Source organism: Paenibacillus sp. OK076 (genome assembly GCF_900110055.1).
GTDB lineage: Bacteria > Bacillota > Bacilli > Paenibacillales > Paenibacillaceae > Paenibacillus.
In genome coordinates, this window is the sequence record NZ_FOCH01000011.1 from 1 (window position 1) to 50178 (window position 50178).

General features: G+C 46.9%; 45 protein-coding genes, 1 tRNA gene, 1 rRNA gene, 1 other RNA gene, 1 pseudogene and 1 riboswitch. Of the genes and pseudogenes, 11 read left to right on the plus strand and 38 right to left on the minus strand.

What is annotated here, in order from left to right; genetic code table 11:
- Positions 1-417 precede the first annotated feature (417 nt).
- The 14 genes from BMY78_RS31580 to rpoE all read right to left on the minus strand — a co-directional run bounded on the left by BMY78_RS31580 (position 418) and on the right by rpoE (position 13899).
- Positions 418-687 carry a pro-sigmaK processing inhibitor BofA family protein gene (locus tag BMY78_RS31580; RefSeq protein ID WP_090905314.1) on the minus strand — a complete coding sequence of 90 codons (270 nt, stop codon included), beginning with the start codon at positions 685-687 and terminating at the stop codon, positions 418-420.
- A 36-nt stretch (positions 688-723) separates the two neighbouring features.
- Positions 724-951, minus strand: a complete 228-nt coding sequence (locus BMY78_RS31585) for a DUF2508 family protein (protein ID WP_090905375.1) — start codon at positions 949-951, stop codon at positions 724-726.
- A 333-nt stretch (positions 952-1284) separates the two neighbouring features.
- Positions 1285-1884: a recombination mediator RecR gene (recR, locus tag BMY78_RS31590; RefSeq protein WP_062329683.1), complete on the minus strand. Its 600-nt coding sequence runs from the start codon at positions 1882-1884 to the stop codon at positions 1285-1287.
- Positions 1885-1918: 34 nt separating this feature from the next.
- Entirely contained in the window at positions 1919-2230 is a 312-nt protein-coding gene (locus BMY78_RS31595; protein WP_024628773.1) for a YbaB/EbfC family nucleoid-associated protein, read from the minus strand.
- A gap of 48 nt (positions 2231-2278) precedes the next feature.
- Positions 2279-4039 carry a DNA polymerase III subunit gamma/tau gene (dnaX, locus tag BMY78_RS31600; RefSeq protein ID WP_090905316.1) on the minus strand — a complete coding sequence of 587 codons (1761 nt, stop codon included), beginning with the start codon at positions 4037-4039 and terminating at the stop codon, positions 2279-2281.
- Positions 4040-4212: 173 nt separating this feature from the next.
- Positions 4213-4480: signal recognition particle sRNA large type (gene ffs / locus BMY78_RS31605), an RNA gene on the minus strand.
- Positions 4481-4629: 149 nt separating this feature from the next.
- Complete coding sequence (gene rpmE / locus BMY78_RS31610) at positions 4630-4827, minus strand: 50S ribosomal protein L31 (protein ID WP_024628775.1); 198 nt, start codon at positions 4825-4827, stop codon at positions 4630-4632.
- A 103-nt stretch (positions 4828-4930) separates the two neighbouring features.
- Positions 4931-6205 (minus strand): radical SAM family protein, encoded by a 1275-nt coding sequence (locus tag BMY78_RS31615; protein ID WP_090905318.1) that lies wholly within the window; start codon positions 6203-6205, stop codon positions 4931-4933.
- Positions 6206-6303: 98 nt separating this feature from the next.
- On the minus strand, positions 6304-7632 hold the full coding sequence (gene rho / locus BMY78_RS31620; protein ID WP_090905320.1) for a transcription termination factor Rho: 1329 nt from the start codon (positions 7630-7632) through the stop codon (positions 6304-6306).
- A gap of 469 nt (positions 7633-8101) precedes the next feature.
- Complete coding sequence (locus BMY78_RS31630) at positions 8102-9355, minus strand: UDP-N-acetylglucosamine 1-carboxyvinyltransferase (protein ID WP_063567653.1); 1254 nt, start codon at positions 9353-9355, stop codon at positions 8102-8104.
- A gap of 149 nt (positions 9356-9504) precedes the next feature.
- On the minus strand, positions 9505-10359 hold the full coding sequence (fba, locus tag BMY78_RS31635) for a class II fructose-1,6-bisphosphate aldolase (RefSeq protein ID WP_090905324.1): 855 nt from the start codon (positions 10357-10359) through the stop codon (positions 9505-9507).
- 260 nt (positions 10360-10619) lie between these two features.
- Positions 10620-11006 carry a response regulator gene (locus BMY78_RS31640; protein ID WP_024628781.1) on the minus strand — a complete coding sequence of 129 codons (387 nt, stop codon included), beginning with the start codon at positions 11004-11006 and terminating at the stop codon, positions 10620-10622.
- Positions 11007-11226: 220 nt separating this feature from the next.
- Positions 11227-12831, minus strand: coding sequence for a CTP synthase (locus BMY78_RS31645; protein ID WP_090905326.1), 1605 nt, complete (start codon positions 12829-12831; stop codon positions 11227-11229).
- A gap of 492 nt (positions 12832-13323) precedes the next feature.
- Complete coding sequence (gene rpoE, locus BMY78_RS31650; RefSeq protein ID WP_076292187.1) at positions 13324-13899, minus strand: DNA-directed RNA polymerase subunit delta; 576 nt, start codon at positions 13897-13899, stop codon at positions 13324-13326.
- Positions 13900-14363: 464 nt separating this feature from the next.
- Here rpoE and BMY78_RS31655 point away from each other — a divergent pair, with 464 nt between their 5' ends.
- Positions 14364-15518, plus strand: coding sequence for a S8 family peptidase (locus BMY78_RS31655; RefSeq protein WP_090905328.1), 1155 nt, complete (start codon positions 14364-14366; stop codon positions 15516-15518).
- A 244-nt stretch (positions 15519-15762) separates the two neighbouring features.
- Here BMY78_RS31655 and argS read toward each other — a convergent pair whose 3' ends face one another.
- From argS to speE, 7 genes are all read right to left on the minus strand, one after another.
- Entirely contained in the window at positions 15763-17442 is a 1680-nt protein-coding gene (gene argS / locus BMY78_RS31660) for an arginine--tRNA ligase (RefSeq protein ID WP_090905331.1), read from the minus strand.
- The gene (locus BMY78_RS31665; protein WP_063567645.1) at positions 17439-17864 is read right to left on the minus strand and encodes a YwiB family protein; all 426 of its coding nucleotides are present in this window, start codon (positions 17862-17864) and stop codon (positions 17439-17441) included. The genes argS and BMY78_RS31665 overlap by 4 nt, the downstream gene beginning before the upstream one ends.
- 265 nt (positions 17865-18129) lie before the next feature.
- Positions 18130-18423, minus strand: a complete 294-nt coding sequence (locus BMY78_RS31670; RefSeq protein ID WP_090905333.1) for a DUF6171 family protein — start codon at positions 18421-18423, stop codon at positions 18130-18132.
- Positions 18424-18428: 5 nt separating this feature from the next.
- The gene (locus tag BMY78_RS31675) at positions 18429-19910 is read right to left on the minus strand and encodes an alpha-N-arabinofuranosidase (protein WP_090905335.1); all 1482 of its coding nucleotides are present in this window, start codon (positions 19908-19910) and stop codon (positions 18429-18431) included.
- Between the two features lie 216 nt (positions 19911-20126).
- Complete coding sequence (locus BMY78_RS31680) at positions 20127-21314, minus strand: WD40/YVTN/BNR-like repeat-containing protein (protein WP_090905337.1); 1188 nt, start codon at positions 21312-21314, stop codon at positions 20127-20129.
- A gap of 1077 nt (positions 21315-22391) precedes the next feature.
- Positions 22392-23261, minus strand: a complete 870-nt coding sequence (gene speB / locus BMY78_RS31690; protein ID WP_062329643.1) for an agmatinase — start codon at positions 23259-23261, stop codon at positions 22392-22394.
- Between the two features lie 14 nt (positions 23262-23275).
- Positions 23276-24103 carry a polyamine aminopropyltransferase gene (gene speE / locus BMY78_RS31695; RefSeq protein ID WP_090905341.1) on the minus strand — a complete coding sequence of 276 codons (828 nt, stop codon included), beginning with the start codon at positions 24101-24103 and terminating at the stop codon, positions 23276-23278.
- A gap of 298 nt (positions 24104-24401) precedes the next feature.
- Here speE and BMY78_RS31700 point away from each other — a divergent pair, with 298 nt between their 5' ends.
- A complete protein-coding gene (locus tag BMY78_RS31700) occupies positions 24402-26480 on the plus strand; it encodes a transglycosylase domain-containing protein (RefSeq protein WP_090905343.1) in 2079 nt (692 codons plus the stop codon).
- A gap of 144 nt (positions 26481-26624) precedes the next feature.
- Here BMY78_RS31700 and BMY78_RS31705 read toward each other — a convergent pair whose 3' ends face one another.
- Positions 26625-27128 carry a YwhD family protein gene (locus BMY78_RS31705; RefSeq protein ID WP_090905344.1) on the minus strand — a complete coding sequence of 168 codons (504 nt, stop codon included), beginning with the start codon at positions 27126-27128 and terminating at the stop codon, positions 26625-26627.
- Between the two features lie 101 nt (positions 27129-27229).
- Here BMY78_RS31705 and BMY78_RS31710 point away from each other — a divergent pair, with 101 nt between their 5' ends.
- The 5 genes from BMY78_RS31710 (at position 27230) to BMY78_RS31730 (ending at position 32349) form a co-directional block, all read left to right on the plus strand.
- Complete coding sequence (locus tag BMY78_RS31710; protein WP_090905346.1) at positions 27230-29221, plus strand: M1 family metallopeptidase; 1992 nt, start codon at positions 27230-27232, stop codon at positions 29219-29221.
- A gap of 10 nt (positions 29222-29231) precedes the next feature.
- Positions 29232-30074 (plus strand): hypothetical protein, encoded by an 843-nt coding sequence (locus BMY78_RS31715; protein WP_090905348.1) that lies wholly within the window; start codon positions 29232-29234, stop codon positions 30072-30074.
- A gap of 252 nt (positions 30075-30326) precedes the next feature.
- Positions 30327-30464, plus strand: a riboswitch (cyclic di-AMP (ydaO/yuaA leader).
- 3 nt (positions 30465-30467) lie between these two features.
- Positions 30468-30938: a C40 family peptidase gene (locus BMY78_RS31720; RefSeq protein ID WP_062329631.1), complete on the plus strand. Its 471-nt coding sequence runs from the start codon at positions 30468-30470 to the stop codon at positions 30936-30938.
- A gap of 406 nt (positions 30939-31344) precedes the next feature.
- Positions 31345-31839, plus strand: coding sequence for a GNAT family N-acetyltransferase (locus BMY78_RS31725; RefSeq protein ID WP_090905350.1), 495 nt, complete (start codon positions 31345-31347; stop codon positions 31837-31839).
- Positions 31840-31989: 150 nt separating this feature from the next.
- Entirely contained in the window at positions 31990-32349 is a 360-nt protein-coding gene (locus BMY78_RS31730; RefSeq protein WP_063567633.1) for a c-type cytochrome, read from the plus strand.
- Positions 32350-32688: 339 nt separating this feature from the next.
- Here BMY78_RS31730 and rbsK read toward each other — a convergent pair whose 3' ends face one another.
- The 3 genes from rbsK to BMY78_RS31745 form a co-directional block, all read right to left on the minus strand.
- Positions 32689-33675, minus strand: coding sequence for a ribokinase (gene rbsK / locus BMY78_RS31735; RefSeq protein WP_090905352.1), 987 nt, complete (start codon positions 33673-33675; stop codon positions 32689-32691).
- A gap of 45 nt (positions 33676-33720) precedes the next feature.
- The gene (locus BMY78_RS31740) at positions 33721-34017 is read right to left on the minus strand and encodes a 4a-hydroxytetrahydrobiopterin dehydratase (protein ID WP_090905354.1); all 297 of its coding nucleotides are present in this window, start codon (positions 34015-34017) and stop codon (positions 33721-33723) included.
- Between the two features lie 252 nt (positions 34018-34269).
- Positions 34270-34563 carry a hypothetical protein gene (locus BMY78_RS31745; RefSeq protein WP_090905355.1) on the minus strand — a complete coding sequence of 98 codons (294 nt, stop codon included), beginning with the start codon at positions 34561-34563 and terminating at the stop codon, positions 34270-34272.
- A gap of 234 nt (positions 34564-34797) precedes the next feature.
- On the opposite strand from BMY78_RS31745, the gene motA reads away from it, so the two are divergent.
- Positions 34798-35598 carry a flagellar motor stator protein MotA gene (gene motA, locus BMY78_RS31750; protein ID WP_090905357.1) on the plus strand — a complete coding sequence of 267 codons (801 nt, stop codon included), beginning with the start codon at positions 34798-34800 and terminating at the stop codon, positions 35596-35598.
- Positions 35585-36403 carry a flagellar motor protein MotB gene (gene motB, locus BMY78_RS31755; protein ID WP_090905359.1) on the plus strand — a complete coding sequence of 273 codons (819 nt, stop codon included), beginning with the start codon at positions 35585-35587 and terminating at the stop codon, positions 36401-36403. The genes motA and motB overlap by 14 nt, the downstream gene beginning before the upstream one ends.
- A 131-nt stretch (positions 36404-36534) precedes the next feature.
- Here motB and rluF read toward each other — a convergent pair whose 3' ends face one another.
- Together rluF and BMY78_RS31765 are read right to left on the minus strand one after the other, a co-directional pair.
- Positions 36535-37236 carry a 23S rRNA pseudouridine(2604) synthase RluF gene (gene rluF, locus BMY78_RS31760; RefSeq protein ID WP_090905361.1) on the minus strand — a complete coding sequence of 234 codons (702 nt, stop codon included), beginning with the start codon at positions 37234-37236 and terminating at the stop codon, positions 36535-36537.
- Between the two features lie 18 nt (positions 37237-37254).
- The gene (locus BMY78_RS31765; protein WP_090905363.1) at positions 37255-39594 is read right to left on the minus strand and encodes a PAS domain S-box protein; all 2340 of its coding nucleotides are present in this window, start codon (positions 39592-39594) and stop codon (positions 37255-37257) included.
- Between the two features lie 335 nt (positions 39595-39929).
- On the opposite strand from BMY78_RS31765, the gene tadA reads away from it, so the two are divergent.
- Together tadA and BMY78_RS31775 are read left to right on the plus strand one after the other, a co-directional pair.
- The gene (gene tadA / locus BMY78_RS31770; RefSeq protein ID WP_064641365.1) at positions 39930-40430 is read left to right on the plus strand and encodes a tRNA adenosine(34) deaminase TadA; all 501 of its coding nucleotides are present in this window, start codon (positions 39930-39932) and stop codon (positions 40428-40430) included.
- 38 nt (positions 40431-40468) lie between these two features.
- Entirely contained in the window at positions 40469-41038 is a 570-nt protein-coding gene (locus BMY78_RS31775; protein ID WP_090905364.1) for a GNAT family N-acetyltransferase, read from the plus strand.
- Between the two features lie 80 nt (positions 41039-41118).
- Here BMY78_RS31775 and BMY78_RS31780 read toward each other — a convergent pair whose 3' ends face one another.
- From BMY78_RS31780 to rrf, 11 genes and pseudogenes are all read right to left on the minus strand, one after another.
- Positions 41119-42213: a hypothetical protein gene (locus BMY78_RS31780; RefSeq protein ID WP_090905365.1), complete on the minus strand. Its 1095-nt coding sequence runs from the start codon at positions 42211-42213 to the stop codon at positions 41119-41121.
- A 267-nt stretch (positions 42214-42480) separates the two neighbouring features.
- Positions 42481-42633: a small acid-soluble spore protein P gene (locus BMY78_RS31785; protein WP_090905367.1), complete on the minus strand. Its 153-nt coding sequence runs from the start codon at positions 42631-42633 to the stop codon at positions 42481-42483.
- Between the two features lie 22 nt (positions 42634-42655).
- Positions 42656-42832, minus strand: a complete 177-nt coding sequence (locus BMY78_RS33030; protein WP_175382032.1) for a hypothetical protein — start codon at positions 42830-42832, stop codon at positions 42656-42658.
- A gap of 25 nt (positions 42833-42857) precedes the next feature.
- Positions 42858-43199, minus strand: coding sequence for a hypothetical protein (locus BMY78_RS31790; protein ID WP_064641367.1), 342 nt, complete (start codon positions 43197-43199; stop codon positions 42858-42860).
- A gap of 193 nt (positions 43200-43392) precedes the next feature.
- Positions 43393-43481 (minus strand) — tRNA-Ser (locus tag BMY78_RS31795).
- A 280-nt stretch (positions 43482-43761) separates the two neighbouring features.
- Positions 43762-45045 carry a serine--tRNA ligase gene (serS, locus tag BMY78_RS31800; RefSeq protein ID WP_063567620.1) on the minus strand — a complete coding sequence of 428 codons (1284 nt, stop codon included), beginning with the start codon at positions 45043-45045 and terminating at the stop codon, positions 43762-43764.
- A 266-nt stretch (positions 45046-45311) separates the two neighbouring features.
- The gene (pdxT, locus tag BMY78_RS31805) at positions 45312-45902 is read right to left on the minus strand and encodes a pyridoxal 5'-phosphate synthase glutaminase subunit PdxT (protein WP_090905369.1); all 591 of its coding nucleotides are present in this window, start codon (positions 45900-45902) and stop codon (positions 45312-45314) included.
- 65 nt (positions 45903-45967) lie between these two features.
- Positions 45968-46174: pseudogene (locus tag BMY78_RS31810) on the minus strand (pyridoxal 5'-phosphate synthase lyase subunit PdxS); the annotation flags it as partial.
- A 273-nt stretch (positions 46175-46447) separates the two neighbouring features.
- Positions 46448-47836, minus strand: a complete 1389-nt coding sequence (locus BMY78_RS31815) for a D-alanyl-D-alanine carboxypeptidase family protein (RefSeq protein WP_090905371.1) — start codon at positions 47834-47836, stop codon at positions 46448-46450.
- 431 nt (positions 47837-48267) lie between these two features.
- The gene (gene guaB, locus BMY78_RS31820; protein ID WP_090905373.1) at positions 48268-49725 is read right to left on the minus strand and encodes an IMP dehydrogenase; all 1458 of its coding nucleotides are present in this window, start codon (positions 49723-49725) and stop codon (positions 48268-48270) included.
- A 358-nt stretch (positions 49726-50083) separates the two neighbouring features.
- Positions 50084-50178 (minus strand): 5S ribosomal RNA (gene rrf / locus BMY78_RS31825); the annotation flags it as partial.

Sequence of the window (50178 nt, forward strand, 5' to 3'; positions counted from 1 at the left end):
TGTATTAGGCATGCCGCCAGCGTTCGTCCTGAGCCAGGATCAAACTCTCCAATAAAGTATTGAAAAGAGCGATAAGCTCATTTTGAAACTGACGAGATTAAAAATCTCATTGTTGCTTCGAAATCATACCGTCCGAAGACGTGTACCGATTTCTCAGCGTTGATCTTGCAAGCAAGATCGTTACTCACTCGTTGTTCAGTTTTCAAAGATCAAACTCAATAATTTTCTTGCTTTTTCATCACCATTTTCTCTCAGCGGCGACTTTTATAATATACCATACTTCGTTTGTTTCAGTCAAGCTTTTTTTGAAATTCTTTTTTCGAGTTCTTATCAAACTCAATCATTTCGTCAAAAGCATTTAACCAAGCAAGCAAAGCAACGAGATATAATGTACCATATAAACATCGAAGGAGTCAACTACCCAAACAAAGAAATTTTCAAACCCAATAATAAACCAACACCCGGCAGTCCTAGAATGCTTACAGTACCTATTGTGGCAGGGTTCAGCGGGATGTATGCTCCAGTGATCCAACCAGAATAATTAACAACATATATCCCCACCGCAGCCAGTACCAGATGAATCCCGAATGATGTAAAGAAGGATAGCCCAATCCGTTTTCTAAACAAGATGATTATCAGCCCTAGTAACGACACAACAAGCACACTACCTAATATAAGACTCTTCATACTTAACACCCCCATAATTGAATGTCACACCTCCACCTACATGCTCACTCCCCGATCACTTATAACTGCCTTATTAATCCCTACACGTTTAGCACGCTTCAAATGAATCTGATATTTACGCTCCGCGGCCTCCAGCACATAGATCGCATAATCAATCTCATCCTGCCCCTGCGCCTCTTCAAACTGTCTGACAGCCCGTTCCCACTCTGCCTTGGCTTTCTGTATATCTGAATAAATCTGTTCCTCTTCCATCTCCTTTAGCATTCTTTCACGCTTCTCCACCGATCTTCCTATATTTCGCCATATAAACATAAGCTCGCTCCCTCCTAATCAGCACGACATATTCTCATACATATCAGGGAAAGGACAAACTTAGAACTGAGCTAAACAATTTAATGAATCGTTAATTTAATCTCAACGAAATTCTATGATACATCAGTAGAAATGAGAGGCTTTACATTTAAGCGACATTTCAAAGAGTATTAAAACAAAAAAAGAGAGCCCAAAGGGCTCTCTAAGTAATCCAAACTTATCTATTCTTTTCAATTAGGAAATCAATCATTATAGGCGCATACTCTTAATAAGAAACACGCACAGCTATCTCATTTCCCTGCGCCCTTCCAGCGCCTTGGAAAGAGTCACTTCATCCGCATACTCCAGGTCGCCCCCAACAGGCAATCCATGGGCAATCCGAGTCACCGAGATCTCAAACGGACGGACCAGACGAGAAATATACATCGCCGTGGCCTCACCTTCGATATTCGGATTTGTAGCCAGAATCAGTTCTTTAACTCGCTCATCGCTTAAACGGGTCAATAGTTCCTTCAGACGGATATCATCCGGACCTATCCCCTCCATAGGAGAGATTGCACCCTGCAGCACATGATAGTATCCGTCAAATTCCTTGGTACGCTCCATAGCCACCAAATCTTTGGAATCCTGAACGACACAGATTACCGAGACATCCCTGGATTTATCCTGACAGATCCGACACGGGTCAGTATCCGTAATATTACAACACACCGAACAGTAATGAAGATTCCGCTTCACACTGACGAGCGCTTTGGCAAAATCAATAACGTCATCTTCCTTCATGTTAAGCACATGAAAAGCTAGTCGCGCCGCAGTCTTGGGGCCAACACCCGGCAAACGGGTGAAAGCATCAATCAGCTTCGCTATCGGTTCGGGATAATACAATCGATTGCGTCTCCTTTGATAGGATCAATTTTAATTAAAATAATCCCGGAATTTTCATACCGCCTGTGAATTTACCCATATCCTGGTTCGCAATTTCATCCGCTTTGGTCATTGCGTCATTGACTGCTGTCATAACCAGATCCTGCAGCATTTCTACATCTTCTGGATCAACCGCTTCTGGCTTGATAGTGATCGCCAGCAATTTCTTATGTCCGTTAACTTCAGCAGTTACAACACCGCCACCAGAAGTACCTTGGACTGTTTTGTCCGCCAGTTCCTCCTGTGCCTTCAGCATTTGCTCCTGCATTTTCTTCACTTGTTTCATCATTTGGTTCATGTTGTTCATGATTATTCATCTCCTTTGGTATAGTTATCGCGCCAGGCGCATGTATATCTATTCTTTGATCACTACAAGGTCCTCACCAAAGAGCTGGATGGCTTCATCAATCCAAGGCTGCTTGTTGCCTGAACCGCCGTCTTCATGCTCAGGTTCAAGCTTAAAGTCCTCCTTTGGCGTTTCAGCAGCTCCTTCCATCGCTCCAGTCCAATCTTTGAGCATCATCGTCACAAGACGCGCTGAACGTCCAAGCTGTTCAGACAGCACCCGTTCAATCACTTCGCGATTAGCCTGCTTCTCCGTAGTTTCACGGTGGATGTTGTTCTTAAACGCCACCAGAACATTGTCTTCCAGCACCGATACAGGTTCACCATCCATAAACCAGGCGTGAACGGTTACTTTCTCTTCTTTGACGCGCTGCAGGATCTGCCCCCACTTCTTGCTAACCTCCGTAAACTCAGGAGATCCCTTATGTGCAACATACTGATCAAGCTGTGCAGGTAACTTCGCTGGCGAATTGCCTCTCGACACCGGAGCTCGTGTTGCCGGGCGTGAAGGAGCACTTGATGCAGCCTCTCCCCCAGACAAACCGCTCTTAAGCGCACGATCCAGCTTTTTCTCCAGTTCAGCAAGCTGTTGCTTCAGTCGGTTGATCTCCCCGCCATCCACTGGCGCGGATACAGCAGGAGCAGCGCCGGCCGAACCCGCCATCTGACCCGATGACGCCCCTTGAGCAGGAATACTGCACAGTTTAAGGAGAGCTACTTCAAACAGCGTCTGCGGCTGTACTGCATATTTCATCTCACTCTGGTACCGGTTAAGTGTATCAATCATCTGGAACAGCTGTTCCTTGGTGAATGATTCCGCCATATCACGGAACGACTCGGGGTTAAGTACCCGATCCGTCAGTTTATCGGCATCCGGCACCATCTTAATCATAAGCAAATCACGGAAATAATAAAGCAAATTTTCCATGCACTTGTCCGCACTCTTACCTTCATGCATGAACCCTTCGATCATCTGCAAAATATGACCTACATCGCCCTTGAGCAGAGAAGCAGCCAACTTTGCAAACTGTTCGGAAGGAATGCCTCCGGTCATATCCATAACCTGCTGATAGGTCACCCTTCCATCTGTAAAGGAAGATATCTGATCCAGGACACTGAGTGCGTCCCTCATTCCCCCGTCAGACAGACGAGCAATATACTGGAGTGCGTCCTGATCGGCTTCCATGCCTTCCTGTTCACAGATCAGCGTAAGTCGTGCTGTCTGTTCTTCCAGAGACACTCTGCGAAAATCAAATCGCTGACAGCGAGAAATAATTGTTGCCGGAAGACGATGGGGTTCTGTCGTTGCCAAAATAAACATCACATGTGGCGGAGGCTCTTCCAATGTTTTGAGCAGCGCATTGAATGCCTCTGTCGTCAGCATGTGCACTTCGTCAATAATATACACTTTCTGCCGGACTTCAGTCGGGGCGTATTTCACCTTTTCCCGAAGATCGCGGATTTCTTCAACGCCACGGTTGGATGCGGCATCAATTTCCTGCACATCCATCACAGCGCCAGTCGTAATCCTGCGGCAAGCTTCACACTCGTTACAAGGCTCAGGCGCAGGCCCGCGTTCGCAGTTTACAGCTTTGGCCAAAATCTTGGCGGCACTCGTCTTCCCTGTTCCTCTGGGCCCGCTAAACAAGTAGGCATGGGAAGTCCGCTGTTCACGAATCGCGTTCTGCAAGGTCTGAATAATATGCTGTTGTCCCACCATATCTTGAAACGACTGGGGACGCCAAGCCCGGTATAACGCGATATGCTCCATGATGCGTTACCTTCCTTCCACTTCGCATTCGAGTCCTTTGTCGTTCCCCCATTATACTATATTCCGGGGTGAATCCAAACTTTATCTGACTCATCATACGTGGTTTTTTTAGACATATCAAAAAGACCTCTGCATACATACAACTGCAAAGGTCTCTACATTTAAATGGTAAGCCGTGCACCTGCTATCGATATTTGCGATCCAAGCGGCACCCCTTAACAACAGCTCGGGCTAGGCGACCCTCCGGCACAAGAGTGATCTCACTTATGGCTGCTTCCTTCCGGACCTGACCAGGTTCATGAGTACTCATTGCGGAGGACCCAACCGTCAACACCACGTTAAGGGACCAAACCTCACATCGACAAAACCTCTAGCAGGAATTCAACCTCGCTGTAGCGGATTGCGAGTTACAGGGCACCGCTACCTCCCCATCTAGCACGGTAAGAAATAGTATAACTTAAGGTTGTCTAAATTGCAACCGGAGCGAAAAGGGTAGCAATATAATCACATGAAAATATATAAAAACCCCTGCCGGAACGGCAGAGGTGATTTGGATGTAATAGACAGACAATCCCCAGGGAATTGCTGAATTAGATTCCGTATTTTTTCTTGAAACGATCAACACGGCCGCCAGCATCGATAAACTTCTGTTTACCGGTGAAGAACGGGTGGCACGCGGAGCAAATCTCTACACGAAGTCCGTCTTTAACCGAACCAGTCTCAAAAGTATTCCCGCAAGCGCAAGATACTTGACCAATCGTGTATTTAGGATGAATTGCTGCTTTCATTACCTTTCACCTCTTTCCGCCCTGAGCCTCAAGCGGACCCAGAGTAAATGGCACAACATCGAAGATTATAACACGGCCTAATGCCGGTTGCAATCCATTATTGTCAAGAGGTGATCAGACGTTTAGGACGTGCCATTCCAGCTGGGGGAACATGCGTGTAAGAGCCGATAACGACATCAGGCAGCTCTTCCTCAAAGATCTCAATCATTTGCTTCATACCCAAAATATCACCTTGAGCCGGAGGAATCAATTCCAGATAGCTCTCCGGGTCAATATTAAGATTACGCATTTGAATAAGACGCAACTCGGTTCTGCGAGCAAACTCAATCATCGCTTCAATCTCTTCCTCACGATCTGTTACTCCCGGGAAGATCAAATAGTTGATCGACGTATATACGCCCTGGGAAGCGGCGTATTTCATCGATTTTTCTACATTGGCCAGTGTATATCCGCGAGGTTTGTAGTATGCATTGTAGTGGTCATCCAGAGCGCTGATTGTACTTACACGCATGAGGTCAAGCCCTGCATCAACAATACCTCTCATGTGATCATTCAAACCGGCATTGGTGTTAATGTTGATATATCCCATGTCGGTTATGGAACGCACTTCACGGATGGCTTCAATAATCAATTTGGCCTGTGTGGAAGGCTCCCCTTCACAACCTTGACCAAAGCTGATAATCGATTCCGGCGTCTTCAAGTGCTCCAGCATTACTTCAACGATTTCGTCCACACGCGGACGGAAATTCATCCGGGTCTGCGGAGAAACGAAGCCACTATCATCCGGTTGCTCGGAAATACATCCGAAACAGCCTGCGTTGCAGGAATAGGATACTGGAACTCCGCCTTCCCAACGATTCAGGAAGGTGTTGGACGAAGTCAGACATTCATACCCGAGCGCACAATTGGACAGATGGGTATAGAGACGGTTTTCAGGATATTGCTTCGTTAAACGTTTAACACCCGCACGTACGTCATCCCGATCACAGTTCAGCGGATTCCATTGATCTGGATGATCCGACATCCGGGCAGTGACGTAAAACTGACCATCTTTCCACACAACAGCCGAGTAACCGAACAAAGGCAGTTTGTACTCTTTATCCGTCTTTACATACCCCGGCAGACACAACCGAGTGAACCCTTGCGGAAGCAAAGCCCCAACCGCCTGTGTATCGCTAGGCATTGGAAGCATTTCGCCAGTATCCGGGTCCATACCAATCGGGCGTGTACTCGGCAGTCCAACCAGCGTTGCACCTTCCGGCAAAGGAATCAGCTCATCCTCCATAATTTCGACGATCATATCTCCACTGCGGGCCAACCCGTACAGGGAAGGATGATCAAATACATTACCTTTTTCATCTGCGTATACTAAATACATGATGTTCTCCTCACATCTAATGGGTTAAAACCAAACGACGAGTATATTGTTAATCAGCAGCAGCGCTGCAAAATTTGAGTTAAATCAACGACGTAATGCTAGGTAGTTGTACCGGACGCCGCAGTCTGTCTTGGCGAGCGGCGAGTCGTAGTCGATCCGGAGTTGCTGGTTGGACTGCTGCTGCCAGCTGTATCAAATGCCGCCAGGAATTCAGCGTTCGTCTTGCTATTACGCAGTTTTTTCAAGAAACCTTCGACAAAGTCGTGGGAATCGTTCATATTTTTACGAATCGCCCAGATTGTATCAAGTTCTTCCTTGCTCAGCAACACTTCTTCGCGACGTGTACCGGAACGACGAATATCGATAGCCGGGAAAATACGACGCTCGGCCAGCTTACGATCCAGATGAAGCTCCATATTGCCCGTACCTTTAAATTCTTCATAAATGATATCATCCATACGTGATCCTGTATCAATCAATGCTGTAGCCAGGATCGTCAGGCTTCCGCCCTCTTCCACATTCCGTGCAGAACCGAAGAAACGTTTAGGACGATGGAATGCTGCAGGGTCAATACCGCCACTAAGTGTCCGTCCGGACGGTGGGATGACCAGGTTGTATGCACGAGCAAGACGCGTAATGCTATCCAGCAAAATAACGACGTCTTTTTTCGCTTCAACCAGGCGGAGCGCACGTTCCAGCACCAATTCCGCAACTTTGATATGGTTTTCTGGCAGCTCATCGAACGTAGAAGCCACAACTTCCCCTTTAACCGAACGCGACATATCCGTAACTTCTTCCGGACGTTCATCAATCAACAGGACAAATAGTTCAATTTCTGGGTTGTTGGTTGAGATGCTGTTGGCGATTTCTTTGAGGAGTAGTGTTTTACCCGCTTTGGGAGGTGCTACGATCAATCCGCGCTGTCCCAGTCCTACCGGGGCGAGCACATCCATAATGCGTGTGGACAAATGGTTGGGGGATGTTTCGAGAACCAGTTTCTTCTGCGGGTACAATGGGGTTAATGCCGGGAAGTGAAGCCTTTCCGCAGCCGCCGATGGATTCTCACCATTTACAGCGTTGACTTGCAGCAAACCGAAGTATCGCTCGTTTTCTTTAGGTGTTCTACACTTACCTGATACGAGGTCACCTGTTCTTAGGTCAAACTTGCGAATCTGTGAGGCTGAGATGTAGATGTCTTCCGTACTTGGCAGGTAATTGATCGGACGAAGGAATCCGTAGCCTTCAGGTAGAATTTCGAGCACACCCTGCATGAACATCAATCCGCTCTGTTCAGCTTGCGCACGTAGTATAGCGAAGATCAATTCTTTCTTTTTTAAAGTGCCGTAGTAGGGAATTTGATATTTTTTGGCCAGTTTGTAGAGGTCCGTTAGTTTCATTTCTTCCAAATCGGAAATTTGTAGATCCATATAATAACCACCTATTCAATTAATAAGTCCGTGAAATGGATAGTTTCGCTTGATGTTCCGGCTATAAGAGCAGCATCGTTCTGCATTTCTCTTCTGTCCATTGTACGGAATGTAACCGTTATAATGCAAATACTTGTCTTTGAGTGTAAGTTTCCGGGCGGGATAGCCAACTTTCGGCAAGATCCGCTAGTGAGTGAACACGAATACATGAGGCGTTCGATCCGGGCAGACCGGCTATGGAGCGCAGTTCAAACAAAACCGGGGTTTGGGGAAAAGGAAATGATGTTCTTAAAGCCATATGAAGTCTGACTCAAAAAAAGACCCTCCGGTAAAGGAAACAGGAACATTTCGTCTTATCCCGGAGAGACTGAGAACTCTATTAAAACAGGTTTACCCAATTACTGAAAGGATATGCAGTTCTGCCAAAATAATCATTTGAATACCGTAAAACTCGTCATACAATACAGAATTAATCGGTTTCTCGCCACACATCTGCACCTAGCAGACGCAGATTGGTTACTAGATGATCGTACCCGCGGTCGATAAATTCAACGCCTGTCACTTCGGTCACACCTTCACTGACGGTGAGACCCGCGATCACCAGCGCGGCACCGGCGCGAAGATCGGATGCTTTTACCTTGGCCGCATTCAGTGCACTGCCTTCAATAATAGCCGAGCGCCCTTCCACACGGATTTTGGCACCCATGCGTACCAATTCAGGAACGTGCTTGAATCGGTTGCTATATACAAAGTCGCTCAGGACACTCACACCCGTTGCCTGTGTCAATACACTAGTCATCGGGGACTGCAAATCCGTTGGAAAACCGGGATATACGAGCGCCTTAACGTCTACATGATTGTAGCTTGGTTTGCCAATGACACGAATACTTTCGTCGAGTTCTTCAATGCCAACACCCATTTCCAGCAACTTTGCCGTCAAAGCCTCCAGATGTTTAGGAATGACATTGTCAATCAGAACGTCGCCACGCGTCGCAGCCGCAGCGATCATATACGTACCTGCTTGTATACGGTCCGGAATGATAGAATGACGGCAGCCCTTAAGCTCCGACACACCTTCAATGCGGATCGTTTCGGTACCCGCACCCTTGATGCTGGCACCCATTGAATTCAAAAGTGTTGCTACATCTATAATCTCAGGCTCTTTAGCCGCGTTTTCGATAATTGTAGAGCCTTTGGCACGAGTAGCCGCCAGCATGATGTTAATGGTTGCACCTACACTGCTTACATCAAGATAAATCTTTGCTCCGCGCAGCTCTTTGGCATGCAAATGAATGGAGCCATGTTCGTTCGTTACGGTTGCGCCAAGCGCTTCAAACCCTTTGATATGTTGATCAATCGGACGAGGCTCAAAGTTGCAGCCCCCGGGCAAACCAATGGTTGCTTCTTTAAAACGCCCAAGCAGTGCTCCCATCATATAATACGAAGCACGTAGCTTCTTCACGGGACCATTCGGCATGGGAATGGATTTAATATCGGAAGGATCGATCTTCATCTGACTGCCTTCCCAGTGTACACGAGCTCCGAGTTCCTCCAAAATTTCTGCATAAACCGCCACGTCACTCAAAAGCGGCAGGTTGTCCAGCACGACTTCTGACTCGGCAAGCAATGCTGCAGGAATAAGCGCGATGGCGCTGTTCTTGGCGCCGCTTATAGTTACAGTTCCCTGTAACGGACGTCCGCCACTAATCATCAATTTTTCCATAAAGCTTAATGTCCCCCTACGTGTTTTGCAGCCGGTTAACGGCAATACGTGCTGTTGGCTTTCGATGTAGAAATAAGGCGTGAAAATGGAAAGACACCGGCTAGGCGGTGTTCTTTCCACTTACACAGTATGGAACTGGTAAAGACAAATTACGCTTTGTTGTTGGAACCAAACTCGCGAATTTTACCTTTAACGGTTTCTTTGATTGCATCACGGCCTGGTACGATGAATGTACGTGGATCGTAAGCATCTGGTTTAGCTGCAAGCACTTCGCGAACCACTTTGGAGAACGAAATTTGGTTCTCAGTGTTCACGTTGATTTTGGAAGTTCCCAGGGAAATGGCTTTGTCGATATCATGTTTAGGGATACCTGTACCACCATGCAGTACCAGTGGAACGTTAACTGCATCGCGAACTTCTTCCATTTCTTTGAAGCCCAAGTTAGGCTCGCCATGGTAAGGACCGTGTACGGAACCAAGAGCCGGAGCCAATGTGTCGATACCTGTTTCTTTAACGATACGTACACACTCGTTCAGGTCAGCGTACATGATACCACCGATAACGTCGTCTTCTTGTCCACCAACAGTACCTACTTCGGCTTCTACAGAAACGCCTTTAGCGTGTGCATATTCAACAACTTTTTTAGTCATTGCGATGTTTTCATCGATAGAGTGGTGAGAACCGTCGATCATTACGGATGTAAATCCAGCATCGATCGCTTCTTTACACTTGTCAAAGCTGGAACCGTGGTCCAGGTGAATCGCAACTGGAACGGTGATTTTCATGTCGTGAATGAGTCCTTCTACCATTTTAACTACTGTGTAGAAACCGCTCATGTGACGCGCTGCGCCTTCGGATACGCCCAAGATTACTGGGGATTTCTCTTCTTCAGCAGCAGCAAGAATCGCTTGAGTCCACTCAAGGTTATTGATGTTGTATTGACCAACTGCATATTTACCTTCGAGTGCTTTGTTCAACATGTCTGTCATAGATACTAATGGCATGGTTTCAATCCTCCTAGGGGTGTTGGGTTGTGTCTATGGTTTTTAGCCGAAATCACATACGGGCTTATTATACCACATCCCATGTCAAATACTAAACAAGCATTTGCAAAAATGCTGTGCTTTGCAGCACAGTTTTCATAGACACAGCATGATGACGTCCCCATTTCCAATATTCCCCGGATGTCTGACTGAAATACCTTGTATGCCCACCCGTAAACTCTCACAGCCTCACACGCAAAAAAATCCTGTATCTACAGGATTCAGCTGCACTTATTCGCAGTATCATTTCGAAGCTGCATATTGACTGCCACTCGCATTTCATCGATATCAAACGGTTTCGTAAAGTGCATGAGCGCTCCAAGATCCGTAGCTTCTTTGATCATGTCCAGTTCACCATAAGCCGTCATCATGATGACTTTGATATCCGGATCAATTTCCTTAATATGTTTCAGAATTTCCAGGCCATCCATGCCAGGAATCTTCATATCAAGCAGCACAAGATCAGGTTTGTCATTATTTACTATCTCCAGGGCGATCTTCCCATTAGGCGCTTGGAACGTATTATATCCTTCGCTGCTGAACACTTCCATTAACAGGATTCGAATACCGTTTTGGTCATCAACTATCAACACTTTTTTATTTTCCACTGAGTAACCTCCTAGAATTAGGAAAGCATGTACGTCTGAATCTGGATAACAATCCCATAGTCGTCATGATAAGTATTCTACCTTACCCATTGAAATCCTGCTTACATCCCAAAATGCCAAAAACCATTTTCGCTTAACTTTACGCACTAAAAAAGGATGCCCCTGGCACCCTTATCGGCTGCCAAGAACATCCATTTATTTATAACTTAATGATCAATACTTATTTCCCAGCGTTCTCCAGAGAAGCTTTTACAAACTCACGGAACAACGGCTGCGGACGGTTCGGACGGGAAGTGAATTCCGGGTGGAATTGTACTGCCAAGAACCATGGGTGTCCCGGAAGCTCCACGATCTCAACCAGACGTCCATCCGGGGATGTACCCGAGATTACCAGACCGGCTTTTTCGATCGCTTCACGATATTCATTGTTGAACTCATACCGGTGACGGTGTCTCTCATAGACCAACTCATCATCATAACAAGACATTGCCAGGGAACCTTCCTGAAGCTTACAAGGATACAGACCCAGACGCATTGTACCACCCAGGTTTTCGATATCTTTTTGTTCAGGCAACAGGTCGATTACCGGGAACTCTGTAGCCGGATTGATTTCGGAGCTGTTTGCTCCAGTCAAACCAACGATGGAACGTGCATATTCAATAACGGAAACCTGCATACCCAGGCAAATACCGAAGAACGGAATTTGTTTCTCACGGGCATAACGAATCGCAGATACTTTACCTTCAATACCCCGATCACCAAATCCGCCTGGTACGAGAATTCCGCCTACGCCGTGCAACAGATCGCCCACATTCTCATCGGTGATATCTTCGGAGTGAATCCAGCGAATCTTCACATCAGCATTGGATGCAAATCCTGCATGAGACAAGGATTCAACAACACTCAAATAAGCATCATGCAAAGCTACATATTTACCTACAATGGCAATCTCCACTGTATGCTGCAGCTTGTTGATACGGTCAACCAGCCCTTCCCACTCGCTCATATCCGGTGCAGGAGTAGTCAGCTTCAGGTGGTTTACCACAATCTCATCCAAACCTTCTTCACGCAGGTTCAAAGGCACTTGGTACAATGTGTCTGCATCACGGCATTCCACCACGGCATTTTCATCAATGTCACAGAAGAGAGCGATTTTGGCTTTCATATCTTTGGACAGCTCATACTCTGTACGGCATACAATGACGTTCGGTTGAATTCCGATACTGCGCAATTCCTTCACACTGTGCTGCGTTGGCTTAGTTTTCACTTCGCCGGCAGCCTTGATGTAAGGAATAAGTGTTACATGGATGTACATGACGTTGTCACGACCTACATCACTCTTGATTTGACGAATAGCTTCCAGGAACGGCAAGCTCTCGATGTCACCCACCGTACCGCCGATCTCCGTAATAACAACATCCGAACCCGCTTCACGTCCTGCGCGGAATACGCGCTCTTTGATCTCGTTCGTAATGTGTGGAATGACTTGTACCGTTCCGCCCAGATATTCCCCGCGCCGCTCTTTGCTGATGACGGAGGAGTATACTTTACCAGTCGTGACGTTGCTGTTTTTGGAGAGGTTGATGTCAATAAAACGTTCGTAGTGGCCAAGGTCAAGATCCGTTTCCGCGCCATCATCCGTTACAAAAACCTCACCATGCTGATAAGGACTCATTGTCCCCGGGTCGATATTGATGTATGGATCAAATTTTTGAATAGTTACCTTCAACCCTCTGTTTTTCAGCAATCTGCCCAGCGAGGCAGCCGTTATCCCTTTGCCCAGGGAGGACACAACTCCGCCCGTCACGAAAATATACTTTGTCACTATTATTACCCTCCTAATATAAGTACAGAAATTCAGGCGATATATGGTATTATCGTAACCCGTTTCCCAGGTAATCATCGTTAAAAAGAGCAATGGCAGAAATTCCCTGCATCTGCGAACTGCTCTTTCATGCGAAGACCGTGTGTAAACAACGTTGTTCTACAGCGTAGAATGGTGCAAACCTTCCGAGAGCCAACTACCGGGCCTGTCCCTAAATAGATATCATTGCATCGATCCATTTGTTGTTTTGGATATACAAAAATAGACCACGGATTGTTGGCCGGGAGCATGCGGAATTCAAATCATTTTGCAAAATTCTGCCTCTAAAAATACAAAAAAAGTACTCCCGCAGGACGGGGCACTTTTTATAAAAAACATAAATATTTTGTCGCTCATTCATAAGCCCATGCAATAGTTTACCCGTTACCCCGTCTGCTGTCAAGGCTGACTATGCGGGGAAAACGGGTAAACTATCGAGGTCAAAAATGACTGCTACTTATCGGAATCGTCGTCAAATTCACCCTCGTCTTCGGACTCTTCTTCATCGTCTTCATCGAGGTCTTCCTCTTCCAAATCGTCATCTTCAACCAGAACTTCTTCATCGCCATCTTCTTCGTCAAAGATGTCGTCTTCGTCATCATCATCGTCATCATCATCTTCGTCCTGATCATCGTCAGAATTATCGAAGTCTTCGTCGCTGTTGTAGCTGTCTTCCTCTTCCCCGAAGTCCTCATCTTCCAGATCATCGTCTTCATCGTTGATGATGCGCGGACGCTTCGCACCCGTCATCGTATCTTCCGATCCAGCTACCGGATACCAGCGCTTCAAGCCCCACAGACTTGTACCGACGCAAGCAAAACGGCCATCGATATTAATCTCGGTATATAGCTGGGCGATAAACTCGTTAATTTCTTCATCAGTCATTCCGCGCTGTTTAGCTACCTCATTCATCAAATCACGGTAGTAATACGGCGTATTGGCCGCTTTCAGCACCATAAAGGCGAGGTCCACCAAAGGAATCTCTCTGACCTTTTCTTTATCAATTTTCAAATTGAGCGAGGTACTCACTGACAGACACTTCCTCTCACACAAAATTCACTTTATATCCCTACGAACTGGAACGTTACGTATAACATATCCATTAACAAACCTAAGTAAAACCTATTTAGCCTCAAAAAGCAAGTTTTTATGTATGGATGTCTCATAATTCCAAGAAGCGACTTCAAACGAGCAATGTACAGACCCGTAAGAGACATCTAACTCGGGGACATATCGCCCTTTGTGCAAAAAAAACATCATCATATAAAAAAGACGGAGTCCCCTCCGCCTTCTGACTGTATACCCTTGAAGGATCGCTCCTCACCAGGGTCCCCGCAAGAGCCCTCTAGCCCTCCATCCATCATATGTCCCTGCGCCCGTTTTGACACGAAGAGAACGTGTTTTTTGTAAAAAAAGGGCAGGTTCCCCATGCGGCGGGATCAATGCATTCATAGAATACCTCAGCATGTTCATCCCGAAGGGGGCTGCCCATTATGGACTATACTGGTTTTCTACATCAATTGGTTGAAGGAATGCAACGTCCCGAACCAGAACAGGGGCGGCGGTACCTGATCCGGTTCGCCAAACCGAAGCAATATGAAGCCTGCCTCGTGGAACTGTCGCGGATGAGGAATGAATTTACGGATCTTGGTATGGTACGCTCTTCCCGGCTGGCCCGCTCCATTATCGCCCCGGTGCATGACCCAGAACAGTTATCTCGCTACAGCGATGAGATTACGGTAGAAGAAGATGTACCCATCTCCCTTCATGCCACCGCGCTTCACAGTAAACCGAGCAGTGCTCAGGGCATACCTTGGGGTGTCAAACAGATTCATGCTCCCAAAGTATGGTCCGTATCCACAGGACATCGGATTAAAATCGGCGTGATTGACACAGGTGCCGATTATCAACACCCGGATCTTCGCTATTCGCTGGCACGCGGAATCAATCTGTTAAACCGCAGTCTACTTCCTCATGATGATAACGGTCATGGCACTCATATTGCCGGAACCATTGCCGCAGCCAATAGTATGGCAGGTATGATTGGCGTTGCTCCTCGCTCCCTGATCTATCCGGTGAAGGCATTCGACCATAATGGTTCGGCCTTCGTGTCAGACATTGTGCTTGGCATCGACTGGTGTGTGCGCAATCGGGTCGATATTATCAATATGAGCTTTGGCATGAAAACGCGCAGCAAAGCATTGCTTGATGTTGTGAACCGTGCCTATCAGGCCGGGATTGTCATTGTTGCATCGTCAGGAAATGACGGCAAACGCCGCAGCATTGATTATCCGGCACGTTATCCTCAAACGATATCAGTTGGGGCAACCGACAAAAACCGGCGGATTGCCTCGTTCAGTAACCGAGGTGCTTACGTCGATGTATACGCGCCTGGGGACAAAATTGTCTCCTCCTGGGTGCAAGGCAAGCACCATGAGATGAGCGGCACCTCCATGGCGACATCCCACGTCAGTGGCGCCATAGCGCTCTTGCTTGCGAAGCACCCCGGCCTGTCGCCAGCCGAGATCAAAATGCTCGTGAAGCGCGCGACCGTTCCGCTGCGCCCACGCAAGACCTCCACCGCGAAGAGCAAAATACGCGGTGGCGAGATTGACGCCCTCAAGCTGATGCAGGAGGGCGGAGGGTAACCAGCGCTGCCTGCCGCAGGGAGCCGTTCCGTGAAGCATCACTAAGCGCAGCACTGCTGCGTGATGTGATGCTTCACGGTGGTTGCCCACGGCGGCAGGCAGCGCTGGCTCTGGGTGCCTCGGGGCCGTATGAACTCGGCCGCGGGCACAGCAAAAAGTCTCCATGTCCACGCTGCATTGCAGGCGTGGTGCATGGAGACTTTTTGCCAAAGCCACAGGCGGTTGTGCACCGCCAGGGCTTGAATTACATTTTGTCCGGTGCGGATACGCCCACCAGACGAAGCGCTGTTGCGATGACGGTGCGTACAGCACCGATCAGCGCCAGACGCGCCTGGGTTTGTCCCGCGTCTTCAGTAATGACGCGCTCTGCACGATAGTAACTGTGGAACAGGGATGCCAGTTCATATACATAACGAACAATACGATGCGGCGCATATCCCGTAGCAGCAGTTGCGATTTCTTCAGGCAGTTCACCCATTTTGCGAAGAAGGTCATATTCATGTTCCGTGGTCAGCTTCGAAAGGTCGATCTGTGCCAATGGCAACAGCTCAATGCCTTGTTCTTCTGCCTGACGGTATACGCTGCATACCCGAGCGTGAGCATATTGTACATAGAATACAGGGTTTTCATTGGACGTCGAAATCGCAAGGTCCATGTCGAAGTCCAGATGAGAATCCATGCTGCGCATAGTAAAGAAGTAACGAATGGCATCAATGCCTACTTCGTCCATCAGATCTTCCATCGTTACCGCCTTGCCTGTACGCTTGGACATCTTCACTTTCTCGCCATTCTGGAACAAGCTCACCATTTGTGCAATCAGCACGACCAATTTCTCAGGATCGTTGCCCAGTGCCTGCATGGCCGCTTTCATCCGTGGAATGTAGCCATGGTGGTCTGCTCCCCAGATGTTAATCATCGTGTCGTATCCACGGGCATATTTATCACGGTGATAAGCAATGTCCGGTGTAAGGTACGTGTACGTACCGTCATTTTTGATCAAAACACGCTCTTTATCGTCACCATACTGCATCGTTTTCAACCAAGTTGCTCCGTCTTGCTCATAGATTTCATTACGATCACGCAATTCGTCAAGCACACGCAACACTTCTCCGTTATCATACAGCGAAGTTTCGCTGAACCAGATGTCGAAATTGACGCGGAAGCGATTCAAGTCACGTTTGATCTTGTCCAGTTCTTTCTCCAAACCAAAGTCGCGGAAGTAAGCTGCACGGTCACCTGGATGCATGGACAGCAAAGAATCGCCTTTCTCAGCCACTAGCTCCTTGGCAAACCCTTTGATATCCTCACCGTGATAACCGTCTTCCGGCATCTCTGCGTCTTGGCCCAGTTCCTGCAAATAACGAGCTTCAATGGAACGAGCCAGATTAAATACCTGGTTACCCGCGTCATTAATGTAGTATTCGCGTGTTACATCATATCCCGCATAGTCGAGGATGTTGCAAAGCGCATCACCCACAGCCGCTCCACGCGCATGGCCCAGATGCAGACTGCCTGTCGGATTGGCACTGACAAACTCCATCTCGACCTTGCGCCCTTCACCAACATTGATTCTTCCATAATTCTCACCCTGCTCATGTACAAGCCCCAGCACAGGGTAGAGATAACTCTTGTCCAACTTAAAGTTAATGAATCCCGGTCCGGCAATTTCCGCTTTCTCGATTCCAGCTTCACTCAGGTTGAGATTGGCAATAATCTCTTCTGCGATCTGGCGTGGATTACGCTTGGCAATCTTGGTCAGCTGCATAGCGGCATTGGTTGCCAGATCGCCGTGTGTTTTCTCGCGTGGTACTTCAAGGGTGATGGTCGGCAGATCCTCCTGCGTAACAATGCCAGCAGCAACAATGGCATTGCCGATGGCTGTACTTACCCGTTCGTTAATCGTATCTAATGGATTACGTGTCATGAAATTGGTTCCTCCTGTATATGCAAACTAATCGCGAAATGTCCGGATTCTTCGTCAAAGCGGTAAAAGTCGTAGCTCCACGCTGCGCGTGCGCTCAATCCCTGAATGGAAAGTTCCAGCTCCTGTGTATGCGTGGACAAGGCAAACGACATATACGGCGAACGGTAAAAACCAGGAAGCTTGCGGTTTAACTCAAATGTTTGCTCCGATTCCACCTCGCCGTGACGTATAATCTTGATGGATTGTCCGCCCAGCTTCAATGTTGTTCGGGTAATACCGCCCTCGGGTCCAGCCTGTGGCTCTTCATAACGAACATAGAGCACAGATCCCTTCAACACGGCTTCACCCTGCATTTCCTGCAGTACATCTTCACCTTCATAACGGCTGTGCAGCCGGATCTGAACCGGTCGCATGTTCGACATGAATGTTAACCTCCATTATATTCGAGGCGACGCAAAATCAGGCACGGCCGGTGAGAACAGCCCTTCCTGTATTGTTGTGCCGCTATACGCGCTCATATTCCCGGATAGCTCGCTATCCTACACTCTACTGTATAACTATATCCAGTTCACCCGCTCAATTCAAATCCAAATTCAGAGTTCTTGCCCATCAACGCCAAAAAAAGCAGAGCCACACCTGTAAAGTGCAGCTCTGCCTTGCTTCATTAATAAAGAAATATATTCTGGATCAGGTCCATCGCGGCTCATATGGAAACGGACAGGTCGACTCTACCAGCTTGGCGCGAACCTGTACGAGACACCCACAGTAACGGCAGGTTGTACCGTATTGTAACCCTGGACAGTTATAGCAGGTAGATAAACGCCGCTCATATTCAGCATCCTCGACGGCTGGACGTGAACGTGAGGCAAGCTCCACGAGCCGGGCCATCTTGGCTTCACTAATCTTCACATCATATTGATCGTTACATCCCTTGCATGGTTCCCGTTTCCCAGCGCTTCTACTCTGCACGGATGAATCCATACTGATTATCCCTTTATAGCGACCACACCAACAGAGGCCGGAGGCAGTACAAAACGCAGTTTGTTATTTTCGAGTGTAATACCTTTCCATTCCGCCGGTTGAACCCGATCCGGCTGTTCAAATGTGTTGAATGCACTATAATCGGCATGATGCAGAATTCGTCCCGTTACAGCAGAAGCGTCCGTTGATTCAATCTGACAAACCACTTCAAGCTCATCCGTATGACTAAGGTTACACGCCGTCACATGAATAACGCCATCATTGCTGCGAGAAGCTGACATACTCAGTTGAGGGATGGTCTCTTCCCCGAAAGTGTATCCAGGGCTCTCGTAATTCAGTTCCAACCGCTGCGCGTCCATGTGCACCTGATACATATCAAATACATGATATGTAGGCGTAAGCAGCATCTTCTCTCCTTCTGTCAAAACCAACGCCTGGAGCACATTAACGATCTGGGCCAGATTAGCCATATGCACTCTTTTATTGTGTTGGTTGAAAATATTCAGATTGATCCCAGCAAGTACAGCATCACGCATCGTATTTTGTTGATACAGGAACCCTGGATTCGTACCTGGCTCAACGTTATACCACGTTCCCCACTCATCTACGATAATACCGACTCTGCCCTCAGGATCATATTTGTCCATAATCTCGGAGTGCTTCACAAGTAACTCTTCCATATATAGCGTCTTTTTCAATGTGGTGAACCATTCAGCTTCTCCAAAACCTGTAGCCTGACCTTTATCTGCCCACTCACCTGTTGGAATGGTGTAATAATGCAGGCTGATTCCATCCATAAATCGACCGGCCTCCCGCATTAACACCTCCATCCAGTGATAGTTGTTGTCATTGGGGCCGCAGGCAATTTTATAAATTTCATTCCCGGAATAATTGCGTACATATGTAGCATAACGACGGTACTCATCTGCGTAATATTCCGGACGCATATTACCGCCGCAACCCCAGTTCTCGTTCCCCACTCCAAAGTATTTCAGCTTCCATGGCTCTTCACGGCCGTTGCTCTTCCGCCAGTTCGCCATCGGTGATTCCCCATCAAACGTGATGTATTCCACCCATTCCTGCATCTCCTGCACCGTGCCGCTGCCCAGATTGCCACTGATATATGGCTGCGTATCAAGTAGCTCACATAATCTCAGGAATTCATGCGTGCCAAAATGATTGTTCTCTTCCACCCCGCCCCAGTGCGTATTAATCATCCGGGCGCGTTCACTTTTGGGACCTACGCCATCTTTCCAGTGATACTCATCGGCAAAACAACCGCCAGGCCAGCGAAGTACGGGAATACGCAGTTTTTGCAGCGCAGTAAGCACATCATTTCGAATACCTTCCGTATTGGGAATAGGTGAGTCCTCCCCCACCCAGATGCCTTCATAGATACAGCGTCCCAGATGTTCTGAGAAATGACCATATATATTGCGATTTATTAATCCTTGTTCCGAATCTGCCTTTAGAATAACATCAACCATAATTTCAACCTCCCAAATAGTATTGTTATCGCTTACAATAACGTGTTTCCGAACAGGATTCAACCGTTTTTATTTAAGCAAAAACAAGCCCTTTCCGGCTTTTTTTGTCCGGAAAAGACTTGTTTGTTTGCGCTGGCCTCATCAGGCCAAATAAGTTAAGATTTATACCCTTTTAGATTGAAATCGCCTTGAAATTATTCCATGGCATGACGCCATTTACTCGTTTTCAGCGGGCAATAACATTTTTTGCTTCCATGTTGTTCCACCATCTGTCGTCTCATAAATCGCAGGAGAATTGTCGCTGGTTACGACGAGCCAGCCTGTTTTGGCAGAAGGAAACGAAATGCGGGAGCTATAACCTGGATCTTTCAGGTCGATATTTTTCCACGTGGAACCTGCATCATATGAACGTCCAATCCCCACTTTGCCTGCTGCAGGTGATCCTGCGGAGAGATAGGCCGTCTGATTACCAATCAACGCCATGTTCCCTGGGTGACCCCCTGGGTCTGCGGGGCCTTTTCCATTCCCTGTGCTGCTTGCACCTGGGGCAGGGCCCCCACCTGCTGTGGATTGAGCAAAGACCTGTCTCCACTTCTTGCCCTCATTCCCGCTCGCGTAGAGAGAATATGACTGCTGGGACATTCCTGCGTCGCCATACAGAAGAGCCCATACCTGGTTACCGTTTGCGTATAAGTCTCCACCACTCCAGGTTGTTGATGCCACTTTCAACGATTGCGTCCAGTTCTTGCCGCCATTACTTGTCTGCATGATACGGTAACCCGAACCAGGAACCACTACAATAGCATAACCTTGCTTCTCAGTCGCAAACACAGCTCCGCGTGTATTGGCTGGTGTGGAGATTCGATTCCATGTTGCACCGCCATCCTTCGTCAAATAAGCTCCATTATAGGTGTATCCAAAGCCTTCGTTTTTATTGCGAAAATCAATTCGTTTAAATGGTATGCCCTTCGTATCCATCCGTGTCCAGTGCGCACCACCATCCGTTGAGCGGATGAGATACGTCGTTGGAGAATCCTTCACCTGTGCCAATGCAAATCCATTCACATTATTGGGGAAATCAAGTTGTGTGAACTGCCATTGCCCCGTATAGATGGACTGCCAAGTACAGCCTGAATTCGATGTGCCAATGAGGAATCCCTCACCAGCAGCCCGTCCGGTTGTATTGTTCAGAAAATCGATATCCGTAAATTGCAGTCGTTGGTCTTCCACACCACTGCCTTTTTTCAACGTAGCCGTTAATCCGTGATCTCCACTTCCACATGTGGGGGAGGATGCAGCGTTAGCGCCGGGTAGAGTATGTACCGGTCCCAATCCCCAAGCCAGTGTTACCGATAGTGCAATTGCGCCAATCCGTTTCCATGTCATTCTGCTCTTTGTTGTCATTGTGACACCTCCTTCTATGTTTTTACCCTATTTTGCAGGATTTAACGTAACAATTTGTTTATCGCGCGTGACATTATTGCAATAAAAAAACCACTCATACCCACATTTTGTTATCTCATGGGCACGAGTGGTTCATCATGAATCTCTACTAAGAGCTGATTTAAATGGGATATGCCTTAAAAGCAATGATCACAAAAGTGATACTTAAAACAAGGCAAAGGGCAAAATGCAATTTATTGTATTTAAGTGTCCTGATGCTAAAGGCAGCATATAGCATGGCGAGATTAGCTAGTATTAACGTTAAATTGATGAACATAGTCATTGTTAATATAAGATTGATGGTAAATATAATAAGTACCGCTACGAACCATTTGGGATACATACTCAACTGAGCCCGGATTGCATGCATAACATAACTCCTTTCCTCTATTTCCATATTATACATAAATATTAAGATAGAGTCATCCCAAATGCGTGTTTTCGCTTAACTCATGGGCGGAATTATATATACAACAAATGGTAGAGAGACGGGAACGTACGTGCTATAATCGGTGTTATGGACTTTGAATAACGGTGGATGTTTTCTTGATCACGGCGCAGCTTCCCGAAAGGGGGTGACGTCGATGGTCAATCTTGTGGCGTTGCTTGATGTAATCCGATGGATTGCTGCGATCCTCAGTCTAGTGCTGAGTATCCGTAAGCTTTACCGTTGGTTGCGCAAAAATTTTCGTAGCAAGCGAAAACCCACCTCATAAGGTTGACAGCCTGACGGTGGGTTTCGCTTGAATCGCAATATTTAATTCATGCACGCCGTGGCAGTTCACAGCCTTTCGGGGTCCTAAGAGTCTTTACCGTTGGTAGCGGTGAAGACTCTTTTTAGTATATGGTCGAACCCGATCACCATATACTTCACGAATGTAATATATCAATTAATATACTACTGATTACTGTTGTTGTCAGTATAACACAGTCCAGAAATGAGGTTCAACAAGTTAAGATCAGGAGACGATCATAAAAAAAGCCCTCTCCTACGCAGACTTCAACCTGACGCAGACAGAGGACGCTGTTTTTTTGCGATTACTTCACGAATCCAAGCAGCATTTCACGGATCATCTTCGCAGCCACAATTTGTGTCTGTTCTGTAGGATCGTAAATCGGCGCCACTTCCACCAGGTCACAACCGACCACATTTACATCTGATCCTGCGATCATGTGGATGGCTTCAAGCAGTTCCTTGGATGTAATGCCGCCCGCTTCTGCTGTTCCTGTACCCGGAGCTGCAGACGGATCAAGCACATCGATATCGATTGTAACATACACAGGACGGTTACCCATTTTCGGAAGAGCTTCCTTCATCGGAGCTGCCACTTCAAACGGATAGAAGTTGATGTTCTCCCGTCCGAATTGGAACTCTTCACGGGAGCCGGAACGAATTCCGAACTGATAAATATTTTTGCCGCCCATCAGTTCAGCTGCTTTACGCACTGGTGTGGAGTGAGACAATGGCTCGCCCTCATAGTTTTCACGAAGGTCGGCATGTGCATCAATATGAATCAGGATAAGGTCCGGATATTTTTTGTACATTTGCTGAATAACAGGCCAAGTGACGAGGTGTTCCCCGCCGAGACCAATCGGGAATTTGCCGTCAGCCAGCAGGCCACCGATATATTCTCCGATGACTTCGAGACTGCGTCCTGCGTTACCGAAAGGCAAAAGCAGATCCCCAGCGTCAAAGTAAGTCATGTCCACAATGCTTTTATCCAGGTAAGGGCTGTACTCTTCAAGTCCAACCGAAGCCTGACGGATATGGGAAGGACCGAAACGGGACCCTGGACGGAAGCTGACGGTGTAATCCATCGGCATACCATAAATGACCGCTTTGGAGTTCTCATAATCCTCTGAACTGCAAATAAACACGTTACCTGAATAAGCTTGATCCAATTTCATCTCATTATTCCTCCTTATTTCGTAAGGTCTTCCACGAATTTAGGAAGAACGAACGCCGCTTTGTGCAGACGTGGAGAGTAGTATTTCGTATCCATCTCTGGAATCTGCGTCTCGTCCACCTCAAGCGGATTATGTTTTTTGCTACCCATTGTAAAAGTCCACAGACCACTTGGGTACGTGGGAATATTACAGCCGTACACATGTACGATCGGGAAGATTTCTTTAACGTCTTTGTTTACCTTTTGGATCAGATCCGCTTTGAACCACGGGTTGTCCGTTTGAGCAACGAAGATCCCGTCCTCTTTCAGCGCTTCATAGATGCCTTGATAGAAACCGCGCTCAAACAGCGGAGCAGCCGGACCTACAGGCTCTGTAGAGTCAACGATGATTACATCGTATTCATTTTTATGCTCTATAATATGCATGTAGCCATCGTTCACCAGCACTTCGACGTTAGGCTCGTCCAACTTACCGGCGATTTCGGGCAGATACTTTTTGGAATATTCAATCACTTTTCCGTCGATTTCGACGAGAACTGCTTTTTCTACAGCAGCATGCTTAATGACTTCACGGATAACTCCGCCGTCACCGCCACCAACAACCAGCACCTTTTTCGGATTCGGGTGTGTGTTCAGCGCAGGGTGAGCCGCCATTTCGTGATAAACGAACTCGTCTTTTACCGTCGTCATGACCATGCCGTCAAGCAGCAACATATTGCCGAATTCTTCGGTCTCTACCATAGCCAGATCTTGAAAATCCGTCTTTTCGCTTACATAGGTCTGCTTAATCTTCGCGGTGATTCCGAATGCGGGGGTCTGTTTCTCCGTAAACCACAATTCCATAATCTCTACCTTCTTTCCGTAAAGTTTATATAGATTAAATTGACCAGAGCGTACATAGCGTCTGACTAATCAAAGAATCCAAGCACTGACAATGGGAACTGTTCGACTTTCCTTGCTTATGGTATGTTGTGCCGAACTGTACCTTTTCATTACCCTTTTGCATTATACGCGATTGACGTTTATACTGCAAAACGGTTTTTTTCTGCAAAAAAGCTATATTTTAAACGGTTAAACAGGCGGATTGAATATCCGTGTCACTGAATTCCCATACTGGAAAGAAAAGAAAGGAGCCCGTCCCATGACCCAATCAAGCCAAAAGACCCGCAAACGCGGGTTCCGTATATGGAAAGTCATCAAAAGCCTGACTCTGCTCGTTATTCTCGGCCTAATCGCCATGGCAGCAGCATTGGTCTATCTATACGCCACCAGCCTGCCACTGGCCGACTCCGATCGCAATTCCAGGCTGTTAGACAGCCAGGGCGAAGTCATTGCCACTTTCTCGGCAGGCGGCAAAGACTCGGTACCCGTGCAGTTGGGAGATATCTCACCTGATTTGGTCAACGCTACACTTGCTGTAGAGGACCGCAAGTTCTATGATCATGTCGGCTTCGACATCCGAGGAATGGGACGGGCTGTACTCGTCAACCTGGAACATATGCAGATGTCCCAGGGCGCAAGTACACTGACGCAACAGCTCGCGCGCAACTTGTATTTGTCCCATGAAAAGACATGGACCCGCAAAGCCAAGGAAGCGATGTACACGGCACAATTGGAGATGAAATACAGCAAGGATGAAATTCTGCAGATGTACCTCAATGAAATCTATTATGGTCATGGCGCCTACGGGATCGAAGCAGCCTCACGGATGTATTTTGGCAAATCCGCCAAACAGTTGACGCTTGCCGAAAGTGCCATGCTTGCAGGAATCCCAAAGGGGCCGACCTACTATTCTCCATATAATCATATGAAGAACGCGAAGGATCGTCAGAAGGTTGTATTGAATGCCATGGCTGACATCGGCAAAATTACGCAAGCGGAAGCAGATAAAGCCTATGAGGAAATGCTATCGTTCAAGCCGGAAAGTGAACGCAAAACCGTAGAAAGTGCACCCTATTTCCGCGATTATATCCGGAATCTGGCTATCAAGGAGCTGGGGATCAGCGAAGCGATGCTGGATCATGGAGGATTGAATATATACACCACGCTGGATCTGCGTGTACAAAAAGCGGCGGAAGACGCCGTAGCCAAAGGCATGGACGCCAAAAGCGAGCTCGAAACCGCTCTGGTATCGATCGATCCGCGTACCGGATATATCAAAGCGATGGTGGGAGGCAAAAATTACCGCACCAATCAGATTAACCATGTACTGGCGACTACACGTCAGCCGGGATCTGCTTTTAAACCCATTATGTATCTGGCTGCCCTGGAATCGAAACAGCTCACCAGTGCGTCCATGTTTAAAAGCGAGCCGACCCTGTTTCATTATGACAATGATCGCAAGACCTATAAGCCCGGTAACTTCGGTGATAAGTATTTAGGTGAGATTGATCTGAGACAGGCGATCGCCGCTTCGGACAATATCTACGCGGTAAATACGATTATGCAGATCGGACCTGAACAAGTGGTGAAAATGGCCAAAAATTTAGGGATTACGAGCAACATGAGCCCGGTACCTTCCCTTGCACTCGGCACCTCGCCTGTTAGTCCATTGGAGATGGCTTCAGCATTTTCCGCTATCGCAGCAGGTGGGCAAAGAACACCTCCTGTAGCCATTCTGCAAGTGACGGATGCCGCAGGGCGAGTCATCTATGAAGCACCTCAGACCAAGGCCGAGAGGGTGGTTGAACCCGCTGCTGCTTATGTATTAACACGGTTGATGGAAAGTGTGTTCGAAAATGGAGGTACGGGTAATCGGGTATCTGCAACGATTAAACGGCCTGTCGCCGGCAAAACAGGGACGACCAATACGGATGCTTGGCTAGTCGGCTTCACCCCAGAGCTCTCAACGGCTGTCTGGGTCGGTTATGATCAAGGCAAAGCCATTTCCACATCCGACGGGCGTCGTGCGGCACCTATGTTTGCCCAATTCACGGAACAGGCCCTCGCCAGTGTTCCACCGAAGATTTTTACCGTACCGGATAATGTCGTCAGTGTATATATCGATCCCGAATCCGGTAAACTCGCTGGCAATGGCTGCGCCGAGAAACGGCTGGAAGTTTTTATTGATGGCACGGAACCGACCGAGGTCTGTCGCAGCGCTTCGGACGATTCGGGTTCAGAGAAGGATAAAGACATTCGCGAGGTGCAAAACCAGCAGGGAATACAGGAAGAGAAGCATTCATGGTGGAAGGATTTCAAACGCTGGTGGGTGGAATGACCGAAGTGACGTAAATACGTAATGACGTAATTGCGTCAGTGTCCGTAAAATTTAATTTTAGCATAGAAGCAAAAGCCCCGAACCGATCATCTCGGTCACGGGGCTTTTGGTTCTTCTTTTTTGAACAACTTGAACATTCATGAATTAGGCGAGCGCTTCTTTCAATTCATCTGGAGAAGCGTTCCACCATTCTTCGTTATGCGTAGTCAGCAGCGTCTTGAGTGCCGCGCGATCCTCAGGTCCAAGATCATCGAGCATGAACCGGCGCTTCATGGCATAATCCATGCGATTCACATGATCGGCCAGCAGTTTCCATCCACGACGCGCTTCTGTATCAATCCACATCTCACACGCAGTTGCTCCGCCATAGAACTGTCCCTGTTCATTACGGTCCACAGCTACCCATACCAGCCATACCTGGCGCCCATTGGGTACGTCCTCACGGTTGGTCGAGAACTTGATGTTACGCTCTACCTTGCTCTTGGCATGCATCGCGCCAATATCGATCTTGGCTTCTCCGTTATCAATAATAACTGGAGACAGGTTGTTCAGATCAATGGAACCTGCACCGAAGCCTTTGTGTTTGCTCTTTGCACTAACGATATTCAAGGCAATCTGTTTTTTGCCGTTTTGCTCGTTTTGGTCCATGTTTATAGCCTCCAAGGGTTGATACAAATATTTTAACTAATAATCGCCCCAATGCAAACATATACATGCTGTAGATGCTTGTCAACGGGAGGTATTTAACGATGATTCCACGACGCGCCAAGAGCTGGCTCACCGCAATTATAGCCCTGTGTGTAGTTGCCGGGGGGATATGGCTTGGTCTGGGTTCCACACGCTCCATTCATTCTGACTTGCCTGTGCTCGCCCCGGAATCGGGCAAGCCTACGGCACCCGTCAAAACCCAAACATCTCCGGAAAGTATACAGACACCTACCGCTGAAGTGTTCAGCAACCGCGTAGTGGAATATCACATGGATGTGAAGCTGGTAGACGGGAATGTACTGCGAGGAACTCAGACGATAACCTGGACACATCCAGGTAAGAAAACCGTCAGTGAGCTTTATTTTCACATGTATCCCAATGCCTTCTCTTCTGCTGACACCACTTTTATGCAAGAATCCGGGGGAAAGCTTCGCGGTGATGTCATGCCCACGAACGGTTATGGTTCCATGCAGATCAAAGAAATGAAAACAGAGGACGGGCTTTCTCTCATGCATCGGATGCAGTATGTGCAACCGGATGATGGAAACATGAAAGATACTACTCTCATTAAGGTACGGCTGCCCAAACCCGTTAAAGGCGGTGAAAGCATCACGCTTCACACCCAATTTGAGGTCAAGCTACCGCAAATTTTTGCCCGCATGGGAACGGCAGATCATTTCGTTATGGCTGGTCAGTGGTTCCCTAAACTTAGCGTATATGAGCCAGTAGGCACACGAGGTCGAACGAACGAAGGCTGGAATCTGCATCAGTATCACGGTAATTCAGAGTTTTACGCCGATTTCGGTATCTATAGTGTGCGTATTCGGGTACCGGAAACATACAAAGTAGCTGCTACTGGATTCCCAACCCAGCAAGCGGTTGTGAAGAACGGCGAAAAAATATATCAGTTCTATGCCGATGATGTGCATGATTTTGCCTGGTCAGCCTCTCCTGATTTTGTTTATGCGGAAGAACCCTTCTCTGCTCCCAATGTGCCAGGTGTTCGAATCAAGCTGTATCTCGACCCTGCTCATGAGGATCTGAAGGAACGTTATTTCTACGCCGCCAAAGCGGCGCTATCCAACTATAGCAAGTGGTTTGGCCCTTATCCGTATTCCACATTGTCCATTGTTGTCCCGCCCAAATCGGGGAACGGCGCAGGAGGAATGGAATACCCTACCTTGGTCACCGCCTTCGGTGCGGACGATTCTACACCTGGTTACGATCTGGAACGCACGGTTGTGCATGAGATTGGGCATCAGTATTTTTACGGCATGGTTGCGAGTAATGAATTCGAAGAGGCTTGGCTGGACGAAGGATTCACCTCCTATGCAGAAGACAAAGTGATGGAACAGGAATACGGACTTATCCCGAATCTGCCTGTACAATCAGGTCTCATTACTTCTCCGGCTCCACTGACACAGAACTCCTGGAAGTTTGATTCCCAGAATCAATATGCAGCGAACGTATACACACGAGGCAAGCTTGTTTTACTCGGAATAGAACAACAGGTTGGTGCCAAAACGATGGAGCGTATTCTCTCGACCTATGTAAAGAAATACCGTTTCAAACACCCTACTTCGTCTGATTTTCAAAAGGTCGTGGAGCAAGTGACCCGTACATCCTGGACCGATTATTTTAATCAATATGTATATGGAGATGGCATGGCTGACTTTGCAGTGGAGAAGATCACCATCAATCCTATCCTGAAAGACGGTCAAACGTTGTACGAGTCGTCTGTAACAGTCCAGAAAAAAGGCAGTGAATATAAGAAGGTGCCTGTTCGAATTATGTTCGAAGACGGGAAAACCATGACGAAAGAATGGGATGGCAGCGAGGAGCGCATTACCTACAAACTGACCTATACTTCCCCTGTTTCCTGGGCTATGACTGATCCGCTGTACACCATTGTGCTGGAGAACCATCATATGAACAATTTTCTGAAAGCCGGACTGGATGAGCCAACCAAATCCCGCTGGAGCATGAGTGCAACCAAACTTATAGAAGCCATATTCGGAAGTCTGTCATGGTGAGGTGGATACAGTGAAAGCGAAAATACGTGAAGGCTGGTTTCTCGTCCGTCAGCATATGTTCATTGCAGCACTTTTATTTCTCTATCAATTAGTATGGGGATACTTTCTTTATCGAATGGTTCAGTCAGCTGTGGTCCCGCTGCTCCTGCGTTATCCTGACCCTGATGCAGGGGAACTCAGTACAATTTTATTCAAAATGGAGAGCCAACTCGGCCTGACAACGAATCCGGAGGTCCATCGCTATTTATGGATTTTAGGGGCTATGCTGCTGCTACGGATGCTGATTAGCCCCCTCATTCAGGCAGGGCTGCTCTACTCGCTCCAGCATTATAATCATTCGGAAGAGCGCATTCCATTCATTCGTGGCATCAAAAATTTGTGGAAACCGATGCTGTTGCTTTACACCATTCGTACCCTTTTGCTGCTGCTGCCTGCTTATTGGCTCGCACCAAAGCTCTATTCTATCTTTATGGAAGGTTTTCATTCCCTCCATCTGCTCTTGCCTGGTATTCCCTATGTTGCTGGTTGGATTGTATACGGGTGGGTTATCCATCATATCCTGCTCTACATGCAGTTTGGTATCTCAGCTCCTGATGGGGAAGGCGGAGCGCGTGGTACGTTTCAAGCTCTATGGATTGCACTACGCCAGGTCATCACTCTGATCGGCATCGCTGTCATGCTGGGCGGCCTTCATCTGCTGGTCTTTGGTGCCTTTACTTCAGCTTCATGGTTACTAACGGGTTTAACTGGTCTTATACTACAACAGACGTATCCACTTGCCCGGTGCTTGCTAAGCCTATGGAAAATATGCGCCCATTTCCGGTTATGGCAGTCCAATTCGATCAAGGATTAACGTGCACGGTTAAAAATGGTTACCATCTCTATGTAAAGTTGTTTTCATCAAAAGCCTTTAAACAAGCAAACCTCGACCTTTCCCCGTCAAAGGTCGAGGTTTTTTTTGCTAATTTTGTTGTTAAACGTTGCCAAAGTGATATACCTCTGTTACAATAATCGCAGTGAGTTTTTAGTAACAACTTTGTAATCTTTACCTTCATATTTGTAACTACTTAAAATTTAATCGTCATTTCTTGATTTCGCAGGTGCATAACTAGCATAGCCAAATTCCTAGCACCTGGGAAGCGGGGGAACCAGTTATGGGTGAATTGATCTTGCAACAGAGGGATCATAGGGGACCTTCAACCGAATCCTTAAGCTAACCTCGCAGGCATTGGAAGGGGTATATCTCTTGTTTAAAAAGAAATTAACCGCAGCTGTACTTAGCCTCACATTTGCATTATCGCTTGGAGCAGGCAGCGCATTCGCAGATTCAAAAATGGACCAAGTCATTGATTCAGCAATGGGAACTACATACAAAAGCGGAGGAACAACGCTTAACGGCTTTGACTGCTCTGGGTTCACAAGTTATGTATTCGACAAGCTGGGTATTGATCTGGCTCGCCAATCGAGTTCACAATTCGACATGGGTGATTCGGTATCCCGTATGGAAATGAGACCAGGTGATCTGGTATTCTTCAATACAACGGGTAAAGGGGTCTCGCACGTAGGGATCTTTGTAGGGGATGGAAAGTTTGCACACTCCTCTTCTTCCAAAGGAGTTACCATCAGCGAATTAAGTGAAAGCTACTGGGCTAACCGCTATGTTGGCGCTAAACGCATTATGAGCACGGATGCATATGAGACATTGGCCATCGACTAGGGACAAGCTGAGCAACGTCATGCTGGAACAATAAAACTACTGTAACGAAGCATAATAGAACCGTCTGGTACATTCTCCGCAGGAATGGATCCGGCGGTTTTTTTGTGCTTCGTTTCCTTCAAAGCATTCGGGATAGCGATCAAACCTAAGTTTAAGTTTTTTAGAGCTATTTTCATTGCTTCGTCCGTGCTCTTATCATGTTTTTACCCATCCTACTATAATATAAACGAAATTACCGGAACTTTTGTTTCACTTTTTTTTCTAAAACGAGGACTTGCCAAATGAACGCCTCTTTTGTAGAGTGAAAACAAGCTTAGATATGGAATGACATATGGATATAGATATAGATATGGACAAATCAAAATCATTATCGCTTGTTCACAATGAGAGGAGCGTGCAGTTTTGTATGGATGAAGCCCCTGTGACGTTTCACGTTGTGCCCATGCAAGAAGAACATGCGGAGCTCATCTGCGATTGGCAGTATGACCCGCCTTATAATATTTATAGCTGGCTGCCCTGGGAGCAAATGAAAGCACTTGAAGTAGAATTCGGCGATCCCCAGCTACGGAAGGAACAATATGCGGTGGTGCTGGGAGAGGATGAGCAGATTTGCGGTTTCGCTCAATACTTCCCGCTTGAAGGTGTCACCCGCATTGGGCTTGGCATGCACCCCGATCGATGTGGCCATGGGCAAGGGAAGGCTTTTGTCTTGGCCATTGTGCAGGAAGCCATTCGCCGGAACCCTGCAAACGAAATTGATCTGGAAGTTCTGACCTGGAATGACCGGGCCATTCGCGTCTATCTCAAAGCCGGATTTGTTACGAAGGATACATACGAACGACAGACACCGAGCGGTTTGAAACCTTTTTACTGTATGGTCTATGAAGGTCCACGCGAATAAATAGTGCATAAAATCACCCTAAAAAGTCCCCGGTTATGTGATTAGTTCAAAAAATTACCACAAAATGCTATGATGTCACTACAGGTTCCGTTATAATGATATGGATAGTTTCAAGTTAGATGATCTTTCATTCTGGAGGGGACATAAGGGATGCACAAATGGATCATGAGCGGGGTATTTTTTGCAGCGTGCGCTTTAGCTATTGTACTAATGTTTACGCTTCCAGGGAAAGAGGAAGTTGCAGAAGAAGCGAAACCGACGATGCCACAAGTTACAATGGATGCAGGACAGGCTGAGGCACTGGTCAAAGCAAACTGTATTACCTGCCACGGTGATCAGCTTCAAGGGGGTATGGGCCCTAGTCTGCAGAAGATTGGTAGCCAGGACGATGTGGAGAAGATTTATACCACGATTGTCAAAGGTAAAAGCGGCGGTATGCCTTCGTTCAAAGACAAGCTGAAGGATGAAGAAATCGCGAATATTGCGATGTGGCTGGCGGAGAAGAAGTAAGGCTAGAAGACTAAGGCAGCGAATCATAGGATTCAGATTACACGCGTGTTAAAGCGAGGGACCCCAACCGTCCTTTCGCTCTCACGCATGCTCCAAGCCATCATCGCTCTGGATGCACCACGTAGTCGATCGTATTCCAGTGGTCGCTGAATTGATCAACTGTTCATAAGAAGAAGAGGCTCTTATTCCCCCTGTCGGGAGAGTAAGAGCCTCTTGGTCATATTCATGTGTTCAATGCGTAGGATGCTCCAGTAAGAAACATACGAGCCATGGCTATCCGGCTGCATAAGCGATCCCGATACAGCTGTCTATGACTCGTTCTAAGCAAAGCATCATACTTTACGGCGTCTTTGCCTGCTGCTCAGCCAGGAAAGCCTCCACTTCACGTGCGAACGGCATCCCGGACTGGGCGCCGAGCTTCGTCACGGACAGCGCAGCCGCGCCCATGGCGAAGCCAACTGCTGCGTCCAGCGTCTCTCCGCGCGCAAGGGCTACCGCCAGCGCGCCGTTGAAGCAATCGCCAGCGCCGGTCGTATCGACGGCGCTTACGGCGTAGCCGCGCGCACGGCACGCGCCGGCACGCCCTGCCTGTACGCGGCCGCCAGGCGCCGCCGCGTATACAGCCCCCTCGGGGCCGAGCGTCGTGACGACAGCGGCCCCGAGGGATGCGGCGAGTTCTACGACCGCCGCATCCACGTCTTCCGGCCGGAGATCATCCCGGCCGGTGAGCAGGGCGAGCTCGCTGCGGTTCGGCGTGACGACGTCGACGCACCGCAGGAGCTCCTGGGGCAGACCCGGCACGGCAGGCGCCGGGTTGAGCACCACCAATGCGCTGCCTTCAGCCGCCAGTTGGGCGGCGCGGGTGACCGCAGGCAGCGGGATCTCCAGCTGCAGCAGCACCGCTGCGGCTGCAGTCAGGCTTTTTACCGTATCCGCCTCTTCCAGCATCGCAGGCACAACCTGACCATTCGCTCCGGGAATGACAATAATCCGGTTATCTCCTTTGGAGAGCCAGATGGAGGCCGTACCCGTAACGGTATCATCCAGAATGCGAATCTGCGAGGCATCCGCCCCGCTTTCCGTCAGGCTGTGCAGTAGACGTTCACCAAACCCATCCGAACCTACCGCACCAATCATCGTTGTCTGTCCGCCCAGTCGTGCAGCAGCAACCGCCTGATTGGCGCCTTTGCCCCCGGCCAAATAGTGCAGTTCCTCCCCGCTCACCGTCTCGCCTTCCTCAGGGATGATATCCGTCTTCACCACCAGATCCATATTGAGGCTGCCTACAACAGCAATAAGAGGTTTGTTCTGAATATCGTCTGACATGTATGCTTCACTCATTTCTGGTAGTGCGATAATAACCGATCCAGGTTATTCCGACCTCATTTTCTCAAAAGCCTCGTTATATTGCTCTGCTTCTTTAATATCTACAGATGTGATGCCACCTTCATCCCATGATGTGAGACGCAGTGTGACTGTTGTATAGTCAATCGTAATGAAAGGGTGATGATTGAACGCTTCCGAAATCGCTGCGACCTCGTCCACAAATGCAATCCCTTTCATGTAGTTGGAAAATACGAACTTGCGGACAATCCATCGTCCCTCTTCCAGTTCCCAGCCTTCCAGCCTTCCCAGATGAGCTTCGACTTCCTCTTGCGTAAAAACCATACGTTATCTTCCTCCCCATATGATGGCTCATCACAGACACCTGTCCATGCTGCCACCGAAACCTTTGGTGCTACCATAGCAACCCAAACGCATAGGTCCACCGCCCTGCGGTTCGCCCGTTTCATGACTATCATCTTACCACGGACAAGCCTCAAATTCCAATAGTACAAATGGCGCTAGATCCACTAACCATAAGGCTTTAGGGAGATTCTCCAACTCGGTTTTCCATGCCAAATATCTTATGTGTGCATACTAAATGAGTGGTACAAAAGTCAGCTCTTCTTCACCTATTAAGATATGAATTCGGTGCTGATCCTTGTCATGAATGACCACTCCACTTCCTACCGGAATGACCGCTTCCTCACCCAGCGCATAGAACAGATCTTCCGCCAGCGCCTCATCCACTTCGAGCTGCTCTGTTACACCAAGGCGTGACCATTCTTCCTCATCCATCTCAAAGAAAACATAGCGGTCCGGTATTCGGCCTATAGCCTCTGTCAAATCTGTCAATATTCCTTCATAATCCCGTCCATGCTTTACGCCCATTGGCTTTTCACTCCTATTTGGCCCCTAAGGAGCAGATTTGATCTTATTATACCTGAAAATAACCCTTAAAAAAAAAGGCCATCTGGTCGATAAATACTATACATGACCGTTTTAACTGTTTCTGCATCCCTAAAGGATGCCTAACATTAAACGGATTGCGGTGTAACGTTCGTCCGGAAGCCCGAATAAAGCCGCTTGAAAGGATTCAATTTTATCTCATGGATGAGGTGTATGATGGAAATTTCAACGATTATCGGACTAGTTTTAGGGCTGGTTTCACTTGTATTGGGTATGTTCCTGAAGGGTGCGCCCCTAATCAACCTGGTTAACAACCCGGCAGCCTACGTTATTATTTTTGTTGGTACGGCAGCAACTATTTTCATGGCATTTCCCATGTCTGAAGTTAAAAAAATCCCCAAGCTTTTCGGGGTACTGTTCAAAAAGCAACAACTGATTGACCGTGTTTCTCTAATCGGCACATTTATGGACTGGGCTTCCACTACCCGTCGTGAAGGTTTGCTCGCACTTGAATCGAAAGTCGAAGATATTGATGATCAGTTCCTGCGCGGCGGTATGCGTATGATTATTGACGGCAATGATCAGGAATTTGTAAGTGATGTACTCATGGAAGATATTCATGCTACAGAAGAGCGCCATCGTGGCGGTGCCTTGATCTTCGCTCAAGCGGGGATGTATGCACCAACGCTCGGGGTACTCGGGGCCGTTGTAGGTCTCATTGCAGCGCTTGCCGATCTCAGTGATATGGAAAAGCTCTCGCATGCGATTGCAGCGGCGTTTATCGCGACACTTCTCGGTATCTTCAGTGGTTACGTGTTGTGGCATCCGATGTCCAATAAACTGAAGCGGATGTCCAAAAAAGAGATGGAAATCAAGTTGATGATGGTTGAAGGCTTGTTATCCATACAATCTGGTGTATCCACCATTGCCATTAATCAAAAATTATCTGTATTCCTGACACCTTCCGAACGTAGACAGTTGGAAGAGAAGGAGGGCTCATCAGGTGAAAAAGGCTAAAAAACACGAACCGCATGAAGAACATATAGACGAAAGTTGGTTGCTTCCCTACTCCGACTTGATGACCTTGTTGCTCGCTCTGTTTATCACATTATTCTCTATGAGCTCTATAGATGCAACGAAGTTTGAACAGATGGCTTCCGCACTGAGCAGCGCATTGAACGGTGGTTCGGGTGTACTGGATCATACCTCCATGAACCCTACAGAATCTACTACAGATTTGGGCAAGAACAAACAGCAGCCTGAAGATATCACCAAAAAGACACAAGCTCAGATTACAGATGCGCAGATGGCTAAGAAAGAACAGGAAGATCTGGAGAAACTCAAGAAACGGCTTGATCAATATATTCAGAAAAACGGGCTTTCCGATCAGCTGAATACGAAGCTGAATCAGTCTGAGCTCAAGATCACAATCAGTGATAACGCCCTGTTCTCCTCTGGCCGGGCTGATGTTAAACCCGAGTCACGCTCGCTGGCCAAAGCCATCTCGAGCATGCTGCAAGAGTTCCCGGAATATGAGGTCGTTGTGTCTGGTCATACTGATAATGTTCCCATTTCGAACAGCCAATATAAGGATAACTGGGATTTGAGTGCCGATCGAGCACTGAATTTCCTCAAAATTCTGTTATTGAATGAGGCGCTGGACCCTTCGAAGTTCACACCTAGCGGTTATGGGGAGTATCACCCAGTCGCTAGCAACCAAACGGATGCTGGACGAGCTCAAAACCGTCGGGTAGAAGTTTCGATTATCCGGAAATATCAGAGTAACAACACGGCCGTGAAAGCAGTTGGACAAGGTAACTAAAGAATCGTTCGTTGTAGCAAACGAATGCTTAAGGCACTCTCCTTCATACCAGAAGAGTGCCTTTTTTTCTATCCACCGATATTAAAAGGCGCTGCTTCCCTTGAGAGAAGCAGCGCCTTAGTTATCATCATTTATTCCATATTGTAATCTAGCAGAGTGCTTAATTCCGATTTTTCTGCGGCTGTCAGTTCTCTCCAGGTTCCTGTGGCCTGTTCCCCGAGATGAATGTTCATAATACGAATCCGCTTCAATTTCCGAACCTCATAGCCAAATGCACTGCACATCCGGCGAATTTGACGGTTTTTTCCCTCCGTCAAAATAATGCGGAACACCCGCTCTGATATACGAGTCACTGTACAAGGAAGCGTCATTTCGCCAAGGATCTTGACTCCTGTGCTCATGCCTCTCAAGAAACTTGGCGTTACCGCACGGTCCACGGTCACAATATATTCTTTCTCATGGCGTCCTTCTGCCCTTAGAATTCGATTGACGATATCACCATCATTGGTCATCAGAATCAAACCTTCCGAATCCTTATCCAAGCGACCAATGGGGAAAATGCGCTCTTTGTGCCCTACAAAATCAACGATATTCCCTTGAATATGCCGCTCCGTTGTACTCGTTATTCCGACAGGTTTATTGAGCGCAATATATACGTGTTTCCGTTTTTCCTTAATAGGTTGACCATTAATTCGTACATCATCGCCATCTTCAGCTTGACTGCCCAGCTCTGCCGTCACTCCATTAATCGTTACTTTCCCGCTCTCCACCAATCTGTCTGCTTCCCGACGGGAACAAAAACCTGTTTCACTAATAAATTTATTAATACGCAAAAGGTAATCTCACCTCATCTAGTTCTCTTCGTCTGTAGGTTCATTGTCCGTCTTATGCTCTTCCTCTGTACGCTCCGTTTGCTGTTGGGAGGCAGGCAGGTCGATAATGACGGTCGTCCCCTTGTTCATGACGCTTTTGATATCCATCATGCCCTTATGTGATTGAATAATGCGCTGGCTGACCATCAGGCCAAGCCCTGTTCCCGATTCCTTGCTTGTAAAGAATGGTTCCCCCAGCTTGGGCATTAATTCTTCTGGAATTCCAGTGCCTTCATCCTTAATTTCAATCCGAACCCGACTGTTCTCTTGGTCAGGATTGAGTTTAATTCGAATATTACCCCCGTCTGGCATAGCCTCCATGCCGTTCTTCAGCAAGTTAATGAAGACCTGCTTCAACTGGTTCTCTTCACAGTGTACCATAGCTGAATCGGATGAAGCATTCAGTATAAATTCCACACCATGCAGATGTGCCTGACTGTCCAGCAATGATATAACATCTCCCAGAATGAAGCGAATATCCCGCTCTTGAAAATGAACCGCCTGTGGTTTGGCAAGTATCAGAAACTCACCCACAATAAGATTAATTCGATCCAGCTCGGACAGCATCAAGTCCAAGTGTCGATGATTAAGCTTGTTCGTCTCTTGTTGGAGCTGAAGGAACCCACGCAGGGTCGTAAGCGGATTACGTATCTCATGCGCAACACCGGCTGCCAGCTGGCCTACCGTCGTCAGTTTCTCGGAACGTCTGAGCAACTCCTCCATACGGTTACGGCTGGTAATATCCCTTGATACGCTGATCAATGCGGTAATCTCGCCTGCTTCATCCCGAACTGGTGCTGTACTCACACTGACTTCGACACGGCTGCCATCCTTCTTCATCCACGTCGTTTCATTGGAAGTAATAGACATACCCTCAATCAACTGGGCATGCTGCTCTTCCATCTCCTCTTCAGTACCAGGAGGGATAATCTTCAATTTGCGGCCTTCCACTTCACGACTGCGCCAGCCGTACAACTGCTCAAAGGCACGATTTACCCGCAAAACATTTCCATCCAGATCCGTAATATGAATCGCGTCTGCCGTTTGGTTAATGATCGATTCCAAATGCTCTTTTACCGCACGATTTTCTTCATACATCTGTTTCAGACGATTCGTATAATGTCCTAAATTACGAATCATGGCATTAATGCGATTCGCTAATTGCCCCAGTTCATCTTTCCTTCTCACTTTGAGACGGAAATCAAAGTGACCGTCAGCCACATCATTCACTTTGCCCAAAATAGATTGAATAGGACGCGTAATGTAGCCTGCGAGCAAATAGCTGCCAAAGATCACAATCTCCAGCAAAACAAGCGAAATCGAGGCATGGCTAACCAGTTGTTCCGATACCATTGAGGATATTTGCTTATAGTCCATGACAATACTAATCACATATGATGATTCATTGGGGGTGAATATCGGAATGAAACTTTTGAGCACTTTCTGTTCATGAGTTTCACTGACAAAGGATACATTCTGCCCAGTACGAATTGCCCGTACCACCGCCTTGTGATCCTCTTCTGCGGCACCATATTGATAGGTACCAAAACGAATTGGCCTGTTATTCAACTTGTTATGGTTCGTATCCCTTCCGTCATTACTCATGCTCGAGCTACCGAAGGTCAATGGATTAATGCCCGTAATCTCCAGAATCGAAGGATTCACTTCACGAATCTTATTCAAAATCTCGTCTGGACCAGAGATCTTCACATAGTCGTCAACAGCGGCATTATTATAGAAGGGATTGATTATGTAATTCCTCTTCCCATCATGATAGTAACCCCAGATATCAACATCTGACGGATTGGACGTAGAGTATTCGAATCCATCTGACCAAAAATGGTCCAATTTCTGTCCCTGTGAAATCGTAACCTGATTATTTTCGAACAGCTGTTTAAATGCCTGATACCAGTACGTCATGGATTTGGTAGACAATCCAATCTCCTTTGGATCGGAGGACCGGGTAACCACAATATCATCATCCGTTTGCTCCATCAACGAAATGTGGGAGACACCGACTTTTTCACTCATGCGAACCAGGTCTTCATTTGTGATATTATTAATATTCGGGTCCAGCTCTTCCGCTGCCATTACAGAGGCCAGCCATAGATTGTTCCCAATTTGTCGTTTTACATATTCCGAACTGGACTGACTCTGTTCGACAGCAATTGCAATCTGTTTGGCTGTAAGCACCATCTTGGTTTCGCTGTCCTGCCTTAGATTCTCTTCTGTAGTATAATAACTCAGTGCTATATTCAAAACCAAAATGACGAGCACCGAGCACGACATAATCATGGATAATTTCGTTTTAATAGACAACTTTTTCGTTCACCTCTCGGCTTGTACCCTCTGGCGATATATGGCAAAACCTATATCCATCATAACTGTTGTATGTCTATTTGAAAAGGATAATTGACCCTTGTCCAAAAGTTACCGCTTGGCTGAAAAACGCGAAATCAATTGTATTTTGTCATTTCCATGCCTACAATGGGAATAACCACTAAGAATTATACACAAATCCACAGGCATGTGGATAGTATGTTCATAACTATGTGAGCAACTCGCTGGTTATCCACAGACTTATACACAACATGTTAACAAACGAATGTTTGTTCGCCGCACAAAACGCTCTTTGGAAGGGGTTTTACATTTTAATGAAGGACGATGTTCTCCAACCTGATCTTACACATCTCTCGGAGGAAGCTCAGCACGAGCACTGGATGCGTGAAGCCATTGCTGAAGCGTACAAAGCAGAAGCACTCGGGGAAGTACCGATTGGGGCTGTAATTGTTCAACATAATCGCATTATTGGTCGTGGATATAACCTGCGTGAGACGACACTTGATTCCACAGCACATGCGGAGATGGTAGCCATCCGGCAGGCAAGTGAAGCCATCGGTGCATGGCGACTGCTGGATTGCAGTCTGTACGTCACACTGGAGCCCTGTCCCATGTGTGCAGGTGCCATTGTGCAATCCAGAGTGCCTCGAGTCATATATGGTACCGCTGACCCCAAGGCCGGATGTGCAGGAACGCTGATGAATCTGCTGCAGGAACCTCGTTTTAATCATCGAACCGAAGTAGTAGCTGACATTCTTCAACCAGAGTGCTCCACTATGCTGACTCAATTTTTCCGGCGTTTACGCAAAAAATAGAATCTTACTTACATCCATCTGGAAAGGAAGTGCATTCCATGCCGCTTACACTGTACGACACACCAAAAGGAATAAGTCTCCGTCTACTTCATTCACAAGACACGGAGGCATATCTTGCTCTTATCCAAATCACACGTCTTCCCTACCAAGCTGTGGAGCCTATCCGGGATGATGAATTCTATACGCTGCATGCGCAAACCAGACGCATTCAGGATAGAATGCAGGCGGCCGAGGAAGGAACAGGTTATCAATTCGGAATTTTTACAATCGACGATGGTATTCTCATCGGTCAGGTTAGCTTGAACAATGTCGTTCAGGGCGTTGCCAATTATGCGGACATGGGATACTTTATCCATCCAGACTACCAAGGCGGCGGACGAATGACCGCAGCCGTGAAGCTCGCTGTATCCTACGCCTTCCGTGCCCTGAAGTTAAATCGTGTTCAGGCAGCTATTCTGTTGTCCAATACCGGTTCCAAACGTGTTCTGGAGAAGAACGGCTTTCAGGCTGAGGGCATTGCGCGTAAATATCTCAAGATTAACGGAGAGTATCAGGATCATCAGATCTACGCTGTGCTGGCCGAGGACTTGGGTGAATCTTTACAGTAACTGAATAGACTATGGAACATACAAAGAGCCGCCCAACCCTAAGGTTAAGCGGCTCTTTGCTTTAACATGAATCTGAGAACTTAGTATCCGTAAGATGCGTTCATTAGTTCTTCAAACTGATCCATTGTAATAACGTCTTCGCCAGTAGGAATATTGATTTTGAATGCTGGCTTCTCGTTAATTTTGGTGTATGTGTTCGAACCAGTGAATGCAAGTTTTACTTCATCCTTGGTATCAGGTTGTTTAATCAACAGATCAGCAACCAATTTTTGATATACCGGGAAATCTTTTTTGTCCAATGCAAAATCAATGTGGAACTGGTTAATGGTCAGTGTATCTTTCAACTGGTCCAGATCTTTAGCCATTTCAGCTTGATCTGCTTCAGTAATTTTCAGATCCTCTTTGGCTTTGTTGATATCTTCCTGACTCATTTGCAACATGTCACGATACTCTTCTTTAGAGATGATGTCCAATACTTTTGGCAATGCTTTGGTTACCAGAACAGTAACGGCTTCCTTCACATTGTCATTGTTGACCGAAAATTGAACGACTTGCTTGGCATCCAAACCTTCTGGAAGCTGTGCATCCTTCACGTCCAGGTTTTTAAAGAATTTATCCTGATCGTACTCGCTCAGAACCGCATCCATAACTTCATTGCTCAGCTTTTGTGTTTTCGCTGCATCCATAGCATCCGGATTCCATTCCGTTCCTTCTTGCTCAGCCAGTTCTTTCAGATCCAGCTCCAGGAATTTACCAACAACCGTTTCCGGAATCGGGAAGAATGGAATACTCGGTACCTTAACATATAACTTCTCAGCGGTCATTACCATTGGAATAGTAAATGTCATACCCATATCGCCTTTAAGCTCAATACCTACCGTCATTTCGGTCTGCATTGGCTCGCTTTGGTATACGCCAGTTACATTCAACTGAGCATCCTTCAGCATGCTCATAAACTGAGACATCGTTGGGTCCTGTTGTGACTCGTCTGCAGCTTTATAGCTCAATTCATTAATAGTGAAATTAGAACTCATCTCATACGAAGTCAGTTTGGAAGCATTGGCTGCCGCCGTCTTTAATGCCTCTTTTGGTTCTTGCTTGCTGCTACATGCTGTCAGTGCCATCGATACGGTTAACAGCAACGTAAGAAGAAGCGCCCCCATACGTTTAGTCATTTTGTTTCTCTCCTCTCGTGATAACCCCAAAAAAATAATTCAATATCAATGATATACCATTTATTCTGAAACGGAAACACGATTTGGGAAATTTGTGAGCTTTACTCTCTAAATTGGCTACAAAGACCTATGTAAGCTTTAGATATCCATGGGATGCTCCTCTAAATCATGTATGAACGCGCAAAAACCCCGGTTTGTTAACCGGAGTTATAGGTTATGGTTATGCATTTAATATGTGCTAAAGAGAGGAATGATCGTTCCTTTAACTTAGCCTTGTGGATTGTTATGATCCACATGATTCTGGTTTTTCACTTTTTTGGAGCCGGACAACGGTTCCTGCATGGAAGAATGCTCTTCAGGTTTTCGGTGCTGCACATTAGCCTGAGCTTCAGGCACAGGTGTTGTTTTGGGTTTGCTCATGTAGTTCACTCCTCTTCATGGATTAGGAATGGGATGGGTCCATATCTTCCGTTTTGTCATGATTCATGGAATCCTGATGCCGACGGTCATTCGAGTCCTGTTGAATTTGCTGGGCATGGTGACTATTCACAGGTGTTTGATCCAGATCTGCGACTACATTTTGCAGGTTTTTATCTGTTCCAGCTTTCGCTTTGCTCACGTATTACCACTCCTTTGACGTCTGCCTAATGTCTGGTTTTGGGTTGCAACGACTGGGCACATTCATGAATATGACGAGTGTAATCCTGAGCCAATTCCTGAATGGGCTCTGTACGCTCATCTGTCGTCCTTCCATCGCGCTCCACATCAATCAGCTGCACACTGACTTCACGAGAATCCACATAGGCACACTTGAAATCAAATGAGTACATCTGGTGTCCCGCTGTTGCGATGTGAATTCGAATAGCCTGTTGATCAGCCTCGTCAGCCATAACCTGAGCCCGATCTCCGACATTAAGAACTTCAGGCAATCTTTCCTGCCATGCACCAACAAGCTCTGTCTGATCTATGTTTAATTCGCGGTTCATCTTACCACCTCCACTCTTATATAAAGTGCGGCGATTCGAATGTTTTTATGCATCTCACAGATAATGAAACAAACTGATTTTCTGTCGTAAACATGCTCTGTAAGTACAACGTGTAGGCCGCTGCGCCAAATGGATAAATAAATGCAAAAAAGGACCCGAGCTTATCGCTCGAATCCTTATCATTATTGTAGTATGGCGGAGAGGGTGGGATTCGAACCCACGTGGAGTTGCCCCCTAACGGTTTTCAAGACCGCCCCGTTATGACCGCTTCGGTACCTCTCCAGGGAATTAATTTTTATAAACTTGCCACGAAATAGATCATACCATAATTGTATGGCAGAAAGCAACCTTTTATATTATTTTTATATTCGATACATTAAAAAGTGAGTTTAGCCCTGTTAAACAACGGTAAATAGTGCTGTTCAACGATTGAAATTATTGTTCAGAATCTGTTTAGCCTTTTCTGTATACTACAAGAAACCGCCTCCCAGTCATAATGGAACGTTCTAAACTTCCATTTGTCAGGAGACGGTTTTTTATTTCATTCATTTAGTTGAACGTCTTAGGAACGACGGGCAATCACGCTGACTCCGCCCATGTAAGGACGCAGTGCTTCAGGAATAACCACTGTTCCATCTTCTTGTTGGTAGTTCTCCAGAATAGCAGCTACGGTACGCCCTACTGCCAGTCCTGAACCATTTAACGTATGGACGAATTCCGGTTTCGCTTTTGGCTCTCTACGGAAACGGATATTAGCCCGACGTGCTTGGAAGTCTTCACAGTTGGAGCAAGACGAGATTTCACGATACGTATTGCTTTCTGGCAACCAGACCTCGATGTCATACGTTTTGGCAGACGTGAAGCCCATATCTGCTGTACACAACGTCAGTACACGGTAAGGCAGCCCCAGTAATTGAAGCACACGCTCCGCATTTTGGGTCATGTTCTCCAATTCCTCATAAGAGGTCTCAGGAGAAGACAGTTTCAACAACTCAACTTTATTGAACTGGTGCTGACGAATCAAGCCGCGTGTATCCCGTCCAGCAGAACCTGCTTCGGATCGGAAACATGAGCTGTATGCCACAAAGTGTTTGGGCAGTTGGTCTGCATTCAAAATCTCTTCGCGATGATAGTTCGTTACCGGAACTTCAGCGGTAGGGATCAAATAATACTCGGTATCTTTCAGCTTGAACAGGTCTTCCTCGAATTTCGGCAGTTGACCTGTCCCAAACAAGCTGTCACGGTTAACGATGTATGGCGGCAGAATCTCTTCATACCCATGCTGATCGCTGTGCAGATCCATCATAAAGTTGATCAAAGCGCGTTCCAAACGTGCACCCAGCCCTTTATAAAAGGTAAAACGGGAGCCGGTTACTTTGGCAGCCGCTTCAAAATCAAGAATGTCGAGATCCTGTGCGATTTCCCAGTGTGCTTTTGGCGTAAATGAAAAGGACTTTGGCTCTTCCCAACGACGAATCTCCACATTATCATCTTCGGACGCACCTACAGGTACACTCTCGTTAGGAATATTCGGAATCGCCATAGTCAGATCGTTGATCTTCACTTCCAACTCACGCACTTCTTCATCCATTGCTTTGATCCGATCAGAGACTTCACGCATCTCAAGAATCAACTCGTCGGCATTTTCACCACTCTTTTTAAGCTTGGCAACTTCTCCGGATACCGTATTCCGGCGACTTTTCAGGTTTTCACTCTCTTGCAGCAACTCACGACGCTTGGCATCCATGTCCGTGAACCCGGCGATTAGATCCAGCGATTTGCCACGTTTCGTCAACGCTTCTTCAACACGTGCGTACTCATTCCGCAATATTTTCACATCAAGCACTAAATACCCCTCCTAAATAACACCACAAAGTAGAAACCTTCCTTATTAACTCATAACAAAACTTTGCAGCTCCGTATAACTTGATTATTCCTCAATGGTAAAAAACAACCTATGGCCTCCGGTGCTGCCCTACGCTGCGATTCCCGCTTTGGAAGCAGATACGGGCAACATCAGGCATCTGACCAGACAGCACCTTGCCAGCAAGCCTTGTGAGCCTCTGGAGGACTGATCCGGTTCACCGGCAGTCATAGGTTGTATATCAATCACTATTGGTTCTGTACAGGCTGTTTATACGACCTAGCCATGTCCACAAAGTATGCATGCAGTCGATAATCATCTGTCAGCTCAGGGTGATAGGAGCAAGCCAGCAGATGCCCTTGGCGAGCAGTAACAATCTCATCCTTGTAAGTGGAGAGAACTTCTACCTCTTCTCCTACACTCTCAATCAGGGGTGCCCGGATGAACACAGCCCTTACCGTCTCCTTAATGCCTTTTACCGGGAGATCCGTTTCAAAGCTTTCCCTCTGCCGTCCAAATGCATTTCTGGAGACGGTCATATCCATTAGCTCCAGATGAGCTTCCTCTTGTCCTGCAATATGTTTGGCCATAACAATCAAACCAGCACAGGTGCCGAATACCGGTTTACCCTCAGCAGCGAATGCTCGAATGGCCTCCATGAAACCATATTTGCGCATCAGTTTGCCAATCGTGGTACTCTCACCGCCAGGAAGAATCAACCCATCCAGCTCCTCAAGTTGCTGTACCTGTTTAATAGCCAATCCTTCTGCGCCAGCCCGTTCAATACTGCGAATATGCTCGGTGACTGCCCCTTGAAGTGCTAAAACGCCGATCTTCATTAAAATCCACCTTTCTCTTACCAGCCGCGATCCTTCATGCGCTCGGAAGGTGCAAGTTTGGAATGGGTACGGATCATGTAAGCCCATTCGCCAATCTGGCGCAACGCTTCACCCAAGTCCTTGGCGCCACTTACAAACGGGACAGTGAACTCGTGTTTGTAGATATGGAATACTTCATCAGATGGAGTCAGCACTACACTCTCATCAAGGTAATCCACTTTTAGGGATTCCAAGACCTTGGCTTCAACGTAATGTCCGATCCGCGCTTTCGCACCTCTTTTAACGCGTGCTGTTCCCGTTTCCATACCCTAATCTACCGTAATGGTTGTATCGTTCTTGTCCATAAACAGGATGTGGAATATGCCGTGTCAGTTAGAAGAACAATAGTCTTTTTAACTGATTTATACGTAGAATTCTAACTTGATATTTTACCGGAAAAATTGTAAATATACAATCCATCCGGTCGGAATTGCTTGTAATTTGTCAATGGCCCAACGACACTATATTAAAAATGTCATATTGTCCGTCTTCTTTCACCTTGTCTATTAGAACAGGTTTTTGATGCCATCAAACAGATCAACGAAGAAATCTTTCACTGCACGGAAGAAGAGACGGAACCAACCGCCTTTTTCGGCTTCTTCTGCGGTGATGAGGTTGACTGTCTTCTCCTGAGGCTCAATTCCCTCTGCTTTGTAGGTATAAGTAACCGTCCCAACCTTGGTTCCGGCCTTGATTGGAGCAACTAGCTTATCAGCTTCAGTTACATTGGCTTTAAACGTGACATCCAGGTTTTGGGTACCTTTAGGTACAACGAAACTTACTGCATTATCCGTCACAACAGGTACAGTTGTTTCCTTCCCTTTTTTCAAAGCTACAGCTTCCCAGCCTGTGACTTTAGTTTTGGCAGCAACCGCCTGTTTCACTTCAAAATTGTTGAATCCGAAGTCCAATACTTTCTTCGTTTCTCTGAAACGTGCCGGCTCCGAATCGGTACCCATAACCACACTGATCAGACGCATGCCATTACGCTCAGCCGTACCGGTAAAGTTATTCCCAGCGTTCGTGGTATGGCCCGTTTTCATCCCGTCCAGACCCTCATAAGCATAGCTTTTGAAGTTGGTTATATTTTTATTCGCTTCCAGCATCCAGTTATAGTTAATAATTGGATCTTTGTCATTGGGACGGAATTTATAGGATTGAATGGTTGTAAAATCTTTGTAGTCCGGGTGATCCATGATGATATATCTGCACAAAATGGCCGCATCCCGTGCCGACATAACGATTTCTTTGTCCTCAGCTGGACGGAAATCTGCAGGCATATCTGCCCGATCCAAACCTGTTGAGTTGATGAAATAGCTATCTTTCATTCCCATACGCTTCGCTTCATCATTCATCATTTTGACAAAAGCTTGTTCGGAACCAGCGATGTGCTCAGCCAAGGCCACTGTAGCATCATTGGCTGATCCTACAGCCATGGCGATATATAGTTCCTTAATAGTATGCTGATCACCTTCTGCGAGGAAAATGCGTGAGCCAGTACTTTCTGCAGCGTTCTTTTTGATTGTAACAACATCATCCCAACTAAACTTTCCCTGTTTAACCTGTTCAGCCACAATGTACTCGGTCATCATTTTGGTCATGCTGGCTGGCGGCATAGCTTTATCCGCATTCACATTGAGCAGAATCTGGCCCGTTGAAGCCTCCATCAGTATGGCTGATTTAACATCGAGTCCCAGTGAGTCTGCCGAAGGAATGTCCACAGCTTTTCCTGTCTTCGTTGTTGTAGCTGCCGCGGTCAACACCTGCCCCGAATCGTTTGCAGCAGCCATAACAGGCATTACCGCAGACATGCAGAGCATATTAATCAGCATAACCGAGGCTACGCTTTTTTTGAGCATTTGACGTTTTTTCTTATTCATTTGTTTGGCTTTCAATGATGAATACTCCCTTCGGTCCGAAGCTTTCTATTGTGTGCTTCAGTGCAGCTTGAGCTGCAATATTTTCTTAGTCCCAATCAGGTGGAGATGATGTGTGAGATGTGTTGTATATGCGCTGTATCGAAAGAGCAATGTCATTGCCCCTAAAGTTCGAATCGATTGTCACTTAGTTAGCATTAAATGAAATGCTTATGTAAAAGGACGTCCGCGCTTCTTTTTTCGCTGGGCAACCTTCAACCTTTGTCTATCACTCAAAATTCATTGTTAAAAACAGTTTCATAGACTCACGTCAAAAAACCGCCGCAATGCCCTAATCCATTAAAGGATCATTACCGCTTGTTCTATTCTATCACAGGGGTATCCGCAAAAAAAGACAGGCTCGGCGAAAATCGCCAAGCCTGTCCTGGAAATGATTAACACAAATCAGATTATAACGAGTAGTTAGGAGCTTCTTTCGTAATCTGTACATCATGCGGATGACTTTCACGAAGTCCCGCACCTGTAATACGAATAAACTGAGTGTTGTTGCGAAGCTGTTCCAAACTGCTTGTACCACAGTAACCCATACCTGAACGCAGACCACCAATCAACTGATGAATCGTATCAGACAATGGACCTTTGTAAGCAACACGTCCCTCAATTCCTTCCGGAACCAGTTTCTTGTCATCATCCTGGAAGTAACGATCTTTACTTCCTTGTTTCATTGCAGCCATTGAACCCATGCCGCGGTAAACTTTGTAGCTACGTCCTTGGAAGATTTCTGTTTCTCCAGGGCTTTCTGCCGTACCTGCAAACAAGCTTCCCAGCATAACTGCATGAGCACCTGCAGCAAGAGCCTTGGTAATTTCACCAGAGTACTTGATACCACCATCAGCAATGATTGGTACGCCATATTCACGTGCTACATTGGCACAATCGTATACTGCTGTTACTTGAGGAACACCAATACCAGCAATTACACGAGTTGTACAGATGGAACCTGGACCAATTCCGACTTTGACAACTGATGCCCCTGCTTCGATCAACTCACGAGTTGCATCGCCTGTAGCAACGTTACCTGCAACAATTGTCAGGTTCGGGAAACGCTCGCGCAGCTGACGAACCGCATCAATGATGTTAATGTGATGTCCGTGTGCCGAGTCTACCGTAATCAGGTCCACACCGGCTTGAACCAATGCATCTGCACGTTCAAAGGTATCTTTGGAAATCCCGATCGCTGCTCCAACCAGCAAACGTCCTTGTGCATCTTTAGCTGCGTTAGGGAATTGAATTGCTTTTTCGATATCTTTAATCGTAATGAGACCTTTCAGTGTGTTAGACTCATCTACTAATGGAAGTTTCTCGATTTTATGCTTCTGGAGAATGCCTTCTGCTTCTTGCAGTGTAGTACCTACAGGCGCAGTTACCAGATTCTCACGTGTCATGACTTCGCTGATTTTAATGGAGAAGTCGTGGATGAAACGCAAGTCACGATTTGTCAGGATACCAACAAGCTTTTGATCTCCTTCAACAATCGGTACACCGGAAATACGATATTTCGCCATAACCGCTTCTGCATCAGAAACCAGATGTTCCGCTGTCAATGAGAACGGGTTGGTAATAACACCACTCTCAGAACGCTTAACCCGATCCACTTCCTCCGCTTGCTGCTCAACAGACATATTTTTATGGATGATACCAATACCGCCTTCACGGGCAATAGCAATAGCCAATGTCGCTTCAGTAACAGTATCCATACCAGCACTAATCAAAGGAATATTCAGTTTTACGCTGTCACTCAAACGAACAGATACGTCCACTTCTTTAGGCAGTGTCTCGGATTTCCGGGGCACCAGCAGTACATCGTCGAAGGTGAAACCTTCCTTACCAAATTTATCTTCCCACACGCGGGCGTTCCTCCTTATGTTTGCTCAGCTTTACGGTCCAAAACCCGAAGATCTCAGGCTGTATTTTATGCCGAAAATACGTTTTCTGAAAAATTTATTATTGCCATCTTAGCAAAGCGTTATTTAGACTGTCAAGGGAAACTCCCTGGTTATATTAGGTGTATTGCCTGATGCATACAACTGTATTTTCCATGCGGACAGGTTCATTTTATATATATAAAAATGCCACTCGATATGAGTGGCGTTTATCTATGTTAAGTCAATTACCTCACTGTTTCTAAGCCAACAGCTTTTAATGTATTTTTATATTTTTAAACAAATAAAAACCACCACCGAATAACATCGGCAGTGGTTCTTTGCTTGGCGGCGTCCTACTCTCCCAGGACCCTGCGGTCCAAGTACCATCGGCGCTAGAGGGCTTAACGGTCGTGTTCGGGATGGGTACGTGTGGAA

Coding starts and splice junctions, on each gene's coding strand:
- BMY78_RS31580 (WP_090905314.1), bottom strand. CDS start 687: ATGAAGAGTCTTATATTAGGTAGTGTGCTTGTTGTGTCGTTACTAGGG.
- BMY78_RS31585 (WP_090905375.1), bottom strand. CDS start 951: ATGCTAAAGGAGATGGAAGAGGAACAGATTTATTCAGATATACAGAAA.
- BMY78_RS31595 (WP_024628773.1), bottom strand. CDS start 2,230: ATGAACAACATGAACCAAATGATGAAACAAGTGAAGAAAATGCAGGAG.
- dnaX (WP_090905316.1), bottom strand. CDS start 4,039: ATGGAGCATATCGCGTTATACCGGGCTTGGCGTCCCCAGTCGTTTCAA.
- rpmE (WP_024628775.1), bottom strand. CDS start 4,827: ATGAAAGCAGCAATTCATCCTAAATACACGATTGGTCAAGTATCTTGC.
- BMY78_RS31615 (WP_090905318.1), bottom strand. CDS start 6,205: ATGTATTTAGTATACGCAGATGAAAAAGGTAATGTATTTGATCATCCT.
- rho (WP_090905320.1), bottom strand. CDS start 7,632: ATGGATCTACAAATTTCCGATTTGGAAGAAATGAAACTAACGGACCTC.
- BMY78_RS31630 (WP_063567653.1), bottom strand. CDS start 9,355: ATGGAAAAATTGATGATTAGTGGCGGACGTCCGTTACAGGGAACTGTA.
- fba (WP_090905324.1), bottom strand. CDS start 10,359: ATGCCATTAGTATCTATGACAGACATGTTGAACAAAGCACTCGAAGGT.
- BMY78_RS31655 (WP_090905328.1), top strand. CDS start 14,364: ATGGACTATACTGGTTTTCTACATCAATTGGTTGAAGGAATGCAACGT.
- argS (WP_090905331.1), bottom strand. CDS start 17,442: ATGACACGTAATCCATTAGATACGATTAACGAACGGGTAAGTACAGCC.
- BMY78_RS31665 (WP_063567645.1), bottom strand. CDS start 17,864: ATGTCGAACATGCGACCGGTTCAGATCCGGCTGCACAGCCGTTATGAA.
- BMY78_RS31670 (WP_090905333.1), bottom strand. CDS start 18,423: ATGGATTCATCCGTGCAGAGTAGAAGCGCTGGGAAACGGGAACCATGC.
- BMY78_RS31675 (WP_090905335.1), bottom strand. CDS start 19,910: ATGGTTGATGTTATTCTAAAGGCAGATTCGGAACAAGGATTAATAAAT.
- BMY78_RS31680 (WP_090905337.1), bottom strand. CDS start 21,314: ATGACAACAAAGAGCAGAATGACATGGAAACGGATTGGCGCAATTGCA.
- speB (WP_062329643.1), bottom strand. CDS start 23,261: ATGAAATTGGATCAAGCTTATTCAGGTAACGTGTTTATTTGCAGTTCA.
- speE (WP_090905341.1), bottom strand. CDS start 24,103: ATGGAATTGTGGTTTACGGAGAAACAGACCCCCGCATTCGGAATCACC.
- BMY78_RS31700 (WP_090905343.1), top strand. CDS start 24,402: ATGACCCAATCAAGCCAAAAGACCCGCAAACGCGGGTTCCGTATATGG.
- BMY78_RS31705 (WP_090905344.1), bottom strand. CDS start 27,128: ATGGACCAAAACGAGCAAAACGGCAAAAAACAGATTGCCTTGAATATC.
- BMY78_RS31710 (WP_090905346.1), top strand. CDS start 27,230: ATGATTCCACGACGCGCCAAGAGCTGGCTCACCGCAATTATAGCCCTG.
- BMY78_RS31725 (WP_090905350.1), top strand. CDS start 31,345: ATGGATGAAGCCCCTGTGACGTTTCACGTTGTGCCCATGCAAGAAGAA.
- BMY78_RS31730 (WP_063567633.1), top strand. CDS start 31,990: ATGCACAAATGGATCATGAGCGGGGTATTTTTTGCAGCGTGCGCTTTA.
- rbsK (WP_090905352.1), bottom strand. CDS start 33,675: ATGTCAGACGATATTCAGAACAAACCTCTTATTGCTGTTGTAGGCAGC.
- BMY78_RS31740 (WP_090905354.1), bottom strand. CDS start 34,017: ATGGTTTTTACGCAAGAGGAAGTCGAAGCTCATCTGGGAAGGCTGGAA.
- BMY78_RS31745 (WP_090905355.1), bottom strand. CDS start 34,563: ATGGGCGTAAAGCATGGACGGGATTATGAAGGAATATTGACAGATTTG.
- motA (WP_090905357.1), top strand. CDS start 34,798: ATGGAAATTTCAACGATTATCGGACTAGTTTTAGGGCTGGTTTCACTT.
- tadA (WP_064641365.1), top strand. CDS start 39,930: ATGAAGGACGATGTTCTCCAACCTGATCTTACACATCTCTCGGAGGAA.
- BMY78_RS31775 (WP_090905364.1), top strand. CDS start 40,469: ATGCCGCTTACACTGTACGACACACCAAAAGGAATAAGTCTCCGTCTA.
- BMY78_RS31780 (WP_090905365.1), bottom strand. CDS start 42,213: ATGACTAAACGTATGGGGGCGCTTCTTCTTACGTTGCTGTTAACCGTA.
- BMY78_RS31785 (WP_090905367.1), bottom strand. CDS start 42,633: ATGAGCAAACCCAAAACAACACCTGTGCCTGAAGCTCAGGCTAATGTG.
- BMY78_RS31790 (WP_064641367.1), bottom strand. CDS start 43,199: ATGAACCGCGAATTAAACATAGATCAGACAGAGCTTGTTGGTGCATGG.
- pdxT (WP_090905369.1), bottom strand. CDS start 45,902: ATGAAGATCGGCGTTTTAGCACTTCAAGGGGCAGTCACCGAGCATATT.